This window comes from Alteromonas confluentis, from assembly GCF_001757105.1.
Lineage (GTDB): Bacteria > Pseudomonadota > Gammaproteobacteria > Enterobacterales > Alteromonadaceae > Alteromonas > Alteromonas confluentis.
In genome coordinates, this window is sequence record NZ_MDHN01000004.1 from 173,014 (window position 1) to 230,684 (window position 57,671).

Here is a 57,671-nt window from a genome sequence, read left to right on the forward strand (position 1 = left end):
AAGCGGTCAAATCCACCGCAAAGCCAATGAGTTATTCGATGATTCCTGGCAACAAGTAATGATTGGTCAGGGTTTATTACCCGAGGGCTATCATCCCATTGCAGATATGATGAGCGAACAGGAACTCAAGGAATTTCTTAGTCATATCAAAGGGAACGTTGACCGCACAGTCAGCCAACTCCCTCCTCACCATGTGTATTTAAAGACCCGGGCTTAGCAACATTGAAAAAAGAACGTTCTATTCCCTGATCAGAACGTTCGTATTCGCGGATTTTTCACCATTAAAACGACTTATTTTTTGCGCAAGCGTACTCTCCGCCATGCTTTTCAAAAATGTTAATGAAAGGTTTAAAAATTGAGTGCAACACGGGCACAACACATAGGCTTACGCAGGGAGAAAATAATGAAAACTCGCCCCTTTAATAAAAACAGGATTGCCCTTTCGGTATCGCTGATTTTAGGTTCGGCGATGATCACCAGCACACACGCTCAGGAAGCAGACACTGACGATGCCGTTGAGGTTATTGAAGTCAGTGGTATTCGTGGCAGTATGATTCGCGCCATGGATTTGAAACGCTCAGCGGATGGTATCGTCGAAGCCATATCAGCAGAAGATATCGGGAAATTCCCCGACACCAACCTGGCCGAGTCACTGCAAAGGATTACCGGTGTTTCTATAGACCGTTCTGACGGTGAAGGCAGCCGCGTCACCATTCGTGGATTCGGTGCCGACCGCAACCTGGTGCTATTGAACGGCAGACAAATGCCAACCCCAACCCGCTCCTTTGACTTTGCTGATTTAGCATCTGAAGGGGTTAGTACAGTAGAAGTATATAAAACCGGACGCGCTTCTATCGCCACTGGCGGTCTTGGCGGCACAGTAAACATTATCACTCCCCGCCCGCTGGCAAACCCAGGCCGGCAGGCAACGATTGGCTTTAAAGCCGTTAATGACGACTCCACGCAGAAAGGCGACAAGTGGACCCCGGAACTCTCCGGCCTATACTCAGAAACCTTCATGGACGATAAATTCGGCATCGCGCTAACAGGCAGCTATCAAAAGCGTGACAGCGGCAACAGCAATGCCTCCGTTGCCTCGGGTTGGCGTTCGTTTATATCCGGTCAGGATGAAGGCGGCTGGGGAAACCTTCCCGCAGAAGACCCCGATAATTCGTATCTGAATAAGCCTGCCGATGGCGTGACTTACGCCGTGCCTCAGAATCTGGTGTACCAGTTTAATGAAGCGTATCGTACCCGGGTGAATGGCCAGCTTACATTGGAATATCAGGCTACCGACAAACTGAAAACCCGTTTGGACTACACCTACTCAGAGCGCAGTATCGACCGGGAACTCACCGATATGTCGACCTGGTTCTCGTTCAACTACAACAATGCAACCATGGTGTGGTCAGATCCCAATGAAGAAGGTATCTCTTATCCCATTCAGTATCAGGATACCGATAACTTCAGCACAGATGCCGCTCGTGGTGCGGGTACCGGTATTAACTCTGGACGAGGATTTTCCGCCACTAAAAATACCAATAACTCCGTGGGCCTTAATCTTGAGTATCAGGTGAATGATAACCTGATGGTGGAACTGGATTATCACGACGCCTCGGCCAAACATGAACCAAACAGCCCATACGGTAGCTGGGGTTCACTGGCAATGATTTCCAACAACCGCATCCGTACAACGGTGGATTTTTCTCAGGTATTACCGGTGCTCAGCATCGAATATCCTGAAGGCGTTGATGGATTTGAGCCAGAAGACATGATTGGCGCAGGGAGTAACTTCGGAAACAACCACGAGCGCACCGATCTAGAGCAAATTCAGGCCAGCGGTAAGTATTATTTTGATGCCGGCATTATTGAAAGTATCGATTTTGGTATTTCACAAACAGAAACCAATAATCACTCTAAATACGCCAGCGCAACACGCGGCACCTGGAGCGGTGTGGGCGAGCCCGAAGACTGGGAAGACAGCTGGTTCACCCAGCGCTCACTTGGCGATATGTTTGACAGTATTCCAGGGCATAGTGACCCCGATTTAGAACCTTACTATATCGATTGGGACTTCGAGCAAATTGCCGAATTTACCGCAGCAAACTTCTACAACGAGAATGATATTGAGTGGCCTTGTGGCCCACGTTTCTGTGGCGGTACCAACTACACCACCGACCGGTATACCGATGAAAAAATGCAGGCCGCTTATGTGCAAGCTAATCTGGTATTCGATATTGGCGACATGCCAGCAGAAATCATCACTGGTGTGCGGTACGAGAAAACCAAAACCCATGCTTCGGCATTGGTACCAAGCTACGACGGTATTTCCTGGAGTAGTACCAATGAGTTAGTGCTGCAGCCCACGGGCGAATCGGTGTTTACCGATGAATACGGTGAATACAGTAACTGGCTACCCAGCATCGACTTTAAAGTTGATCTGACAGACGATTTGGTCGCCCGGGCTTCATTCAGTAAAACCATTTCACGCCCTAGCTATGGTGACATGCAGGGTGGTAAAACCCTGGGCGGACAAATTACTACCATTCAAGGTAGTGGTTCACGGGGCAACCCCGCCCTGTTGCCGCTGGAATCCACCAACTACGATTTATCGCTGGAATGGTATTACGACGAAGCCAGCTACGCCGCAGTGGGCTGGTTTAATAAAGACGTAACCAACTTTGTCGGCCGTCGCACCATAACCGAAACGGCGTTTGATTTGCGCAATCCGGCACAAGGGCCAAGAGCTGATGCAGCACGAGCGGCCGGCTTCACCGGCAACGCAGAAATTCGTCAGTACATTCTGGATAACTATCTCGACAGCGATCCGAATGTATACCTGAACGAGCACGGCGACGTGGTGATTGACGCCAGCCCGGAAGACGACCTGGCTCAGTTCGAAATCAATATTCCCTTTAACCAGCGCGATAACAACGTGAATGGCTGGGAAATAGCGATTCAGCACATGTTCTGGGACAGTGGATTTGGTGTAAACGTGAACGGCACCATGGTTGACGGCGACCTTTACTACGACAACGCATCAATGGAGCCGCAATATGCACTTACCGGCTTGAGCGACTCGGCAAACTTCATCGCTTTTTACGAGAACGATAAGCTGTCTATTCGTGTTGCCTATAACTGGCGAGACAAATTCCTTGCCTGGATTGGTGACGGTTCTGGCGACAACCCAGTTTACACCGAGGCTTACGGCCAGTGGGACGTAAACATGAGTTACGACCTTACCGAAAACCTTACCGTATTCGCGGAAGGCATTAACCTGACTAACGAGTACCAGCGCCAGCACGGCCGACATGAACAAATGCTGATTAACCTCAGACAATCATCGCCGCGCTACAACCTGGGTATGCGTTACACCTTCTAAGCCATAGCAATGAGCCCAGCGCTGCACGAAGAGCATTCCCAACCATCCCGCTCTTCGTGCAGCTTTTTTGTTTTTTAACCTACTGTTTAACGAGGTAATACCATGCCTAACCCTGTAGTACTCAACAACGTTACGCATAAAGATCTAAAAATAAATCCGGTTCACAACAGCCAGAATACCGAGTCACTGATGATCGCATTAGCGCTGCCGTTTGAATTTAGAAGTTTGCAGCATGAATACCCGATTGTGTTTTACAAAGACGAGAAACAACAATTCCATGCAGTTGTTTTACTCGGACTAGAGCAAAACGAGAATTTGTATGCAAACCAGTTTGGTTGGGATGCCAGCTATATTCCGCTTATGGTACAGCGTCAGCCGTTTTTAATTGGTCAGCGCCCAGCCAACGACGATGGTGAACGCCAAACGGTTTTATTGGTCGACACCGATAGTCCCAAACTCAGTCACATCGAAGGAGAACCGCTGTTCTTAGCCCACGGCGGACACAGTACACACTTACAAAAAGTGACAGATATTCTGTCCGCGATTCAAGAAAGAGAGCAGGAAACTCGCGCATTCATGAACACGCTCACCGAATACGAATTACTGGAAAGTTTCTATCTCGACGTGGACATGGGTAACGACAGTAAACACCGCCTCAATGGTTACTACACGATAAACGAAGATAAGTTACGCACGCTAACCGACGCACAAGTGCTGCATTTACACAAAACCGGCATGCTGGCGTTAATTCATTTCGTATTAGCCAGTCAGGCTAATTTTGCCGAACTTATCGACAAAAAACGGGCTCGACAAAGTGAGTAATCGCCACAATTTACCGCACTGCCAGCAGGTGTCATTGGCCCCGGGCGCGCCACTTCCCGACTGGCTACTTGCCTGCCAGCAGCCGGTGAAACTGTGTAACTATGTCAGTCATTGGCCTGCAGTCACCCTCGCACAACAAAACGCACAGGCACTCTGCGATCACTTGCTTGAATACTACACCGGCGAGCCATTGGGGTTCTTCTTTGCCGAACCCGAAGTGAAAGGTCGTTTCTTTTACAATCACGATATGAGCGGCTTTAATTTCGAAAAGGTGGCCGCCGGTCTTGATCTCATCCTCACAAAACTCATTGAATCCGCTGACCTCACATCGCCGCCCGCCATGTTCATCGGCGGCACCCATTTGCAACATTATTTGCCGAATTTCAGTACGCTAAATCTACCTTTTCCCATTCCTGCATCTCAAGTGCGCAATGGTTTGTGGATAGGCAATCAGTCTCGGGTAGCGATTCATCAGGATTTGCCGCTAAACATTGCTTGCTGTGTGGCAGGAACACGACAATTCACCCTTTTTCCGCCGTCACAAACTAACAACCTTTATGTTGGGCCGCTGGAGTTTACCCCCTCTGGCCAGCCAGTAAGCCTGGTTGACTTGCACCACATCGATCACCAGCGCTTTCCTGCTTTCAGTGGAGCACTCGCACATGCACAAATTGCCACGCTGACACCGGGTGACGCGTTATTTATTCCCAGTATGTGGTGGCATGAGGTAGAAGCCACGGCACCGTTCAATATGTTAGTAAATTATTGGTGGCGCACCACACCGGCTTTTGCAGATGCGCCCATTCATGCACTGCAACATGCGTTGCTAAGCATCGCCAGCCTACCAGAACACGAAAAGCAGATTTGGCAGGACATTTTTGCTCACTACATATTCAGCAACGACAGCGAGCGGTTTTCACATATTCCTTCTGCAGCCAAAGGCATGCTGGGAGAACTCGATGATAACAAAGCACGGCAACTTCGCAGCCTGCTCATGCAATCACTTAACCGCTAACCTTTTTCGCCTAAACCACAAAAGGTTCTGCCTATTTTCTATTCGAAAATCGCGTTCTGACCTTAATCAGAACGTTCTGATTGGCCTTTTCGCGCCGATGCGGAATCTTCCTGCGACAGATTTTGGTTAACTGATTGTTGCAAACTTGTTGAATCAAGCGCATCGACAAACCCAATGGAGCTATTCGGAGAGAACCGGTGAAAACAACCCATAAACAGAATAAGTTTACGCTTACCAAACTCGCACAATTGATTGCTATGAGTGGCCTGGCACTCAATTTAGTTGGCTGTGGCGGCCTGGACGAAGCCAGTGATGCTGACAGCAATAATGGTGTAACGGTATACGACTTTGCCCCACCTAAACCCACAACCGGCGCGGAGCAATACAGCCTGTTAAAGCAAGATCGCGAACGCTGGATGAATGCCCAGGGCGAAATCGTTTCTCTTCGTGGGGTGAATCTCGGCAACTGGCTGATGCTGGAAATGTGGATGCTCGACAGTGGCGATAACCCTGTGGGTGAAGGCATTGAAGACCAATGTACCTTTGAGGCAAAACTGGAAGAACGCTTCGGTACCGATGAAAAAGCCCGATTGATGGACGTGTACCGCGATAATTTCATTACCACGCGCGACTGGGACATCATGCAGGAAGCTGGATTCAATCTCATCCGATTGCCTTTCCCTTACCAGCTTATTGAAGACGCCAATAACCCAATGACGCTTCGCGATGACGCGTGGCAATATCTTGATTACGCCATCGAAGAAGCGAAATCCCGCAATATGTGGGTAGTACTGGATTTACACGGTGCGGCCGGCGCACAGGGGTGGGAACACCACAGCGGCTGCGCGGGTAAAAATGAATATTGGGATGGCCCCAATGCGGCAGACAATCAGGCCCGCACCCGCTGGCTATGGCAGCAGATTGCTGAGCGCTACAAAGATGAGCCCGCCATTGCCGGTTATGGCGTACTGAACGAGCCCTGGGGCACGGATGCAGAAACGCTGGCGGCTAACGTCACTGAGCTCTATACCGCCATTCGCGAAGTCGATACCAGTCACGTAGTTATTTTACCTGGGCACAACAGCGGCATTGATGCTTACGGCGATCCAGAAGACGCTGGCATGAACAATGTTGCGTTTGAAATGCACTTTTATCCGGGCATTTTCGGCTGGGGCGAAATTGGCTACGACGTGCATCGCGACTGGCTGACTTGCGGACAAAATGGCACCACGGGTGTGTGCGAATGGGACGCCCGCATTCGCGAACTGGATACTCCATTCCTGATAGGTGAAATACAACCTTGGGCGGGTTTAGGCGAACTTGGCGGCCCCATCACCCGCGCCACCTTCGACCGATACAACGAGCTGAGTTGGGCTGGAACCGCTTGGTCTTACAAGGTACTAAGCACTAACGGCGGTCAGGGAAATGGCACCTGGGGCTATGTCACTAACAAAGGAGAGCGTCTGCTGGCAAAAGCCACCACGTGGAGTTGTGATGATTGGGATTCAACCCTCGCCGAAGCCTGTGAAACCCCAGCGAAAATAGTGACCCCGACAGACACCGATCAAACGTTTTATCTTATTGTGAAATCCGGTGCTTTGGGTGGACAACATGATGTGCAGTTCGACAACCTGCAACTCACCGCACAATCAAGCGGTGAAAACATCCTCACAAACAGCGCATTCGATACCGATGCAGGCTGGACCGAGTGGAGCGGTACGAATACCAGTCCTCAGGATGATAACTTGTCGGTAGAGCTCGGTTTCGCCAATGGTGATGAAAACGTACTGCGCCTTTCTGCAACAGATGGCTTTTCAAACGGCGGCGTTTATCAAGCCGTTGAACTCAAAGGTGGCGAGTCGTATTTACTCAGCGGCACCTTTGCCGATGTGAATTCCTCTGATATGTGGGCAGAAATCTATTTGCTGCCTGCACCACCAGTAAATGGCGAGGACATCAGCGCCGCAGCGATGACAAAAATCGACTTAAATAACGATTCAAAAGAAACTATCGAAGCCTATTTTGCAGGCATGTCGACGGTGGAATATGAAATTAATCAAGGCGTTTATGAGGCATTGGTGTCTGATGAGCCGGCTGATATTTTTAACTTTCCCGATGCCCCGGAAGCCCTCACGCTGGAAAACACTGACGCAGGAATGAGTCTGGTTTGGATGGGGGTAAGCGATGCAACCTACAACGTGTATCGCACAACGTCATCCGGCAGCAACTACCAGTTGCTTGCAGAAGGCCTGGAATCGGAAATGTACCTCGACGATACCACCACGGAAGGGGTGACTTACTACTACATGGTAACCGCCGACAATGGTGAAGAAAGCTACGCCTCCAACGAAGTGGCCACTGAAATCTTTTATGCCGCCATTCCAGGACGCATTGAAGCTGAGCACTTCAGCGGTCAGTCGGGCTTCGAGGTAGAAGATACGCAGGATGAAGGTGGTGGCCAGAACCTGGGCTATACCGATGCGGGCGACACCTTAACCTACAACGTGTCGGTTGCTGAAGCTGGCGAGTACACACTATCGCTAAGAGTAGCCAGTTCAGGCGGCTCCGAAGGCATTGCATTCACAATGAATGGAAACAGCATTGGCAGCATTGCGGTGGCCGATACCGGCGACTGGCAGAACTGGTCCACCATTTCACTCACCGTTACGCTGGAAGCCGGCGATCAGGAACTACAACTTACCGCTCTAGGCGGCGCGTGGAACCTGAACTGGATGGAGTTTACGACAAACTAGCCCTTTAGTTTGGCCCTGTTGCCGGTAAGTCACGCGCGCTTACCGGCTTTTTTATTTAACCGAGATTTTTTTCACTATGTATCGATTGCTTCTATTCATTGCCGTGGCCGGTTTGTCTGTCAGCTGCGGAAATACGTCAACCCACTCAGCGCCTCAAGCCGTGGTTTCCACCGAGTGGCATCCCAATGACAAGCAGTGGTATAGCGAGCCTTGGCCGGAAGAAGCGGTACCGCACCGACTCGATGATTTGCCTGTTCAGGCAGTCAGTAATGCCGATGCGAAGAACTTGATAGTGCTTGACCCGGAACAGCAATATCAACGCATTTTGGGTATAGGCGCTTCGTTGGAGCATTCCACGGTTTATGCCATCCGCAAGAATAAAAGCCCAGCACAGCAAAAGACCCTGCTTTCTGCACTTATCGACCCGGTGAATGGCATTGGCCTGAATCTTTTCAGAATAAGCATTGGTACCTCAGATTTCTCCGACGGCACCCATGCACAAACGCCGCCCGACAACCCAAAAGGCTGGTACAGCTTTCAAGATACCCCTGACAGTGCGTTTTCTATTCAGCGCAATATTGATCTGGGAATTGTAAACACGCTTCAAATGGCTTTGGAAGTTGGTAAGGAAACCCATAATCCGGTGAAACTGGTGGCAAGCCCATGGAGCCCACCGCGTTGGATGCGAGAGCATAACAACATGGTTCAAGGCGGCACATTAAAGGCCGCGTATTACGAAGCTTACGCCCAATATCTGCGTGAGTTTGTTGAAGCTTATGCGGCAGAGGGTATTCCCATTTATGCACTCACGCTACAAAACGAGCGCCAGTTTCAACCCCCCGCTTATCCGGGCATGGTGTTGTCATGGCAACAAGAGCGGGATTTACTGATTGCGGTATATCACAATTTTCATAACGTTAATCAGCATCATGGCAAAGAGCTGAATGTGAAATTGTGGACTCTCGACCATAACTTTGACTATTGGCAGCAAGCCGTTGCACAGCTAGACGACTTTCTCGAAAAGGGGCTCTATCACTATATCGACGGCACCGCATTTCACCACTACGCCGGTGACTCTTCGGCCATGGCCAGTGTGCATCAGGCCCATCCGCAAAAAGACGTGATATTTACCGAAGGCAGTGTGTGGGGCGTGGGCAATGCGAACCTGAACAGAGGTTTCCAGTCAGTTATTCGTCATTTTCGTCACTGGTCTACCGCCTATATTTCTTGGGTAACCATGCTGCCGCAACAGGTGGATGAAGCCAATCAGGGGCCATACAACAAATTGGGTGTTGTGGGACCTACCATGCTCATCCAGGAGAAAGGCAACAGCGCTGGTTGGTATAAAACCCCCGAATACTGGCTTACCGGACAGTTTTCAAAATTCATTCGGCGAGGTGCTGTTCGTATCGCCTCCTCACCAGAAACCATTAATCATATGGAGAATGTCGCCTTTCAGAATCCTGACGGCTCAGTAGTGAGTGTGATCACAAATCCCAACGACAGCATACAAACCGTCTCTTTCTCTCTGCATGACAAACCGTGGCAAATTGACGTTCCGGCCAACAGTATCGCAACGGTTATCTGGTGATTAACAATGTCTGAACGCGCACTCGCATTAAATCCCCGGGCACGCTGGCATGTGTTGAAAATAGGCCGTGAGAAAACCTGTGTTTTGCTGGTCGATGATGTGTTTGTCGATATCGCGGCTGTTCAAAGCATTGCCTGTGAGCTCGAATTCGACAAAGAAGCCACTACCTATTATCCGGGCGTTCGCGCCCGTTGCCCAGATGCATTACGAGAAGCTTTACTGACCATGAGCAGTGGTATTATTCGCCAGGCTTACGGACTCTCGGGCTATGAAGGTTTAGCCGATCAGGGTTCCTGGGTAAGCATCGCCAGCACCCCACCCGACGAGCTACATCCTCTGCAATGTGTCCCACACTTCGATTCTCAGCGACACACCGACTTCGCCATCATGCTATATGCCAGCGCACAGAGCTTTCAAGGCACCGGGTTTTATCGCCACAATCCAACCGGTTTCGAAAACATTACGCCAGAACGCTGGCCTGTTTTTGAACAATCCCGGCAGGAATACTCTTCCAATGGAAACCCACGCGCACAAGCGTATTTTTATGGAAGCAACGAAGAATATACCCTGATGGGCAAGATAGACTACAAGCCAAACCGACTGGTGATTTATCCGGGCACACTTCTGCATTCTGGATTAATCGACAGTTCACAAACGCTGTCAGACTCTCCTGTTGATGGCAGGCTAACGGTGAATGTATTTGCCGGGGTTTCTTGAGGAGTTGGCCGTTTTAGGATTGATAGATATGGGAATTAAGCTTCGCGGATTTGAAATGTCGGCCAATTCAGCAATGGCCGACATCGTTTACATCAACGGGACATTACAACATTTACTTGTATTTCGCTCGACGGATCAAGCCAAACAGCCCCATTGCAAGAACGGCTAAGGTTGAGGGTTCGGGCGCATTTACCACTGGAGGTGTTGCAGGTAAACCAATAACATTACTGTTTCCCCAATGCTGAAAGACCATTGAAGCATCGGCTACTGTAAATTCTAAAGATGCTTCGCCACCGTTTTCGAAGTAGTACAATTGAACTTCGTGAGTACCAGCGGACAGGAAGATATCGCCAAGGCGCATTTGCTCTTCATGTAGATTGGGATCATTAATGATTAAGTTGCCATCGATAAATACAAAGACACCATCATCGCTCCAAGTCTTAAAGAAATAATCGCCATCTGAATAGACTTCGAACATGCCAGAAACTGATGCGAAAAACGTATCGTTTACCGGGTGAGATTCACCATTAACATCCAAAGCCTCGGCAACCGGCCAGCGGTTACTTCCTGGGATTTCACCTGCAAAACCAGCAGGATCATCGGTGAAATCAATTACATCAAAATACACCGAAGCGTCAGCAATATTTGCATCTGCGTATGCTTCAAGATCGTTTACGTTCGTACTCCAGTAATCACTATATTGCTCTACTAAAAGTGACGCTTGTACAGGTTGGCTAAGTATAAGCCCCGACACCAATGCCCATCTGATTTTTTGTCCTAATTTCATCTCATTTCTCCTGTTTTATGAGATGAAAATACTGATCAGATAACATGCCAGTTCTAAAAACTGTTTTTTTATAACTGGTTAAAATTTACACCCACAAGTATTGTTCAATTATTCGACAGTAAAGAAGTGCGAGCATGAACAAACCTAAGTGTTATTTTGGGCTGTAGTAGAACAATTGTTCTGACACAGCAAATGGACGAGCAAGGCGAAATGACCGGCCTAGCTCATCCAGCCTTTGCGAATTCGAGACATCCGATAGCGCCACACACAACCGGCAAACACCACAAATGCGGCATCGATGACCAGTGAATTTAATACCAGTACATCTGGGTAGTGCACTGCGAAGTGAGTGACCGGCAGTAAGACCAGCAGTACTGTCAGTATTTTCAGCAAATTCAAATGCGTTTTAACCAGCGCTTTTTGCAGCAAAGAACCCGCCAGTACAGCGGTTAATACTGCCCAGAACACGGGCTTTGTGGGCAAGCCAACACCCAGCGAAGCGATACCTGCTACCGCCATCGCAATGGGCGTTCCCCACACAATGCCCATCCACAGCTGATTTAACATGTCTTGTTTTTGTCGTTTCGCCAGCCACAGATTTATGCCCGTTACAGAAATAATCGTGAGTGCAAAGCCCATGAGGCCGAAGAAAATTTTCATTGCCTCGGGGCCAAAGTGACCAAAGTGGATGCGGTAAACCGAGAAAATGGCCTGCTGACCGGCTTTGCCATCAGAATAGCCAACTTTGTTGATGTAATTCCCTTGCGCATCGAAACGATATTGCTCGGCGTAAATCAACTTATCCATATGCTGAGAGCTAAGCAGAATATACTGGTTATCGCGTGTCGCATTTTCCAGGGTAACAAAAATCGGTTGGGTGTTCGGCGCAATGCGTTCCAGCTCAGATAGCGCCCGGGTGATATTAGCTACGCCGGCCTGCGGTTCTACCTCAATGGGCGAGCCGTAAATATCGGCAAACAAGGCCATCTTATTGCCATCGTATAAGGTGTCGGCATAAAACGACGTCATAAACGACGCCAGCCCGAAGTACACGCCCGTTAGTGCAATCATTAAGTGAAAAGGCAAACCCCAAACACTCATTCGGTTATGCAAATCCCCTTGAGTTAACTGCTCGTTGTTCCCGGTACGCAAACGAAAGGCATCTTTAAAGATGCGCCGGTGCGCGACGATGCCGGACAATATCAAGGCACTTAACATGGCACCCAGCATACTTACGATTATCATGCCCGTATCTTCGGGCAGGTGCAGCGCCACGTGTAAATCTACAATGAGATCGGTAATCGGGGTGCTAGAAGGCTCACTGAGCGTGCCATCTGGAGCGATGTTCCACACTTCATCGTCGGCACTGATGCGCGCGCGAGGGAGATCCTGGGTGGGTAAACGCACAACGATATTGCCCTGTGTTGTGCCCCCCTGCATAGACAAGAACTGTTCATAGGCTTTCTGGATAGTCTCAGGCGAGTAATCCAGGTTGTCTGCGATATGGGGTTGTTCCCAGCGTAACAGCTCCTGGGAAAACACAGAGAGCGCGCCAGACAAGCATACCCAGTACATCAGCACACTCACCGCCAGGCCAATCCAGGCATGGCTCTTCAGTGCATTTTTATTGGCGTTGGGAGATATTGAAATTTTCATACTACACATAATAAATCAGCAAATAACTCAACACGCCAATCACGCTAAGTGATACAGCCGGTCGCCACCATGCATCGTCGGCGCATAGCCAGTAAACAAACGCTCCCCACAGCAATGGCATGGTGTAAATGCCAAGGGCAATTTGGTCTACCTTATCCATGGGCAAAGCTGTAGTCCACACCACGGTAAGCAACATGGCACTGATTGCACACAAGAAGATACACGCAGCCGCCTTTGCTAGCCGCAAGGTCATATCACTGTATTTGGGCAATTGCAGACCAGATTCAAAGGGTAAGATTACCCGCTTTATGTCTTTGTCGATACGTTGTCTGGCGAGGAAAATCCAGGTCCAGGCTTGCAGGGAAAACGCCACCACGGCGTAGCAAGTACCCAGCTCTGGGCCATATTGGTTGCACCATAGCCATAGGCTCGCGACCATCAATGCTACGGCAAAGAGTTTCATGAACCGCCCAATTGCGGGCTGATGAGAGCACCAGGCTGAATAAAACAGCCCGACAGCAAAAGCGCTGCCTGAAAAGGCAGCGAGAGATAACATCATGGAGAGCCTGTTAGAAGCTTACTGAAGCAGATAGCTTAATCGTGCGCGGCTCACTAAGCACCAGATAATTTGAACCCGGGTAGCCACCAACCGATGCCCAGTAGTTATTATCAAACACGTTATCGATGCGTGCACGCAACGTGATATCGGTTAAACCCACCAGGAAACTGTATCGTGCGCCGATGTCAAAGCGGTTTGAGGCATCCACTTCCAGGCTGTTGTCTGCACTGGCGTACTGTTCAGACGTATACGCAGCGCGGGCATCCAATGTTAAGCCAGGCAATGCCACCACATCCCACTCAACATTCACGTTTACTTGCAAGTCAGGCACACCAATGGCGGTTTTTCCGTCTAGCAGGCCGTCTTGGGTTTTAGTCATTTCAGCATCTAACCAGGTAAATCCGCCAACCACTCGCAGGTTGTCTGACGGCATACCAAAGACACTTAATTCAACGCCCTGGTTTTCCTGTTCACCATCGGTAGAAAACACGTTGTTTCTCACCACGGATGTTTGTTTCGAGGTACTGAATAAGCTGAATGCACCGCCAAAGTTAGTGGCGTCGTACTTTACGCCCACTTCAATTTGTTCTGCACTGTACGGGTCGAAAACCTCACCGGCGTTATCAATAGGCTCACCACCGCTACTGGCAGGTGCCACTTCGCCTGGCAACAAACCTTCAATGTAGTTAGCGTAGTAAGACAATTGCTCAGAAGGCTTGTACACCACGCCTGCCACTGGCGTGAATTGAGATTCGTCATAAGCAGACAGCGATGAACCGTCGTTATAGTTGAACGTTTGAGTTTCAATATTCTGGAAACGGCCACCTAAGGTAACCAGTAACTTGCCGTCCATCAGCGACAGCATGTCGGCAATGGCCACACTCGACAGATCGGTTTCTTCAGTCACCAACGGATTGTCCAGCTCGCCACCAATGAAGAAATCTGCAGCAGGCATTTCAGCAGGTTGTGGATTATAAATATTGCCCGGGAATCCAGCGAAACTAGAGAACGCGTAGGCATTTTCAGACGACAATGAGAAAACAGAAGCCGATGTGATTAGTGTGTGTGCAACCTCACCGGTTTCAAACTCGATGTTCAGGCCCAATTCACCAGAACGAATGCTGTCGTTGCGTACGTTATCGAAGCGATATGCACTGCTTTCGCCGCTCACCTGTGCCGTTGGATTAGCAAAAATATTATCTTCTTCGCCTTCTCTGAAGCCGTAAGCAACCCAACCAGTCATGGTGTCGGAAAAGTCGTACTCACCACGAACGGCACCAAACAACTGGCGTTCGTTGGTGTAGGTCCATGGTTGCGCAAAATTGGTGTCGCTTTCCGGCGCTTCAGGAATACCACCGGATGGCGTTACGGCCGGACGCGGCGCATCAACCTGATGATCCTGATAACCTAAATCCAGCGATACCCGCGCATTCTCACTTTCGTGGTCGATACCTACAGAAGCCACGCTTAAATCGCGATCTTGATTATCTACGCTGGTTTCACCACCGCGTTGAACCAGGTTTACTCGTACGCCAGTACTGTTACCTTCTTCACCGAAGCGACGGCTAACGTCCACTGCACCAACGAAGTGATTTTGAGATTCATAGCCCAGGGTAAAGCGATTAAGCGGTTCTTCACCGGCTCTTTTCGGTACGATGTTCACCGAGCCACCCAGGCCGCTACCACCCGGTGCTGCGCCGTTCAAAAAGGCACTGGCACCGCGGAATACCTCAACCCGCTCCAGCAATTCAGCCGCCACGTACTGACGGGGCAAAATGCCAAATAAACCGTTGTATGTCATGTCATCTGAATACACCGGCAGGCCGCGCATGACATACAATTCCTGGAAGTTCCCGAAGCCTTTTGCTACCCGCACAACCGGGTCGTTCTGCAGCACATCTGCCACACTGCGCGACTGCTGCTCACGAATAATATCGGCGGTAAAGTTAATGCTGTTAAAGGGCGAGTCCATCATATCCAGGTTACCCAGGATACCGGCGCGGCCCCCGCGAGAGACCTGACCACCAGCAAAACTGTCGTTTAGTTTTACTTGTGAACTGCTTACTTTGATGTGTTCGACATCGTCGTCCTTTTCAACATCTTCTTGTGTTGTCTGCGCCTGAGCAACGTGGCTTGCCATGGCTAAACTAATCATTAGCGCGAGCGTATTTTTACGGGACTTCATTGATACTCCGAGTCGAACTTTTAAAAAAGAATGCAAATGATAGTTATTTTCAAAAAGATAAACAATGGATCATTCAAAAGTGAAAGATGAATGGCGGTTATTGCGGGTTTAGTGAAGGGGATAGTCCCGCACTAGCGGCCTGTTTTCAGGGATGGTGGGGGGAAGGATTTTAGGGATGCATCGAACTTAGATGAGTCATAAGCTGTAAATTAAAGCACTCAGTCCATCTCCAGCTCTAGAAAGAATGTCTAAGAATATCTAAAAATGTCTAAACTAATGCGTTTTAGACATTTTCCAAGACTTTCCGTCGGGCTTGATCAATCCCTCTTTTTTCAGGGCTTGTAGCAGATTTTTGACTTTATTCTCTTTTTGATTTGCGTCTAAGACATCTGGTAATTTGTCTAAAAGAAGTCCGTTAATGTCTACGCGCTTTGCGATTCCGAACTTTCCAAGATATTCAACTATCAACTGCTTATAATGTTGATCGTCAAATGCTCTATTGCGAATATACTGCGCTCGGTCTCCACTATGATCTGCAACCTGTACTGAAATGTGATAGTTGGGTTTACGACCTTCTATTACCCCTAAAGCTTTAAGATGTTTTGCCTGTTCATCTTTTAAAGGCTTCCTCTTTTGCACGCGATCCATCAAAATAATGTCTTCCAGCGTCAAATCAGGATACTCAGCCAATTTTCTAGCGTAAGCAATATCAATAACCCGACCCGTAATGGTGACCATAACACGATTGTTATCAAGTACGTATTCGGGTAACGGAAAAAATCGTTTCTTTTGAATAATGAACATCTTGCGAATACCGCTACCGATGGTATCGATCATATTTAGATTGACCATTGCATCAGCCAAAAAGCGATTTCGATACCGGCTTTCAGGAGCATCCGATTGAATCACTGATTCGATCGAGCCAGGAATGAACTTGCCTAAATTACTGAAACACAAACGGCCATCTTCAAATTCAATTACCGAAACTTTCCCACCAAGCTGGTAATCCTGATGGGCAATCGCATTATTCATTGCTTCTCGAATAATGTAAGGATCGTACTGGTCTACTTCTTCTGGGAACAAAGTCCCTTCTTTCATGTACCGATACTTCAGATTTCGTATCTTATGAAACACTTCATCTACGTTTAATAATAATGGGCAGTCGAAATGTTGATAGTCACGTTCAAGCCCGTCTCTATCCTTAAGAATCCAAGTCACCGTTGCTGAAGAAGGATTCAGGAAGTGAGACGATTCAGTCTTACCTAATAACAAAATTGCAGTGCGAGTGATTTGATTGTTAATCGTAAGTTTTGCTTTATTTAGAAATGTGGCGTCATCCCATTGTTCAGATTCACTCACATATTTAGGATTCTTCTGAATAAACTTCTCACGAGCGATCTTAATGGCTTTGGGATCCAGCTCGTCAATCGAAGCCGATGGCAACACTTCTGCACTCCAATCGGTTGCAAGATTTTGGGCGCGTATTCGCTCTATTTCATCTAAATTTAATGGTCCTAATGATTCCCCATCTCGACCATAATAGTGGCCATCCCACGCTACAGGAATACCCTGAGGCGCAGCCGGTATTTCAAACATTAAAACTCGGCCCTCAGGGTGGTTAACTTCGTAAATTTCTAAAAAAGTAAAACGAGAAGAAGTTTTGTCTGCAATTTCCTTTTTGAGAGACTGCAACTCTTTAAAGCTGTTTCGAAACTGGGTACCAATCACAGCTTTATTGTCTTTCACGCCAAAAACTAGCCAGGCTTGCTTTACTCCTCTCAAGTTTGCTTCATTGCTCAAAGCTGAAAAATATTTCCCAAGCTTAGCAAAGTCGAAATTTCTTTTCGCTTCTTTAAATTCAACGACTTCGTTTTCACTTTCATGCCTAAGAATGCTTTCTAAGTGCCTATTCATTGAAGTCATACTCCCGCTATAGTGGCATGGTGAATTTAACCACCTGACTAGAGGTGTTATGGTAGCAGAATAACAAAATTAAATGACAAGATAACAAAGAAGGAGGCCAGACTTTTCGTTCTGAAATCAGACTCGAAACTGCAAACTGGACCTGAACGAGTAAAGAGGCAGTAGACGCGATGAAAGTTAATTGCTCAATGCTAGACAAATGTAGACGGCGACATAAGAGTTTTATACGGATGGAAAACCCTTGGCTTATCGTGCTATATCACGGAAACCAATAGGCTGGGAATAAAGTCACTCACCTGACAGCACTCAGTCCAGTCAGGCGGTGACAATAGAATTCAAATATTGTGAAAAATCAAGGAACGTTGCTTCTCATAATGACCGAGTAAGTCACTATATTAACCCCCCCTTAATAAATTGCCTAACCGCTAAATTCCCTATTCCACCGTCACCGACTTCGCCAGGTTACGAGGTTGATCCACGTCGGTACCTTTGATCAGCGCTACGTAATAAGACAGCAACTGCAGCGGCAAGGTGTAAACGATAGGCGCAATAGGCGCTTCACAGTGTGGTACATTGATTACGCGCATGGTTTCGTCGCTAGAGAACTTGGCGTTCTTATCGGCAAATACGTACATGATACCGCCACGGGCACGCACTTCTTCCACGTTAGATTTCAGCTTTTCCAGCAGTTCATTGTTCGGTGCTACTACGATGACTGGCATTTCCTCGTCAATCAGGGCCAGTGGGCCGTGTTTGAGTTCACCTGAAGCGTAGGCTTCAGCGTGAATGTAGGAAATCTCTTTCAGCTTCAGAGCCCCTTCCATGGCAATGGGATACTGGTCGCCACGACCTAAGAACAGTGAGTGATTCTTGTCGGCAAACTCTTCTGCGAGATCTTCAATGCCTTTGGTAATGGTCAGGGTTTCTTCAAGCTTAGCAGGCAAGCTGTGCAGCGCACTCACAATGCTTTGCTGATCTTGCTCGGTAATGCCGCTGTGTTTACCAATGGCCAGTGTCAGCATAAGGAAAGCGGTTAGCTGAGTGGTAAACGCTTTAGTCGACGCCACGCCGATTTCTGCACCGGCGCGGGTCATAAACGATAAATCAGACTCGCGAACCAGTGATGAGCCTGGCACGTTACAGATAGTCAGGCTAGACATGTAACCCAGTTCTTTAGCCAAACGCAATGCTGCCAAGGTATCGGCAGTTTCACCAGACTGAGAAATAGTCACAAGCAAGCTGTTCTCATGTACCACCGATTTACGGTAACGGAACTCCGAGGCAATTTCGATGCTACAAGACACATTGGCGTATTGTTCCAGCCAGTAGCGTGCGGTCATACCGGCGTGATAGCTGGTACCGCAGGCAATAATTTGCACGTGTTTTACTTTCGAGAATATCTCTTCTGCACCTGGGCCGAAAATATCAGGCAACAAACCGCTTTCATCCACACGATGCTGTAACGCATTGCGAACCACGGTTGGTTGCTCGTGAATTTCTTTTAGCATGTAGTGGCGATAGCCGCCTTTGTCACCGGCGTCATGCTCGATGTTTGATTCAATAACTTCACGCTCGACAGGCTCGCCGTTTACGTCGTAAACATGCACTTCGCGACGGGTAATTTCTGCCACATCACCTTCTTCCAGGAAGATGAAACGACGGGTAACCGGTAACAGCGCCATCTGATCAGATGCAATAAAGTTCTCTCCTAAACCTAAACCAATAACCAACGGGCTGCCTGAACGAGCAACCACCACGCGTTCGGGATCTTCGCTGTCCATGATCACCGTACCGTAAGCACCGTGGAACTGCTTCACGCTGTTCTGCACAGCTTGTAGCAGGGTGCCGCCTTTCTGCATTTCTGCATGCACGGTGTGGGCAATGGTTTCAGTGTCGGTGTCGCTGGTGAACGTGTAACCTTGCGCGGTGAGCGCTTCACGCAGAGCCAAATAGTTTTCAATAATACCGTTGTGAACCACCGAGATACGGTCGCTTGAACAGTGCGGGTGGGCGTTCTTTTCGGTTACGCCGCCGTGGGTTGCCCAGCGGGTATGTGCAATACCGGTTGAGCCCAGCGCTTCGCCAGATGCCACGGCATCCGCCAGTTCCTGTACCTTGCCGGTACGACGAATACGGGTAAGTTCACCGCTAGGTTGCAACAGCGCGACACCGGCTGAATCGTAACCACGATATTCAAGGCGCTTAAGACCTTCCAGCAAAATTTCAACTACATTACGCTCTGCAACAGCGCCTACAATTCCACACATCGGTTATTCTCCATTTGCCGGCGCGACCATTACGGTGACGCCCTGCTGTTCAATCTTTTGTTTAATCTGTTCGTTGATGCCGCGGTCGGTTACCAGCACATCAATGTCATCCCACGCCAATTCAAGGTTTGGCATGCGATAAGTGAATTTTTCGGATTCCGCCAAAATCACCACTTTGCTGGCAACGCCAGCCATAGCTTTGGAAAGTCCAGTAAGTTCATTCAGCGTAGTCGTACCGCGAGCAACGTCCAGTCCAGACGCGCCAATAAAGGCGATATCGAAGCTATAAGCGGAAATCATGTTCTCTGCCATGCGGCCCTGAAAGGCTTGCGAGTGCGCATCCCAGGTTCCGCCGGTCATGAGTACGGTGGGTTCGTTATCAGCGATCGTTAATTCACTGGCATTTCTCAAAGAATTGGTCATTACCACCAATTTACTTTGGGTAAGAAACGGAATGAGGGCTGCGGTGGTATTACCGCTATCGAGGATAAGTTTGCTGCTGTCATCAACAAGCTGGGCGGCAAGTTGAGCAATGGCAGATTTCACCGGCGGTGAAACCTGCTGCGCATGTTGCGATGCTGGCCCGGAGCCAGATGGCTGAGCCGAACCGGACTGCTGAGCCTGACCGAATTGCTGAAGCATGGGCATAGGCGCAGCGCCACCGTACTGGCGGAGCACTCTTTTTTCTTCGGCCAGCACCGTTAAGTCTTTACGAATAGTGACTTCTGAGGTGCCAAACCGAGCGGCCATTTCATCTACCTGAACCTGGCCAGCTTGATTTACCCATTCAACAATGTCGTCACGACGCTGCTGTGTATTTCTTTTTTGCATTTCGAAACTTTTATCTTACGAAGTGAAAGCACTTAACCAGATAAAGTTTCGATATGCAAGATAAATTAGTTATTTGCTTTCATATCCAGGTATACAGGCATCACTTTTCCCGTTTCCGCACTTTCGAAAGCCAGCTCTATAAGGCGGATAACTGGTACTACCGATTCAGCATCGGCAGGTAATGCCTCGCCTTGGGTAATGGCGCGGGCAAGTTGCTGGTAAAAGCCGATATAGTCGCCGTTTTGCGTGGGGTGCTTTGTCACCTGCTCGCCATCAGCAACTTCACCATAAGCCGATTCAGACTCAGTGGCAAAGGTGGCATGGTCGAGAGTGAGCCCTTGCTTCAGTTGATCTTCCTGCGGATCTAAGCCCAATTTTCGATAGCTGCCTGCTGTGCCTTGAAGGTCGAAGCGCAAAGTGGTGTTGGCTTGATGGGGCGAGCTTCCCAGTAACACGGTTTTGTCACCGTAGAACAGGGTAATATCGAAACTGTCGTCGCTTTCACCACCCTCACGAGTGATTTGAACATCAGCATGAATTTGTTTTGGTACACCGAACAGCTGCACGGTTTGATCCATCAAGTGCGGACCCAAATCCCAAAAGATACCCGCGCCGGGTCCCGCATTTTCTCGCCAGCGGTTTCGCGGGTGCGGCCGGAATCGGTCAAACCGGGATTGCAGCCGTTTCACATTACCAATTGTGCCTGCCTCAATTAACGACTTCACGGTTAAGAAGTCGCCATCGAAGCGACGGTTGTGGTAAACACAGAGCTTTTTGTTTTCTCGGGTAGCCAATGAAACCAGTTCGTCAGCTTCATCACCAGAAAGCGTAAACGGCTTCTCTACCAGCACATTGACACCGTTCATCAATGCCTGTCTTGCCTGCAAGGCGTGAAGGGTATTCGGCGTGGTGATCACCACTAAATCGAAATTGTCTGCTGCCAGTGCTTTGGCCAGCGAGGCATAAACAGGTACATCGTTAACCACGGCTTTTACATCGTCTGGCCGGGATGACACCACGCCAGCAAGTGAAAACTCGGAAAGCTGCTGTAGAAAAGGAAGATGGAAGGTGGTGGCTGAAAAACCAAAGCCCACTAAAAGCGTGCGGATCATAACGGTCTCGTTTGAAAAACTATTTGCGCACATTATCGCATATTGCCAAAAGCCTCAAAGCCTGACGGACCAGTGGCGTCAAATAAGTAAAAAGGGTGACATTGCCTTTCAGAATGGTAATAGTGTGAATATAAAGAGAACAAATGATTGATGACCCACGGAGAAGTAGATGTCAGATAACAGAGAAGTCACCTTACGCTTTCTCGCCGAGCCCGGCGATCAGAACTTTGGCGGTAAGGTTCACGGTGGGGCGGTAATGCGCTGGATTGACCTTGCGGCCTACGCGTGTTCAGCGGGCTGGAGCGGTAAATACTGTATCACCGCTTATGTGGGCGGTATTCGTTTCATGAAACCTATTTTGGTGGGCAGCCTGGTTGAAGTAAAGGCATCGGTCATTTACACCGGCCGCACATCCATGCACTTGTCTATTGATGTGAACGCCCGCGATCCGAAGCGGGAAGACGGCCACAAAACGACCCACTGTATTGTGATCATGGTGGCAGTAGACGAAGACGGTAAGCCGGCAGAAGTACCAGAATGGAAACCCACCACTGAACGGGATATTTATCTGCGTGACTATGCGCTGCGCTTAGCGAAGATGCGTACCGAAATTAACGACGAGATGTCGCAGACGTTGGCGAAACTCGACGGCGAAGCATAAAAAAGTGGTGATGCCTTTGCAGACATCACCGCTCAATAAGTAAACACTTACTTCTTAGTCGGGCGCGGCCAGTTGGCAATAACACGCTGTTTGGAACGGGCAATGGCCAGTGCATTGTCTTCGACCTTGGCAGTGATGATCGACCCCGCCCCCACGGTTGCACCGTTACCAATGGTAACCGGTGCCACCAACGCAGAGTTAGATCCGATAAAAGCGTTCTCGCCAATTACCGTTTTCGATTTGTTCACACCATCGTAGTTACAGGTAATGGTGCCAGCACCGATGTTTGCGCCAGCGCCGATTTCGGCATCTCCCAGATACGTAAGATGGTTTGCTTTCGCGCCTTCACCCAGCACGGCTTTTTTCATTTCCACAAAATTACCGACTTTGGCTTTCGCTTTCATCACCGCACCCGGACGTAAACGACCAAACGGCCCCACGGTACACGCTTCGCCTACTTCGGCTTCTTCGATAATTGAATTTGCTTCGATAACGGCGTTATCGGCAATGGTGCAGTCTTTGAGAATACAATTCGGACCAATTTTCACGTTACTGCCCAATGTCACTTTACCTTCGAAGATCACGTTTACATCAACCACGATGTCATTGCCGGTAGTGACTTCACCGCGAATGTCTACGCGTGCAGGATCAGCCAACGTCACACCATTCATCATAAGTTCGTGAGCCTGGCGAGCTTGCAGGGCACGTTCTAGCGCAGCAAGCTGTGCACGGTTATTAACGCCTTCTACTTCTTCAACCGCATCGGGCTGCGCAGATTGAATAGATTTTCCTTCTGCAGCCGCCATGGCGATGACGTCGGTTAAATAAAACTCGCCCTGGGCGTTATCGTTGCTCAGGTTACCCAACCAGCGTTTCAGATCGGCACCGGCCATCATCATCATACCCGTGTTAATTTCCTTGATTTCGCGTTGCAGGTCGGTGGCATCTTTATGCTCGACAATGGCGGTGATGTTGTTGTTCTCACGCACAATGCGGCCCATGCCGGTAGGATCATCCAGTTGCACAGTAAGTAACGCTAAATCACACTCTGCTTTTACCGCAGCCAGACGCTCCAGTGTGGCCTTCTGAATTAATGGTGCATCGCCCACCAGCACCAGCACATCTTCGTCATCTTTGATATGTGGAACAGCTTGCTGCACAGCATGACCTGTACCGAGCTGCTCGGCCTGCAAACACCAGTTTAGGTTGTTACCACTTACCGCCGCCTGCAATTGATCGCCACCATGACCATAAACCAGATGAACGGCGCTGGCGCTGAGTGCTTCCACTGTATTGATGATCCGCTGAACCATGGGAATACCGCCGATGGGGTGCAATACCTTGGGCAAAGAAGATTTCATTCGCGTGCCTTTACCAGCGGCGAGAACAACTACAGAAAAAGCCATTTATAATCCTTAATTGAAGTGCTGCATACCTACTTAATGGCGCTAGTGTAACCAAGGGATGAGAACAAGTCAGCGACATCGTTATGAAAAGTTTAGAGAGAATATTAAATCTAATTGCGTTGGGTAGCAGTTCTGTTGGTGAAAAGGTATACTCTTTTGTCTATTAATTAGGTCAAAATCATTTACAGAAACAGGCAGGGAGAGCAGGTAATCTGTGAACACATTTAGGACACTTCACCGCAGTATTTTACTGTTGTTTGCAGTAGTGGTGATCGCTATCGTTACGCTGGTCCACTTCAGTGTAAATAAAATTGTTGCCGAGCAAAGCCGGGCACAACAACAATCACTTTCTCCAGCCATTTCCCTGATCGTCAATCAGTTATTAAAGCCATTGCATGTGTCTGAAGCTCTGGGGCGCTCAACAGAATTAGTGGCGCTAATGGACAGCGAAGAACTCGATGTGCCTGAAATTCAGTCGGCCCTGGCCCGCCTGGAAGATGAATTTGGCATGAAGTTCTTCATTGCCAGTGAAAAAGCCCGCATGCAGTACAATTCAGATGGCACCAACATTCCACTGATCAAAGGCAAAGTAAGCTGGTACTTCAAGTATAAAAAATTACCGGCCGACAGAGTCGCGGATATCGGTAAGTGGGAAGACACCCATTTCTATATCGACATTAAGATTTACAACAAAGACAATGAATTCCTTGGCTTTTTTGGTATCGCCAAAAGCTTGAAGAGCTTTATTAGTATCTTCGATACCTACAAGCAGCAGTATGGTTACGATTTCCTTTTCGTCGACGAGCAAGGCGACATCATGCTGTCTTCAGAATCGTCGCTCATGGCCGAATACTCTGATTTTACCAATCTTTCAGAATTGCCGTGGTTTGCCAGTTTACCGGTAGATGTAAAAGATCAGCGCGCGCTGAATAACCGCCTTGTCACCATTAATCAGCAGGAATACTTAATCGCCGAAGTTAAACTTAACCAGTTCAACTGGACGGTGTACCTGCTAAGTCCGCTGGATAAACGTCAGGCGGATATCTCACAGGCCTTTGTGGTTAGTGTGGTGACCTTACTGGTTGTGGTGTTCTCGCTGTTCCTGATGATTTACCACCTGCTTTACTATTTCCGCAAAGATATGCAGCCTGAAATGGTGGTACGCAAAAGTCAGCGTTTACCAGACAGACCTGGCATTGAAATGCAGTACAAAGAATTGCTGGAAGCGTACTCCTCTATCAGCGTTGTGATTGCAGGCATCGATAATTTCGCAGTAATCAATGATACCTACGGCCGTAATACTGGCGACGAGGTGCTTGATAAAGTGGCGGGGAATCTCCTTGCCAGCATCCGCACCAAGGACATTATTGGTCGCTGGAGTAGCGAAGAATTCATTATTCTACTGCCAGAAACCGGCCCCCACGAAGCAATGGATATCGCCGAGAGTTTGCGCGTAGGGTTGGCCACAATGGATACCAGTGACCTGCAATCACAAATTCAAATCACAGGCTCTTTCGGGGTGTCGTTCTCTGCATCCAGTAAGTCGCTGAACGAGCTTACCGCAAATGCCGAAGATGCCTTGTATCAAGCACGACGAGATGGCAGCAACCGGGTGTGTAAGCAGCTGATTAGCTGATCCTTAACTTTTCTTAACTGCGAAAAGCTAAGAGCCCGGTCTTAGCTTATTCTCAAATAACTGCGCCGTGAAACCCCATCGGCATATAGGTATCTAGTTTTGCCCAGGCGACGGGGCCGTCGCTTACGTGTTGAGCATCGAATACCATGCAATAAGTCGCTCCTTCTACGAAATTTAGTGCGGTATTTACCAGATACCCTTCCCCTTGTTTACTGCCAACAGGAATAAACAGCGGCTCCTCTGTGAGGAAGTCATTACCCAGCACATGCAAATCCAATGCGCCGGTGTTTGTATTCAGACTGGCAATACTATTGTAATCGCCTCTTCCGACGGTGTTTGAAGCATACACACCAAATTGATGTGAAGTGATCTCACCGGTAAACCGGCTGTCAAACTGAACAAACTCCATAATATGCGCGGTATTTTCAAGACGGGCTGTTCTTGCGCCTAAATCAATATGAATTTGAGCGGCAGTACTTCTGTCATGATTCCCGTCATCAGCGCTAAAAACTTGCTCAACCCCTTGCAACATTACATCTGCGTTATTGTACCAGCAGGCATTCACCACCAGCGATTGACCTTGCTGCCAGGCATTACCAAAATGGAAGATAAATCCGGCATGGAACGGCAGTTGCAGCGTAGGTTCAAGGGTATTTTTATCAATAATAAGTAGTTGTCCCGGCTTATCGCCTTGCCATTGCATGCCGTCGATAAGGGTTTCTCCATGCGCTTTATTGATTGGCGGAAAGTAAAAAATCAAATAATTGTCTGTTACCGCAAAATCATGCACGTAACTGGCCGGTGCGGACACCACTTTATAGTTCAGCATTTTACCCTGAGGACTCATCTGATACACCATCAGTCCCTGGTGCCCAAAGAACGATAGATCACCGAAATTCCATAAATTGCCAAATCTGTCTGCATGGGGATGAGCAGAGAACGGCACTCCGTCCAGCTCACTTTTCAGCGATACCTGCCCTTGTGTCTCTAGCGATGTCGGGTCGATTTTATAAGGCATAGCCGCTTCCCACAGCGCCCACAACTCTCCGTCAACAGGCAACAATGCTATGTTCGCTGTATTCACAGTTTCAGCATTTTTTGAAGGTCTGGCATTTTCTATCAGTGAGCCCGCACCATTATAAAGAAAGCGCCCTGCGCGACTTTCGGCTTCGAATTTTCCAGTACGTACAAACCGGCCAGAATGAGAAACCGCCTTATGTCCAAACGCATAGCGGTGTACAAATCCGTCACCGTCGAACCAATGGGTGTAACGTTGCTTACCTAATACCGCACGGGCAGGGCCATTGCGATAAAACTGTTTACCTACCAGCGCATTAGGTAACTTCCCCTGCCACTGAAACTCTCGCGAAGGAATATCAGCAGTCAGCCCTTCCCAGCCCCGCAGTACCGGATTGTCTTTTAACTTTCGTTTAAATTCTTCATAGAAAGATTCCGGCTCTGCAGCAAGGACATTGAATCCAGCGCTATAAGCCATAGTTCCACAAGCTGCCAGCCCTAACCCTTTGAGAAAATCGCGACGTTCCATGTGATTACTCCATATTAATTGAAATAGCGACGAGCTCTTCTGTCACAGGGAAGCGAATAGCCCCGAAGGTAGGTGGCCCCATTAGCCGGGGATTGGTACTGAAACCATAAGGTTCGGTGGGTATACCTAACATATTAGTGTTTAGCTGGTGATTACCATCGAGATCCTGAAAAACCATCACGCTATATTCGCCGGCAGGCACATCGGCAAGAATAACCTTTTGGTCCTTTTTATAAACACTGACAATCTGACTCTGCATCGCTCGTTTTTTACTGAACGCATCTTCAGAATTGTAGACAGCAACATATAACTCTCCGCTCAAGTTGTTCATATCAGTGAAAGTGATTTCTATGTTTGCAGCCTGCGCACCAATACAGTACAAAGTAGTTAATGCTGTGATTAGATGGGTTTTCATAAGTCAGCTCCTTTGGTGATATAAACTCACTTTAGGTAACTCTGCTTTCGATAGCAGGTGCCAAAAGTCATATCATGGAGAAAAATGACTTCTGGCACCTGTAGCCCTCAGCCAGCTTACGATAACGTTCGATAATGGATATTTCGGATGACAGCGCAATAATGCAATCTACAGAACGAAACAACATTTTGCTCTTGGCTGGCGTACTCGGCTGGTTAGCGGTTATGCTGATCACCCGAATAAATGCCGTATTTGCCGGAGCGGGATTCTTCTATTATTCAGGCTTTGCGTTGTTTATTGGCGGGTTTCTGTTTGTGAACCTGAGCGAAAAAGTCGATAATCGCAAGCAGCTTGCCTTTGTTGCCCTCATTGTTCAGCTCGTCGGATTTTTTTTAGTATTTGGCTGTGCCCAGTCCAGCGACGCGCTTATTCTGCTGGTAATATTTGCCGGACAGCTACCCTTTTTCGCCAACCGTCGTCAAGCTATTGCTTCATTGCTTGCCATTAACGGCGTCGCGCTTCTTATTTATTTGCTAGCCTGGGACAAAAGCCTGATTCCATCGGTAATAGCCATAGCACTTAACCTGGCGTTTCAAAGCTTTTCACTGGCAGTGGCCGATATCGCCGTGCGTGAAAGCAAAGCACGCTTGGCCCTCGAGCAGGCTAATGCCGAACTGGTTTCTACCCGCTCTCTGCTGGAACAAACCTCGCGGCAATCTGAGCGACTAAAACTCAGCCGCGATCTACACGACATTTGCGGTCATCAGCTCACTGCATTGCTACTTAATCTTGAGTTTTTAAGCAAAACTGTCCCTGGTGATCAGCAAGATAGTGTGAGTGAAACAAAAGCTATTGCTAAAGACTTACTGGAACAAATTCGCTGCGTAGTAAAAGCCAATAAGCAAAGCGCTCGTCTGGATTTAAATACCGCTATCGAATCTTTGTTTAATCACCTTCCACATGTGCAGGCTCACTTCAAAGAACGATTGGCAGCCCCCCTCCAGTCGAGCCACCACGCCGAAGTGCTGCTGCGGATATGTCAGGAGGCGGTGAGTAATGCGCTGCGCCATGGCAGTCAGAAACACATTACCATTGCGCTGCAGCAAACATCAGCACAACTTCGTCTGACAATTAGTAATCCATACCATGCAAAACCTTCGACTCTGCCGGGTTCCGGGTTAGCGAATATGCGAGAGCGGGCAGCGCAACTGAACGGTGAAGTAGCGGTATCTAATGACAATCAATGTTGGACCGTAACAGTTCAGCTACCCTACAAGGAAAGTCACTATGATTAAGGTCGCCATTGCTGATGATCAGCTTATGGTACGCCAGGGCATTGCTAGCTTATTGTCGCTAAGAACGGATATTCAGGTTGTCTGGCAGGCTGATAACGGCGAAGACGCGCTGGTAAAACTGGCTGAGCATCCTGTGGATATACTGCTCACGGATATACGCATGCCGGTGAAAAATGGTATTGAAACTGTGCACGTCTTACGCAATAACGGAAATGATACCCGGGTCATTGTGCTGACCACGTTTGATGACCCAGACTTATTCACTCAGGCTATGGCTGCCGGTGCGAACGGCTTTCTTCTTAAAGATGTCGATACCGATAAACTGCATGACTCTATTGATACGATTTACCACGGCGGTATGCTGGCTGAGCCTGTGTTGCTGAATCAGTTGAGTGCAGAGCAGCTTTCTACCTTTGCAGACCCGACAATCGAACCGCTAAGTGAGCGGGAATTGGATATTCTCAAGCTTATCGCCGGCGGCTATTCCAATAAAGAAATTGCCGACATGGTGTTTCTGGCCGAAGGCACTGTGAAAAATCATGTTTCTAATATTCTGGCGAAATTGCACACACGAGACCGCACCCGTGCAGTACTGAAAGCGCTTAGTGCGCGTTTAATTTAGATCAAAAGGATACATCTGTCCTATGGAACTCACCCGGCACCCATTCTTCCGTCTGTGAAATCGGTACAGACCTTCGAAGGCAGCATAGCTGACCTGGTAAAACATAAACCATTTTTGTTGGCCTTACAGAAACGGTTTATAGGTTAATTCTGCAACGCTGATTTTGGCTTTCGTAACCGCGCCAGTACTCCGGTAGTAAGCGCCACACCGGCAAGAATAAGCACGCCGCCAATCATGGTTTGTAGCGACAGGGTTTCGCTCAGAAAGAGTATTCCCCACACAATTCCGAATAATGGCACCAGATAGCCCACGGTAATTGCTTTTGCCGGGCCCACGCTGGCTATCAGTTGAAAATACAAAATATAGGCAATACCTGTTCCGCCGACGGCGAGTGCAATGGCGTTCAGCCAGGCAATACCTGATGGCATGGTTGCGGGTAACGTAGCTAGTGAAAACGGCAACAACGCGATGGAAGCAAATATCTGGCTGCCTGTGGCCACCACCAGTGGACGCACGCCCGCGAGCCATTTCTTCATCGCGCAAGCAGCAATGCCATAGCAGGTGGTAGCCAGGCAAGCGGTAAGAATTGGCACAATACTCACTTCTCCCTCGCCAACTTTGTGCGCACTAAGTACAACCACGCCCAAAAAACCTACGAATAAGCCGAATACAGACGAGGCTTTTAATTTGTCGCCCAACCACAAAAGTGCCACTAAAGCGCCGAACATGGGCGCAGTGGCGTTAAGAATGGCATTGATACCTGCTTCCAGATACAAGCTGCTGTAATTGAATAGAACGAAGGGCACGGCCGTATTAACAACGCCGATAAAAGCAATTTTCCACCAATGCAAACGGATGTCACGCCAACCGCCGAGGGCGAACATAAATGGCAGCATTACCAGCGTTGCCAGCACGGTTCTCACTTCCACCAGCGCAAACACACCGAACTCCGGTGCAGCCACCCGCATGAAAATAAACGAACCGCCCCAGATCGCGCCTAATATCAGTAACGACAGTACATCTTTTCCATTCATGTTTTACAGCGCTCCTTCAAGCTCTAATAATGTTGCTTTTCGATGCAACCCACCCGCATAACCGGTGAGCTTGCCATTGGCGCCAATCACGCGGTGGCAGGGTATCACAATCGCTATGGGATTTTTGCCATTTGCGAGCCCGACTGCGCGCACGCCCTTTGGGTTATCAATGGCTTCAGCAATATCGCGATAGCTACATGTCGCGCCATACGGAATGTCGCTCAATGCGTTCCATACACGTTGCTGAAATAGGGTACCGGCAGGCGCCAGTGGCAGGTCAAAGGTGGTGAGTTCACCAGCAAAGTAGGCTCTGAGTTGCTCACAGGCTTTTGTGGTGACAGCAGACGGTACACTGGCCGATGCTTCGCTTTCAACGAATCGAATTGCGGTAATACCTTGCTCACAGGCTTGCACCTCGACGATGCCGCACGGGCTTTGAATAAATTCGTTAAACATGGTTGGTTTCCACTTTCGGCTTGATGGCCAACTGCCAGAGCTGGAGGGTAAGGTAACTTCGCCAAGGTGCGGCCTGCTCGGGTGTAAGATTACGCGTAGCCATCATATTTCTCACTACTAAATCCCCTCCCAGGAAGCGATCCGGTTGGCTGTAGCCCCTTAACATCAGGTAGTCCACCGTCCAGGGGCCAATGCCTTTAAGTGCAAGCAGATCAGTCTCGGCATCAGCAGTCCCAAACTGCAGCGCATCAGTTTCTGCCCCATCAACGAAATATTGTGCTAGCGCTTTAAGCGCGAGCTTTCTACTTTGCGGCATTTTGAGAAACGTAAGTTCACTGTCTGCCACGGCCTGAGGTGTTGGAAAGGCACAACCGACGTCGGTTTGTACGCCCAACTCCTGAGCAAGCATAGTGACATGTTTAATGGCGGCTTTCACCGAGACTTGCTGCCCTAACACGGCGCGGCAACCCGCTTCAAAAGCAGACCAAACGCCAGGCAATCGTAAGCCCGGTAACTGCTCGGCTTCTTGCACGCCCGCGTCGGCAAGCGCATGAGCAATCAAAAAGGGGTCGGTATTTAAATCCAGTACCCGTGCCAGATTATTCAGCACCGAACGAACACCCTGCAAATAGTCTGTAGTTACAGTTACCCGAAATGCAGCACGTTCCGGCAGATGCTCGGCAATTAAGTGACCGGTGCCGAATTCATCATGATAAACCCGCGAATAGGCATTATCTGACAGGGTTTCTACACCGGGAATGGCTCTCACTGCCAGAAAATCGCGAACAAAAGCCCAGTTATAAGGTTTGCGGTAATGAATGAGTATACTGACTTCCGACATCGAATTATTTCTGGTTGCTGCCGTTTTACGCAGCTGAGAGGGGGTTAAAGACCAGGTGTTCCTCATTGCCGATTGCAGTCTTCTGGCCGATCCGAACCCCGCCGCATCAGCCACTTGCTCAACGGGCAAACTAGACTGCTGCAGAAGCTGCTTGGCAAACAGCAACTGATGATACTTCTGCCATTGAGAGGGTGAACACCCGGTATGCTGCTCAAGCAACTTATGCAAATAGCGGGTACTGATCCCCAAACGGCTGGCAATATCCGCCACAGACTTAGGCGGTATATCAGCGAGTAGTTGAGTGGCACGGGTAACAGTTGTAGCAACACCGTTCCAGGCAGGAGATTGCGGCGCACTGTCGGGGCGGCAGCGTAAACAAGGTCGAAAACCGTCATGCATGGCCTGTGCAGCCAAATGGTAATAATCGACATTCTCTTCTTTGGGTAATTTTGCCGGACAGATTGGCCTACAAAAGATACCGGTAGATTTCACTGCGACAAAAAATTGCCCGTCGAAGCGCTTATCCCGTGATAAGCGGGCTTGCCGAAAGCGTTCTAACAATTCTGCCTGATGTATAGCAACTGCCATAAAGTACACAATGCGTTGGTGAGTTAGCAGGCAGTGTAAAACAAATTTTTGCGGCGTAAGCGACGAATTCGGCACTGACAATAAAATTGTCCGTGCCGGCGTGCGATTGATTTTTATCGATTGAGATTTATCGATAGAGCATTTGCGAACGCATAGGCGCGAGTTTATTCAGAAGCCGGTTTTGTAAAGGATGCGGTACATTGGCTTTATCCATGGCATTAATAAGCAAATCAACGGTGAGGTTGAAGTCTTTTTCACTGATATTCATTCCACCATGAACCTGCTCCATGGTGTCACCGGTGTACTGACACCCTCCGCCACTCACCATGCAAATTTGCTCTTCAAATTTAGCGATAAAGCGGTCGATGTCGCTGCCTTCAAAGTAAGCGAGGATAACGGGTTCTTGCTCAACTTCGGTAACGAAATTATTCACAATTTCTGTCACCTTTGCCTCGCCGCCCATTTCACTGTAAAGGGTTTGAGGCTGGCTGGCACAACCGGCGAGTAAAACAACTGCAAGCACAGATGAAAGCAACTTCACCATAATTGGCCTCCTAGAGATAAGTAGATGCCGTTCTGATCCGGTGCACCGGCGATACTTCCTAATTCGGCCCATGCCAGCGTGACGTTAAATGATTTAGAAGGAATATAGGTGACAAATACATCCCACCAATCTTCCTCTCCTAACCCGAGGTTGTCAGGCTTTTGCCGGTATTCAGCCCCAACTGCTACATTGCGGTTAAGTAACACCCCTACCGAACCTTCAAGCATGACTTCGTAATCGTCGTCGCTGGTTTGCCCGAATCCCAATAATCCCATTTGGTTGGCATTGGTCATACGTGCAGTGAGATTCCATACCAGGTTGTATCCTGCTACCGCGCCCAGATGCACTTTGGTGGCAGAAACATAATAATCGGTACCCGAGGTATCGGCGCTGCCTAACGCGTTGGCAATGGCTTCATCCTGGAGGTCTTTAAACTGCACGCCGGCACTGATTTGCGGCATGGCGGAATACACAACATCCCCCCACAATCTCACTTTTGCGCCATAAATGTTCTGAGAAATGTCACCACCCAGTGTGGTGAGGTCGAAAGTTTGCCGGGCTACCGATACCTCAACACGGTCGTACAACGACACGCTGGCACCAGCCACTTGCAGGCGGTAATCATCTAAATTTACACGGGTAAGAAAAGCATTCACCGACACTTCGCTGTCGCTGTCGTAGCCAGATAACGTGGCCCAGGGCACAATACCGCCACCGCCGGCCCCTTCAAGCTGATTAAGGCCCGCCGTACCGATTAACTTACCGGAGCCTGCGCTCACGGGTAGCGCTGCAGTAAACGCTATCACCAATAAAACACGTTGAAACAGTGTCATTTTGTCTCCGTTTTTTGTAGCCCAAATGCGGTTGAGGCGAGCCATTCACTTAAAGCCTGCGCACTCAGTGGCCGGCTAATAAAGTATCCCTGAGCGATATCACAACCGCCTTCTTTTAAAATGTTCAGCGATAGCTCATCTTCCACACCTTCGGCCACTACACTCAGTTTGAACACCGAAGCCAAATTCAGCACAGTCCGCACGATTTGCTGATCACTTTCATCGGAAGCCAGCTTAAGCACAAAGCTCTTGTCGATCTTAATGGTTTGCACCGGCAACATTTTTAAATACGCTAACGATGAATACCCGGTACCGAAATCATCGATGGCAAAGTGAAAACCCATCGCCTGATATTGATTAAGATTGCTGATCGCCACCGCCGTGTCTTCAACCAAGTCACTTTCAGTGATTTCCAGCTCAACATCGGCGGGAGTCAGCCCTTTACGGGTTATTTTTTCAGCGAGGCTCTGCATCATTTCCGGGCGCTGAATATCCCGGGTAGACAAGTTAATCGCCATAGAAAAAACATAGCCTTGATTGCGAAAATCGGCAAGGTCATCAAGGGTACGATCGAGTACCCAGGCAGTTACTCGTTCAATTAAGCCCGCTTGTTCAGCAATGCCGATAAACTCATCAGGCGGCACGAATCCCAGGTTGGCACTGTTCCAGCGGATAAGCGCTTCAACACTACAAACGTTATTGGTCTGCAGGTTTATTTTGGGTTGATACACCATAGACAATTCACTTTGATTGTCTGTCAGTACCTTTTTCAACTCTGTGATGATTGTTAATCTGCGCAGGTACTTGGTTTCCATTTCTTCTCTGAACGCAATCAACCAGTGATCGTGCTGCTTACTTTCGTCGGAAAGAATATTGATTTTTCTGAACACTTCTTCTGTGGTGTCGCCGTCAGACGGACAGTTCAGATGCGCAAAAAACACCCTCATAGGAATGATGAGGTCGTTGAATTCGATAGGTAATTCTAATTGCCGACGGAATGCGTCTATATCGCTTTCCTTGAGCGGAGAATCGGGGACAAAGAGGAAATCGCCCCCCGCCAAACGCGCGGCCATGCCCGGCCATGACAAGGTACGTTGAGCCATGGTTTTTATGCAATAGTCGCCCGTTGTATAACCGTACAAATCGTTGATTGTACGGATCCCCATAATATTGATGCCGAGAATTTGCAGCGTTTCGCCCGAATCGAGCCGATCGTTTAGCTTTTCCTCAACATAGTGCCGGTTGTACAACCCCGACAACATATCATGTTGCGCCTGAAACAGGATGTGGTCTTCCCGTGAACGAATACGGGCCTGCATGGTGTTAAAGGCACGCGCCAGTTCGCCAATCTCAGTGACTCTGTCATCCGGCTCGACAGGTTGCTGGTAATGTCCATCGGCAATTTCGTTGACTACCGACACGAGCTGCTTAACCGGCCTGCTCACCCGTTTCGCCAACACCATTGAAATGGCTAACGACAAAACGATGATACCCAGTGCAATGACAATCACCACCGTCTGCAAATCCAGAACACTGAGATACTGCTCGCTGACATCTAATGCAATTCTGATTTTAATCGGTATATGGTCGATACCCGGTAATTGCAGCTCTCTCACTTCATACAGGCTTTCGTTCTGAGCCATGATCCGAAGCCAACTAATTTCCTGCTCACTGCGTTTCAGCAGTTCTTCCGCCACATCGTGAGGCAGACTACTGTTGAGCACCTGGTTGTCTGCAGATGTAATGATGACCTCGGCCTGAACAACCTCGCCTAACAGAGTGAGAAAACTGTCGTCCAGCGCAAAAGCCGCACCAAGGTAACCAATCACTCTCGGAGCCGAAACAGGCGCAACAACCGCATGATAAAGCGTGTTGTTCATGAACACGTAATCGCGGGTTATTTCATCAGGGCGAATACCACGATAGCCTTCCGCAAAAGACTGCTCATCTTCGCCCAGCACGTCATCGGGAAATGCCGTAATGGTTTCGCCTTGCAGATTCAGCATGATGAGGAGGTCAAAATCCTGCCTGGCATTCATGGTTTGCAGGGCACTGTTGATGGTTGGCGCATCATAGCTGGCGAATGCCGCTTTAAATTCGTAAGCCGAAGACAATACTTTTGTCGACGCGTAAAGCCCTTGCGTGCGCTCCTCAACGATGTGCTGTAATACGTTAGTGTCGATGGCCAGTTCGTGTTCAAGGTTTTGCTGCACAAGATCGTCGGTGGCATTCCACACAGACAGCAGGATCAAACCAGCAGTAATAATGGTACTGCCAAGGAGTATACGAAACAGGCTATGCCGCAGCGACAACGACTTCATTATTCGCTTCCGAATTTCTTACTACCAAAAGTGCGCGACTTCTTCTCGTGCTCCACAGGGATGGCGGCATTGAGTGTTAAGGTGAGCGTTTCAGACGTCTTGCTGGTATCGAGCGCGACGGTTTCGCGTTTACTTTGCACGATGTCCAACTCAGGGTGCCACAACGTAACAGATTCCGCATCGCCCGGAATATCTACCGTGCCATTCTCGCTGGTAATAAACGCACGAGCATTTTCAAACACGTAAATATACCCAATCATCTGGTCGTGAATATTACAGCCCAGTGCAACGATACCGGATTTGTCGAATTCCACAGGCGCAACGGTGGAGCCACTGTATAACTTTATTTCAAAGGGTTTGGTGGGAGAAAAGCTATAAACATGATGACGAATGTTATCGCTGTTTGGGAAACTGACAGAGGTACCAACAGGAACAGTGAGTACTTTCGGGTCGAAGCGGCGTTCAACCTGATCCATGATTGCGGGTTCAGGGGCTGGCGTGGTCGATGCCGCCACGCTCACCACCACATATTGCAATGGTTTTCCGGATTGATCATTAATGGTCAGGCTTTTCCCATGAGCGCCTAGCCCAAAGCTTAAAAGCACTACCGCGAATAAAAAATTGCACATTCCGAACTGCATAAGATCAACATTGGTCTTTTTACGAGAAGTATATCTATAACATAATCTACCTCGTCGACCTGCGCAAACTACATCAGGCCTTTTAGTCAAAGTTGATATAATCGTTGTCGATACGCATAATACAGCGCACATAATAATGCAGATCCAAGGAAAGGAACTGCGATATAAAACGGCGGAGTTTTACTTGTTTACAAGCCTGTTGAAAGCAACAACCAATGCATGCCTGGCGCTATGTTTAATGCTGGCCTGCATAACAAAAAGTCTGGCGGCAGAAGCGTGGCTGGAAGATTATGCCCGCTACGTGAAGCGGGAAGCAATTAAGTACAACGTACCTGGTTATGCGTTTGTGTATTATCAGCAGGGTGAAACACCGAAAGTGTACGTGTTCGGGCGCACTCACAAGGGTGGCGAGTACATTGATGGCGACACCGTCTTCCGTCTTGCCTCGGTGTCGAAATCGTTTACCTCGCTGCTTATGGCCAAGCTGGTTCAACAGGAAAAAATGCGCTGGGACATGCCCATTAGCGAGCTAATACCGGAAATCCCCTTTACCGGTAAAGGCATGGACAAGCTGCAACTGAAACATATTGTTAGCCAGTCCAGTGGCTTCATGCCGAATGCTTACGACAACCTTATTGAAGCCGACTATTCGTTAGAAAGGGTACTCCAGCAACTCGCGGTACTGGAACCACTGTGCGCCCCAGGCGACTGCTACACCTATCAAAATGCCATGTTTGGCGCCATTGCCTATTACCTTGGTCTGCAGAATACTTCTTACCATCGACAGCTGGATGAACAGGTTTTCACACCACTGGGAATGACAACCGCCAGTGCCGGTAAAGCGGCGCTGATGGCATCTGACAGCTGGGCTCGCCCGCATATAGCCATTGCCAGAGACAAATGGCGTGAAGGCATGGTGGAGAGTAATTACTACCGGTTCTCCCCAGCGGCAGGGGTAAATGCCAGTATTAAGGACATGACTATTTACCTGCAGGCCATGTTGGGCGAATTCCCTACCGTCGTGCCACCGGAATTAATTGAAGACATCACCACACCGGTGGTGAAAACCTCCCGCGAGGTCTATCGTCGCGGCTGGCGTCAGCACCTGAATAGCGCATATTACGGTAAGGGTTGGCGTATTTACGACTTCGACGGCAAAACACTGAACTATCACAGTGGCTGGGTGAAGGGCTACCGGGCAGATGTGGCATTTTCCCCTGATTATAAAGCGGGCTACGTGATGCTAATGAACGCCGAGTCCAACATGATCAACTCCACCACCGCCGAATTCTGGGAGCGTTATTTCAAGCAAGCTGATGAGAAACGTGCGGCGGAAGCGAAAACGGCGACGGTGGCCCCGTAAAACTATAAATTTTTACCGAACATTAGATACTAAAAAGGCAGTCATGTTTCCACGACTGCCTTTTTCATAAGCGCTTAAAGGATGCTGCTAAACACCGTTAAGAGCGGGTTTTCATGTAGGTGTAGCCACTTAAACAGTTCTCATAAAAGTCAGTCCATTTCACCGCTTCGCGAGGGTTTAAATTGCCACTTGAGATCTGACGATCAATCATGCGTTTTACATCTGACGCCATGGCGCGAGGGTTGTATTGCATGATTTCAAGTACGTCCTGCACTGATGACCCTTTCACCACTTCCTCAATGTAGAAGTCTTGTGGATCGTCGTCGTAGCTGTAAATGTGCACTTCGTTCAAACGACCAAACAGGTTATGCATATCACCCATTACGTCCTGATACGCGCCGGTAAGGAACAAGCCAACGTAGTACGGTTCGTCTTTCTTCAGCTTGTGCATTGGCAGGATATCAGTGATTTCACGGCCTACCGTGAACTGATCGATTTTACCGTCGCTGTCGCAGGTAATGTCTACCAGGGAACAATTTACATCAGGCTTTTCGTTCATGCGGGTAACCGGCACAACCGGCAGCAACTGATCGATGGCCCAGGTATCTGCAGCAGACTGGAAAACGGAGAAGTTAGCCAGATACTGCGAAGACAAGCTGTAGTCCAGGCCCTGAATTTCTTCTGGCACATAATCGGCTGTGGAGTAGTAATCACGCAGACGAATCATGATACGCCAGTACAGGGTTTCAATTTTACCCAGTTCATCCAGAGACAGAACACGCAGTTTAAATGCGTCCATGGCTTGCTCTTTCCACTGCGACGCGTCGTTAAACACTTCCTGCATGTTGGTTTGCGTGTCGAAGGTTTCGCACAACTCACGGATATTGCGCACAAATACATGCTCGCCATCCACCGGCGTGGTATCAACTTCGGCCATATCAGAGCGAATTTCACCCACAATTTCAGTGATCACGCAGCTGTGATGCGCAGTAATCGCCCGGCCGCTTTCACTCACCAGATTTGGATGCGGCACGCCTTCCTGATCGCATACTTCTTTCATGCCGTAAACCACGTCAGCCACGTATTCCTGCATGTTGTAGTTACGTGACGATTCGTTGGTAGAGGCACTGCCGTCGTAATCGATACCCAAACCACCACCAACGTCTACATAGTCCAGCGGGAAGCCAAGCTTATGCAGTTCGGCATAAATGCGCGCGCCTTCGGTCATGGCTTCTTTCACTGAGCGAATATCAGTAAGCTGACTACCAATATGAAAATGCAGCAGTTTGAAGCAGTGTTCCATGCCTTCTTCGCGCAGATAGCGTGCGGCTTTAAGAATTTCTGCTATGGTCAGACCAAATTTAGCCCGCTCGCCACCAGAACTTTCCCATTTACCCCGGCCTTTTACGGTCATTTTCGAGCGCATGCCGATGATTGGCTCAATACCCAATTCTTTTGCTGTTTTAACCAGCAGAGTCAGTTCAGAATACTTTTCGATAACCACCACAATACGGCGGCCCAGTTTACGACCCAGCAGTGCCAGCTTCATAAACTCTTCGTCTTTATAACCGTTCAGAACGGTTAACGACTCTTCGTTAGTATTCAGTGCCAGTACGGTGATCAACTCGGCTTTCGAGCCTGCTTCCAAACCGTAATTAAACGGTTCGCCAGCATCAACGATTTCTTCAACCACTTCACGCATCTGGTTTACCTTCACCGGATATACGCCGTGATACTGGCCGTTATATTCAGCTTCAGCGATGGTGTCGCGGAAAATGGTATTCAGGTTTGCCACCTGCGAACGCAGTACGTCGTGAAATCGCACAACAACAGGGAACTGAACGCCCTCGTCACGAATTTCATCAAGTACTGCTTTAAAATCGATTCGAATACTTGGATCGGCGGGAACCGGTGTAACGTGTACGTTACCGTTTTCGCCAATGGTAAAATAGCCGCCGCCCCAACGTGAGACGCCGTACAATTTTTCCGCTTCTTCGATGCTCCACTCAGCCAATTCTATTCACCTTACAAAAGTAAACGCCCTGTCGGGATTGCAGACAAGGCGAGTTGTGGATGTTACGTCATTTAATGGGCGCCATTATAATGCTCTGAAATGTCAGTGCTATGAAAATCGTCGCTTTTCGCATTAATTTTATGGCACAAAAACGCATTTATATTCATAACAGGCACTGTACCTTCGAGTCTGCAATCATGCAGAAAATACCACGCGCAGAATTGTTACCATACTCCGATAAACGGCAATCGCAAATGTCACCCCTTTTATACCAATTGCTTTCCCTGATACCGGTAAAAACTCTTTTCCGATCTCATTCGTAAGCTATTGTTATAAAACGCTCGAAAACAATAATGAGAATTTCAAAAATAAGGATGCCGCCATGAGTGCAGTCCACAAAGCCGTCATTACTATCGATCAGGGCACCACTTCAACCCGCGCTATTGTGTTTGATAGCGTATTTGCGCCGGTGTTTACCGCGCAGGAAGAATATCCTCAGCATTATCCACGACCCGGCTGGGTTGAGCACGATCCTGAAGATATCTGGCAAACTACCGTGAGCACGCTGAAGCAGGCCATGGCTTACTGCCGTGAAAATGCCATTGAAATAGCAGGCATTGGGTTGGTCAATCAACGGGAAACCACACTGGTGTGGGATCGTGAAACCGGTAAAACGCTCTATCCTGCTATCGTGTGGCAAGACAGACGCACCGCCCACCAATGTCATAAGTTAAAGCATAAAGAAGAATGGTTGCATCAGCGTACCGGGTTACGCTGTGACCCTTATTTTTCTGCCACCAAAATTTGCTGGATATTAGACAACGTACCGCACGCCCGGGAACGTGCCGAAGCCGGAGAACTGGCTTTTGGTACTATCGACAGCTTCTTAATTTGGCGTTTAACCGGTGGTAAACAGCACCTGACTGATACCACCAATGCCAGTCGTACCAACCTGTTCAACATCAATGATATGAACTGGGATAACGACCTTCTCGCATTGTTTGATGTGCCAGCGTCACTGCTTCCTGAGGTTAAAAACTGCGCTGACGATTTTGGCAAGCTCGATACAACCGAATTTGGTGAATCCATTCCTATTTGCGGCGTTGCCGGCGATCAGCAAGCAGCTTTGATTGGTCAGGGTTGTTATAAAATGGGTGAAGCGAAAACCACCTTCGGTACAGGCTGTTTCGCGCTGGTGAATTCAGGCTCAGAACCCGCATTCTCAGAACAGAACTTGCTGACAACGGTGGCTTATACCTTAAACGGTAAAACATGCTACGCCATGGAAGGATCTATTTTCGTTGCCGGCGCCGCTATTCAGTGGTTACGAGACAGCCTGGGCATTCTGCCTTGCGCTGCCGACTCAGAAAAGCTCGCCCGTCAGGTAGAGGAAGATCATCAGGTAGTGGTGGTGCCAGCCTTTACCGGACTCGGAGCCCCTTACTGGGAACCGTTGGCGCGGGGGGCCATTTTTGGGCTGACACGCGGTTCTACCGCCGCCCATGTGGTAAGGGCTACGCTTGAATCGGTGAGCTACCAGACTCAGGATTTGCTAAACGCCATGCGGTGCGATGGTATCGATACCACCACCATGAATGTGGATGGCGGCATGGTACAGAATAGTTGGTTCTGCCAGTTTCTTGCTAACACCCTAGACATTACCGTGAATCGACCCAAAGTGATGGAAACCACCGCGCTTGGTGCAGCTTATCTGGCAGGTTTACACGCGGGATTAAAAGACAACATTGAAGATTTTGCGGCGTTAAACCCCCAGGATTCCACCTTCGAGCCCGAAGTAGACGATATATTAAAGAAAAAACGCCAACACCGTTGGCAAGCGGCAGTAAAAGCCACCCTGATCATGGCTGAAGCAGAAGCGAACCTGGAATGTGATTGATCGAAGCGCGCTCCATTTTATCCTGACCAGAGCACAGTTAACCCGAGAGGTCTTGAGAACCCGATATGATTTAAGTAGGCTTCGGGTTTTGAATAATAACGACTTTCTGGCTCATGTTTAAACCCTTACTTTTTGGTAGCGCATTGTTTACTGCCACCAGCGCCTTTTGCGCGACGTCCGTTTCATCAATTGGCGAAGCGCTCGATTTGCAACAATATCGCGACGATGTGAAAACCCTTGCCAGCGACGAATTTGAAGGCCGCTCGCCGTTGTCCGAAGGCGAAGAAAAGACCATTGAATACCTGGTAAAACAGTTTAAAGATATCGGCTTAGCGCCAGCATTCGGCGATAGCTACATCCAGCCTGTCCCTCTAGCTAAAATCACCGCAGACCAGAATATGTCGTTAAAATTCGGTGATGTAACATTGACCAACGCCAGCGAGTTTACTGCACGTACGCAGCGCATCAGCGACAACATTACCGTTGATGATGATGTCGTGTTTGTCGGTTACGGCGTTACTGCACCTGAATATAACTGGCACGACTACGAAGGTGTGGATGTAAAAGGCAAAACGGTGATCATGCTGGTGAACGATCCGGGCTTTGTCTCTCAGGACCCTGACTTTTTCGGCGGCAACGCCATGACCTACTACGGCCGCTGGACCTATAAATATGAAGAAGCGGCCCGCCAGGGCGCTAACGCGGTGTTTATCGTTCACGAGAGCATGCCTGCAGGCTACGGCTGGGGCGTGATTCAAAACTCCAATACCAACACCAAATACTCGCTTATCGACGACAACGAGAACCAGTCACAAATCGGTGTGATGGGATGGATGACGTTACGGGCTGCAGAAAAAGTCTTTAAAGCGGCGGGGATGGACTACCGTGAAATGAAAGCGAAGGCATCTAAGCCTGGCTTTAAAGCGGTCGACATGAAATTGCATGCCTCACTGAAGATGCGTAATACCATTGAGAAAAAGCAGTCGCGCAACGTAGCCGGTATTATTCCTGGTGTAACATCGCCGGATGAGTGGGTCGCGCTGCATGCCCATTGGGACCACATCGGCAAAGCCATTGAGAATGGCAAAGAAGTCGTGATGAACGGCGCTGTGGATAACGCCTCCGGCGTGGCTGGCGTACTTGGTCTTGCCCGGGTGATGAAAACGCTGAGTGAGAAAAAGCCGTTCGACCGCACCCTGATGTTCGGCGCATTTACCGCCGAGGAAACCGGCTTGATTGGTGCAGAGCATTTCGCACAAAATCCGCCAGTGCCAGCGTCAGACATTGTGGCGTTTTTAAACATCGACGGTATGAACGTGAATCAGTCTGTGGATTACATTTTGCAGTACGGCAATGGCTTGTCGGAACTGGAAGACTATGTCGCGAAAGCTGCCAAAGCCCAGGGCCGTTATGTTAAACCCGACCCTCGCCCGCAAAACGGCCTGTTCTTCCGCTCTGATCACTTCGCGGCGGCGAAACAGGGTATCCCTTCTTATCTGTTTATGAGCTTAGGTGACACTGACCCTACTTTTATTGCACAGCGCTATCACAAAGCTGCCGACGATTATTTGCCAAGTTGGGACTTAGGTGGCGTGAAGCAGGATTTGGATTTGATGGGTCAAATCATGGCAGAGTTGGCCAATAACGGTGACTGGCCAAAGTGGACTGCAGATTCTGACTTTAAAGCAGCCAGAAAAGCCTCTGGCCGCTGATAATAAAGACTGACAAAACACACAAAGCCCGGCCGGTTGTTAATCTGCCGGGCTTTTTTTTATTCTTTTAACTCGAAAACCGATTCAAGAGGTACATTGAAGTGACGGGCAATTTTCACACTGGTACGCTGAGTTAGACTTTAGGCAAAGAAAAGCAAAGATATGCAAAGAAAATTGCAATCTAAATAAAAACCACTCTCATTTGCATTGCGTTACTTATTAGCTACTGTTAATATCCCCCGCGTTTTTCACACTCAAACTAAAACTCAAGCCTCACTTATTCGGAATTATCAAACCATGAAGTCGAAGCCATTTTCACAACGAACACTTATTGCATCTTCAATTGCCACTGCCCTTTTCACATTCGCAGTCAGTGCACAGGAAGCCACTGTTGCTACGCCAGATAGCGATGACATTGAACATCTTGTAGTAACGGCAACCGGTTTTGAGCAAAAGATCACTGAAGCCCCTGCCAGTATTTCTGTGATTAGCCAGGAAGATCTGCAGTCTCGTCAGTTCATTACCCTGCTCGACGCGGTTCAGTTCCAGGAAGGTATCGATATTGGTACAACCCGCGATAAAACCGGCCAGGGTTCAGTGAGTATGCGTGGTTTAACCGGTGAGTACACGTTGCTGCTCATCGACGGCGTACGTATGAACAACCACGGTGATATTTATCCGAATAACTTTGGCGGTAACGCATTTGGTCACGTTCCTCCAATGGAAGCCATTGAACGTATCGAAGTGATTCGTGGTCCTGCATCGACGCTTTACGGTGCAGATGCACTGGGCGGCGTAATCAACGTTATTACCAAAAAGCGCTCTGAAGAATGGGGCGGCTCTATCAACTTTGGCCGTAGCATTCAAACCGACGATCAGTTTGGCGATGACATCACCACTGACTTTTTCGCGCAGGGCCCACTGATCAAAGACCTCCTTTCATTAGGTGTTCGCGGCAGCATGTACGAGCGTCAGGCATCAAACCCTGAATTCGCCCCTGATATCGACCCTAACGGCGATGTGCATATTCGTCAGCTTGGCTTCGGTAGCGGCGGCAAAACAGTAGACAGCGACAGTGCACAATATGGTTTTACACTGTTCTATACGCCGTTTGAAAACCAGAGTTTCAAGTTTGATTACGACAACTCAAATCAAACTTACGACAATACACCTTCATACAATCTCGACACCGGTGAAATCACCTATCCGCTGGGTACAAGAGATAACATCGATTCTATCTGGGCTGACAGACGTGGTGTGGTAAACCCGCGCGCCGGTTACGCTGACGATCAGGAATTTAATCGTGAGTGGTGGTCGATTACGCATCAAGGTCAGTTCGATGGCTTCTCAAGCATGATTGCCCTGTCTCACGTTGATACCAGCAACGATGGCCGAACTCTGCCGTTAAGCGTTACCGAACGTTTATTGCTTCAGGAAATGTACGACGGTACTGGCGCTTACGAAGGTTTAAGCGAAGAAGAGCGTAAAGGCATTGCAGAAGACACCTTCCTGCCACGACCTAAGCGACCACTGGAAAGCAGCCAATATACGCTGGACGTACGTGTTGATATTCCAGTAACGGACGTAATGGGCGACCACAACATCGTTCTGGGCGGTCAGATGATCGACGGAGAACTGCGCGATGGTGTTTTCGGTCTGGAAAGTTCTCAGGCAGGCCAGATTCAGGAACAGAACATGTGGTCACTGTTTGCTGAAGATAACTGGAGCCCTAACGATTACCTGACGCTGACAGCCGGTGCACGTTACGACAAGCACGACGTATTCGGCACTCAGGTTTCTCCACGTTTATATGCCGTTTATACCTTCAACGACAACTGGACCGTGAAAGGTGGTGTGAGCACAGGTTATAAAACACCTAACACGACTGACCTTTACGACGGTATCACCGGTTTTGGTGGTCAGGGGACTTCACCGTTTGCCGGTAACCCGGATCTCCAGCCAGAAACCAGTGTGAACAGCGAAATTGCAGCGTACTGGACAGGTGATGCGGGTCACAACTTTAACATCACTTACTTCAACACCCGCTTTGATGACAAAATCGCGCGCGGTGACACAGTTTATAGCTGTGAAGTGACTGGCGGCGTCCGTCCTTGCGTAAACCTGGGTGAGTACGACCAACTGGGTTACGAAACTTACAGCCAGAAAATCAATATCGACAAAGTAGATTTACAAGGTATTGAAGTAGCAGGTCGCTATCAATTCAGCACTGACTGGTTTGTAACAGCCAACTACACCTGGACTGACAGCGAACAGAAAAGTGGTCCGGAAGAAGGTCAGCCGCTGACCAATACCGCAGAGCACATGGCTAACATCACTGTAAACTGGGATGTTACTGATGCGCTGGGTGTGTATCTGCAAAGCCAGTTGCGTTCAGACCGTTACCGCGGTTGGGACAGCGTACTGAACAAGCCGCTGTACTACAAAAACTACCAGTTACTGACGCTGGGTGCCCGTTACACGTTCAACGAATACGTAACAGTAAACGCCCGTATCAACAACCTGCTGGATGAAGACTTTACGTCTTACACCACCGAGTATACCGATCTGAACGGCGACGGCACTTACGAGTACGTTACTGGCCGTGGTGCGGTAAGTGAAGTGGTATTCCAGGACGATTACAACATCAAAGACCGTGCACGTAACCTGTGGGTTGGCGTAAACGTTAAGTTCTAAGTTCTAGCTAGCGTTTTACGTTCTAACTACGAAAGACGCAAAATAAAAGGGGGCAACCACTAGGCTGCCCCCTTTTTTGTTTATGCTGTTAGCAACTATTTTTTGCTAATGCGCATTACGCTAGTTTGTTGCCGTTGATAACAAAGTCTTCACTGGCGTAGCGGACTTTCTGAGGCGTAGCCTCACCTTCTTCACGGTAACCTACTGCACAAATTACGGTTGCCGTAAGGCCCTTTTCGGCAAGCCCTAAAATTTCATCAAAGCCCGCCGGATTAAAACCGGTCATCGGGCAAGAATCGACGCCTTGAAGCGATGCTTCACCAATCAGCAGCCCCAAAGAAATAAAGGCCTGATGCTTGGCGCTTTCTGCCAGCGACTCGGCAGGCTGGCTGCTTACCCATCCTTTAATATAATCAGCATAACCATTCAGGCTACCCGGCTCGTTGTCTGTTTGTTCATAGGTACGCGCAAAATAGGCATCAACGGTGCCCTCAGTGATCGATGTCTCCGCTGCGAATACAAACAGGTGCGAACAGGTAGGCAGTTGCTTTTGATTAAATGCTGCGCCAGCCAGTTTGCTCAGCAGTTCACGATCGGTAATCACAATCAGGCGATAAGGCTGCAAACCAAATGCAGAGGGCGCCAAACGGGCAGCCTCGGTAATGGATTTTATTTTCTCTTCATCAACCTTCTTGTCAGAAAATTGTTTAATAGCGTAACGGTTTGATAATGCAGACAGTAAACTCATGGCGAACTCCGGTGAAGGGTAAAACACTACTTTAACCGGTTACCCCGAATATGGAATTAACTTAGGTTAAAAACACAGAAATTTGTTCTGAATAGCAGCAAAACCTAAATTTGTACTGAGATTAACTCAGGTTAATTTCTCAGGGTTTTAGTTGGCGGCATTACCGTTTCTGTAAACTCTATTCAGCAGCTGTAAATTACCTGTAAAAGCCGCGAAATTAGCGAACATCCCCCTTTACCGTGACTCGAAATTACAGCCCTTTCTTGTTTCCGCTCACAGGTAAAGTATTCCATGAAGCCGTACAAATTCTTTTCTGTAACCAGTTTGTCTCACTCAGGTTCAACCGCCTTTTCTATTGCTTTGGCAAGTCATCCAGATCTAATTTCACTGGGCGAAGTGTTTCAGGTTTTGCGCCATGCTCCTGAATACTGGCTTCACAATGCCAATCATGCTTGCAGTTGTGGAAAACCCACTGCGCAATGCGGATTCTGGGGCCCGGCGCTAGAGCAAATTCGCGCTAACGTGCCAATGCCAGCGAAGGGCGAGGAAAAGTACAGTCATGTGTCTCTCGCCTATAAAGAACTGTTGCGTTATTTCCACAAAGTTTATGGTGATGAAAAACGGATGGTGGATACCTCTAAGGGTATTCGCCATTTAAACCTGATTGCCAGTGACCCGTTACTTTCACCGACGATTTGCTTTCTGCTACGTGACGTTCGCTCTTATGCAAGCTCTCAAACAAGACTGGCACGTTCAGAACAGCGCAGTGGGCTGAAAAAAGTCAAAGGTCACTATTGGTTTCAGATGCTGAAGTGGTATCAGGGCAATAGAAAAAGAGAAAAATTGCTAAATCGAAGCGAATTGAACGTGGTAAAAATTGGCTACGAACAGTTCTGCTTTAATGTGGAAAGTGTTTTGGGCCAGGTCTATCACTCCGCAGGACTTCCGTTGCTTTCCAGTACTGGCAACCTTGAACAAGCCGAGCATCACATTTTGTTTGGCAACCCCATGCGACTCTCCGCGAAGAAATCCTCAGAAATTGCCTATGACGCGCGATGGCTGAAAGAAAATGATTACCTGCTACCCGCCTGCCTGATGCCATTTGTGATGAAATACAATCAGCAAGCTGTATATCAGACATCCGCAGCCCCACCTTTCACTGGGCACCCTGTACAACGCGAGCAACTGCTTTATTCTGAAAAGTAGGTATTAGGGAAAATCGGTAGACTAAACGTGCAGAGCGAGGGGGGCTTTCTATAACCGCTTGGCACATGGCTGTGTTCACGGCGTGTACAGGTGCTGGAGAGACAACGTGTGCCCCGGACAGCGGTTAAGTCTCTTCCGTTTCCAAACCGTCAGCCGAAAGAGTGCGATAGCTTAGTACGCCGCGGGGAGTCCGGGATAGGAAAAGGAGCTGTGTTTGTAAACCGTCTGCCGCAGGGATGCGGCAGCGCCTTCTATAACCGCTTAGCACATGGATGTGTTCACGGCGTGCACAGGTGCTGGAGAGACAACGTGTGCCCCGACAGCGGTTAAGTCTCTTCCGTTTCCAAACCGTCAGCCGCAGGGATGCGGCTGCCGAGCCCACATGGATGTGTTCACGGCGTGTTCCGAATGAAAGTGCCTCCTCGCTCGAAAAGCGTTTAGTCGTCACCGAATTCGCGGATGATGGTGTTGATGGTGTCTTTTGCGTCACCCAGTACCATGCGCGTGTTGTCTTTGAAGAACAGCGGGTTGTCTACACCGGCAAAGCCTGCGTTGGCTGAACGCTTCAGTACAAACACAGTTTTTGCGCGGTATGCTTCGATAACTGGCATGCCGTAAATTGGGCTGCCTTTCATCTCTTTTGCAGCAGGGTTAACCACGTCGTTAGCACCGATAACAATGGCCACATCGTAGTTTTCCATGCGCGGGTTTACGTCATCCATTTCGCAGAGCTGATCGTAAGGTACATCGGCTTCAGCCAGCAGTACGTTCATGTGCCCCGGCATACGGCCCGCAACAGGGTGAATCGCATATTCCACCGTACAGCCGTTTTCTTCCAGTAGCGTTTGCAGTTCGCGTACAGCGTGTTGCGCTTGTGCTACCGCCATGCCGTAACCCGGAATAACCAGTACCGCCTGTGCCGCTTCCAGCACATAGAACGCATCTTGCGCCGGCATGATTTTCACTTCGCCTTCGATTTTCTCTGCCGCTTCAACCGGTTTCGCGAAACCGGAAAGCAGTACATTCATCAGCGAGCGGTTCATTGCCTTACACATGATGTTAGTCAGGATAAGACCAGACGCGCCTACCAGCAGGCCGGTTACGATAAGAATCGTATTGCCAACTGCCAGGCCTGCCGCTGATGCCGCTACACCCGAGTAGCTGTTCAGCAGCGCGATAACCACCGGCATATCTGCACCACCAATCGAGATAGTTGCCAGAATACCGAAGCTCAGCGCCAGCGCGATGGTGGCGTACAGCCATACCGGGTTCATTGGGTCGGTGACAAACAGATAGCCCACTACAAAGAAGCCTACCAGGTGCAAAACGCTTAGCTCACGCAGGCCGGTGAAGATCACCGCTTTGGCGTTCATTCGACCAGACAGTTTTCCCCAGGCAATCACGGAGCCAGAGAAAGTTACGCCACCAATTAACAGCGTCAGAATAACGGTAATCAACACAAATGACGTGGCACCACTGAAACCAACCGTAGACAACTGACTTACCGTCGCCCAACCCAGTAACAGTGAAGCTAAACCACCGTAGCCGTTAAACAGCGATACCATTTCTGGCATTTGTGTCATTTCAACAGACTTTGCTTTCCAGGCACCGTAGGCGCCGCCAATGGCAAAGCCCAGTAAAATCCAGTGATAGGAAATAATCTGATGGTCAAGCAGCGTCACCACCACAGCCACCAGCATACCCACCGCAGACACCATATTCCCTTTACGGGCCGTCAGCGGATGACTTAATAGTTTCAGACCAAGAATGAACAGACCCGCCGCCAATACGTAGGCCAGATTGATTATCAATGCTACAGATTCCATTTTCCCGGCCCCTTACTTCTTGTCTTTCTTTTTGAACATACCCAGCATCCGGTCGGTAACCAGATAACCACCCACAACGTTGATGCTGGCAAGCGCTACTGCTGCCGTGCCCAAAATCGTTGTCAGTATGTCGTTTTCCATACCCGATGCAGCCAGCGCGCCTACCAGGGTGATCCCGGAAATTGCGTTTGAGCCCGACATCAGCGGAGTATGCAGTGTGGCAGGTACTTTGCGGATCAGTTCGAAACCCAGGAAAGCAGCCAGCAATACGATAAAAATCAGATAGATATTTTCCATGATTAGGCTCCCTGATACGCGTTTTTAAGCATGTCGTTAGTAATTTCGCCATCGTGCGTAATCACACACCCAGCAAGAATTTCGTCTTCCAGATCGAGTTTAAATGCCTTCGATTCATCATCGAAAAATTCATCGATCAGGTTGTACAGGTTGTTGGCGTACATATCGGTGGCGTCTTTCGCGACAGACTGACTCCAGTTACCGGTACCAATTACCGTGACCCCATTCACAGTGACCACTTTGCCAGGTTCAGAACCTTCCACGTTACCACCAGACGTTGCAGCCATATCGACCACCACAGAACCCGGACGCATCAGCGCCAGCGTGTCTTTGCTAATAAGCTGCGGAGGACGACGACCAAACAATTGCGCGGTGGTGATCACGATGTCTGAGTCGGCAATAGCATCACGTTGCGCGTCCTGCTGCTTCTGCTTCTGCTCGTCGGTGAGTTCTTTAGCGTAGCCGTCTTTGGTCTGGCCGGTTTCACCCAAATCGATTTTGAGGAATTTACCACCCAGCGATTCAACCTGTTCAGCGACGACTGGACGGGTATCGTAAGCCAGTACGTTGGCGCCCAGACGTTTCGCCGTCGCAATCGCCTGCAGACCCGCAACGCCGGCACCAATGATGTAAACTTTCGCCGGTTTAATGGTACCCGACGGTGTCATCATCATTGGCAGAATGCTTGGCAGATGTGTAGTTGCCTGCATCACCATAACGTAGCCAGCAAGGCTCGCTTGCGAACTTAACGCATCCATTTTCTGGGCGCGGGAAGAACGCGGGATCATTTCCACCGACAAGGTGGTCAGTTTGCGGGCGGCCAGAGACTCCACCAGCGATTGCTGGAAAAAGGGGTCAATGTGTCCTACCACAATGGCATTGGCTTTCAGTTGTGAGTAAACCGCTTCTTCAGGCTGGTTTACGCATAACAATAAATCGGTCTCTTTCAGTGCGTCGTCTGCATTTTCCACCAGGCTGGCACCAACCTCAGTAAAATCAGCATCGGCGTAACCTGATAGAACACCAGCATTTTTCTGCACGACAACGGTAACACCACGGTTAACCATGCGTTTCACACTAGAGGGTGATACCGCACAGCGTTTTTCGGTATGACCGAGCTTCTCGAGTCCTTCATTCAATATTAAAACTTTCATGTGTTCTCCTCAGGCAAGGGATACTTGAGACGCTTAATCCGACCACATCCTTGTCGGCATTAATAATTTATATTTTTTATTGTTAACCAAATCTAATATTTATTGCCACCGGTGGCAATAAGCATTTTTATATCAAAAAGGAATATATAAGCCGGCAGTTATCCCACTTTGTGCAGGAGAATTAACCAGTATATTTACCAACGCTAAACACAGTAGCGAAGTGAAAATGACCGTTTAAAGAACCTAAATTCATGTGTTACAACAAGTTAGACTAACTTCAATGTTGACTTGCGCTAACCAATTGAAAGCTAAGGATTGGAGGGGGTATAGAAAATAAGTGATATGATTGCTTCCATATCACTCATTCATGGTATTGATAAAGTGTTTAAAATATAAACCTTTTGGCAAACCTGTGAGGTCGCCCATAGCACCAAATAGTTCACTTTTTAACCAGATGTCAAAGAGTATGCCTAGCCTACTAAGCCAAATTGACTGCAAAAAAGTTGCATTTCCTGAGTTGGCAGCGGCGAATTTATGATGTTTATTCCAAAATGCGCGGTGGTGCAGTAGTAAATTTGCGCTCAATAAGCGGTGAGCTTAAAGGATAATTTTAGCTTCGATACAATGTCTTGATCAGATGGTAACCAAATTTTGTTTTTACCGGCCCATGCACTTTCAGCACTTCTTTTTTAAACACCACATCATCGAACTGTTTAACCATCTGCCCTCGGCGAAATTCACCTAAATCACCACCACGTTTGCCCGACGGACAGGTTGAGTGCTTCTTTGCCAACGTGGCAAAGTCTTTACCTTTCTTGAGCTGTTCTAGAATAGACAGGGCTTCTTTTTCAGTTTTTACCAAAATGTGAAGGGCGGATGCAGTTGCCATGGCGGTACTCGTATTGATGCAGGGAAGTTAAACGGATTATAGCGAAGCACAAACGAAAAAGGCATTTCTACAGACAATGCCTTATCATTACATTGTGTAATAGAATGATTAACTAACAATGAATGCATGCTGGTACTGGAAAACGTCATGAAGCGGGAGAAGAATGAATATGTCTGAATTATTGAGCAGGCGCGTCGTTGCAATACTCTTACTGCTCATGTCGCATTCCGCCGCTGCTGAATCCTTTTCTGTGGGTATTGTTCCGCAACACTCGCCGAAAAAGCTCGCAGAGGCCTGGCAACCACTACTCAGTTATATCGAGTCTGAAACCGGACACACTTTGCACTTCGAAACCGCGAAAGATATTCCTACATTTGAAAAAGCATTGTCGGAAGGCAAATATGATATTGCTTACATGAATCCCTATCACTTTGTCGTTTTTCAGAAAAATCCAGGCTACCGCGCGCTGGCTCGTCAGAAAGATCAATCCATTCAGGGCATCATCGTTGTGCCGCGTGACAGTCCTTTTTCAGAATTGTCTGATCTTGAAGGTGCCAAAATCGCCTTTCCGGCCCCCGCCGCTTTTGCCGCCAGTATTATTCCCCGTGCCACTATGCATAAAGATGGCATTAGCTTTACACCCGTTTATGTACAATCCCACGACTCTGTTTACCTGAATGTAACAAGGGGATTTTTTAAGGCTGGAGGGGGAATATACCGTTCTCTGCAAGCCACAGAAAGCGACGTAAAAGAAAACCTGAAAGTGCTCTGGTCAAGCCCGGCTTATACACCACATGCCATAGCGATTCATCCCCGACTGTCAGAGAAAGTTCGCGAACAACTACTCGATGTTCTCACCACCATGACACCCGGCGGAAAAGGCAGTGACGCTTTAAACAGTCTCAAAATGAAAGGATTCTCAGAGGCATTTTCTGCAGACTGGGATGATATCCGGGCGCTGAATATAGACTTACTGCACCAAGAGAAGCCGTAGTTCACATGCGAATATCATTAAAACTAAAAACAATACTGGGTGTAGCATTCATAGAAGCAACGTTGCTCGCATTGCTGCTGACAACAACATTTAACCTGCTGACCAACTTGGTTAACGATGCCGTGGTCAAACGCGCAAATACAACGGCAAATTTGTTCTATTCCACGACCAAGAACGCATTTTTGTCATTTGATCTGGCCGGCATTGAGGCTGATGTCAATGAGTTGCTTACCGATTCAGACATTCATTACGTCAAAATAACAGATACCGCCGGCAGAGTTTTCGCATCAGGTGGTAACGAACAATCGCTAAACTCAGACTTTCAGGCCGATACGTCTGTCAGCCTGGCCAGTGATGGTATTTACGATATCCGCCGCTCGATTATGGTTGATGATACCTTGTACGGTTATATTGACCTTGGAATTAATATTGCGGCAGTAAAAGCATCGCTGAGCGACATTCAGCAGTGGGCTTATACCATTGCAGCCATTGAGATGGTCCTTGTTGCGCTGTTTTCCTATTTCCTCGGTAGCTATTTGACTAAACAGATCCATATTCTTCAACAGGGTGCCCGCAGGCTCATTCAGGCTTCTAAAGAAAACAAATATGAAGATATTAAGGTGAATGTGCGCACCAACGACGAGCTCGAAGAGTTAGCAACAGTATTCAATCATCTAATATCTCATCTTGAAGAAGAGCATATCCGCAGAGCCGAAGCAGAAAATGCCTTACAAGCTCTAAATCAGTCTCTGGAACATAGAGTTCTTGAGCGTACCACTGAATTGAATAGAAAAAATGAAGAACTGTCGCAGTCGAACAAATCGCTAAAAGAAACTCAGCAGCAATTACTTCAGGCGGAAAAGATGTCGTCAGTCGGTCAGCTTGCTGCCGGTGTCGCCCACGAAATCAATAATCCTGTGGGCTTTGTTAGTAGTAATCTGGACACACTGAAAGAGTATTTAGCCAGCTTTGAAATACTCTACAAAGATCTGATGGAAGTCACACAAGCACAAACCAATGAGGTTGCGCTGGAAAAGATAGCTGTATTAAAGAATTCTCAGGCCTACCAGTCAATGGACTTTATTAGTAACGACGTTTCTCAACTTATTAAAGAATCTGAACACGGCTTGCAAAGAGTAGAAGAAATTGTCAGCAGCCTTAAACAATTTTCCAGAATCGACACGGATAAGAAGCAGCTTTTTGATTTGAATAACTGCGTGAAAACCACATTAGCGCTGGTGAACAACAAGCTTAAATATGTTTGTGATGTAGACATTAACTATGAAGAGTTGCCCCGCGTTATGATGAACGTGGGTAAAATTTCTCAGGTTATTACTAACCTGCTGATTAACGGCGCTCAGGCGATTGAAGAAACAGGACGGCGGGGCAAGCTGAAAGTACGCACCAAAGCGAACAGTAACGGAACTGTAGAACTCATCGTTAGTGACAATGGCTGCGGTATCTCTGACGAAAACCTGCAAAAGATCTTTAATCCTTTCTTCACCACTAAAGACGAGGATACGGGTACTGGCCTGGGACTTTCCATCTCATATGACATAGCAACAGAGCATGATGGGATGCTCAGCGTTGAAAGTGAACTCTATACCGGTACTGAATTCACGCTGACTTTACCTGTTTACGGCGCAGCATAATACGGTGCTTTTCGGTATCGCTTACGCCGACATAACCGTTGTCACATCCTGGCGACTGAACTCAGGTGAAAGCCGATAAGCGCATTCACCTGAGCGTCATCATCAATCAGTGAATCAGAAACATCCCTGCTGATGTGCCAAGCATAACGTCTATATCGCCGGATTCAGATGCACGAGCACGCAGCGCGCCTTTTCCTGCTCTGCCGTTCAATTTCGGACCAGACCAGACAATATTGCCATGAGTTGAAATGCTTCGCAGAATAGAATGAGAGCTGTACCAACTGCCGTCATCACCGGTTACTACTAGTACGTTAGTTGGAGTAACAGGGTCCACAATCATATCGATGATCTCAAACGGGAAGCGGTATTCCCCCACCAGTTCAACACCACTGTCAGAAAATGTCAGCATGTTCATTTGCTTATCGTTACCACCGGAACAAACAAACTGACGGCTGTTTTCAACGCCGGTAAACAGCACCTGCGGACATTCAATTTCATATGAGTTGCCGGTAATAAATGCATTACTTCCCAGCGTCAGCAACTGTACCTGCTGGTAACCGTTAGTCACAACCAGATTCAATACATCAGCAATAAATACCGCATCAAAATCACTGATCCCATTAGGACTCGTATACGATGCCACCAGCAACTGATTCTGAATGTCGACAACTTTAATCGCTAACCCGTCCTGATAGACCGCATCCTCATATCCGTCGCCGTTGACGTCTATGGCCATTATCTTACCGATAGTACCGTCATTGTCACCACCATCAACAGAGTACTGAACAGACATATCGCTTAGCTGCACCGCACCAAATGCGCCGTCATAAAAGGAAGTCAGAGGCAGGAAAATATCCCCTACGCCATCGTTATTGAAATCCGTCGTTACCGCCTGATTACTGTGGTCCCAGTTAGAGGACAGCTCTTCACCCACGGTTGTGGTGCCATCGCCGGTCATCGTTACGACAACAGAGCCGTCGTAACCGCTTTCGGTACTGGGAACAAAGAATACAGCACGCTCATCACCGGAAGTGATTTCAGACCAGCCCGCGGCATAAAATTGATCAAGCTGAACTCCGGTTGTATTTTCTTTTACCGTTGCACCATCGGCAGTGTAGTCTGCCGTGAGCAGACGGTCTGCACTTGAACTACTGGTGCCTGAGCCCCATAAAATTTCCGCACTGCCGTCGTTGTCGATATCCCCCATGGTAAGCGATGAGGAACCGTGATCCTGCAGCCCGACTTGCCATGCTGTATCCAGTTGATTACTACCGTTCAGAGAGTACGCGGTTACATTGCCCCACTGGCAATCGCTTACCACAATTTCATCTGTCGCATCATTGTAGAGATTGTAAGCATGCATATCGCAGGTATCTTCAAGCGACAATGACGCCAGCTGAGATTTATCAACAGCAGAATACACATAAAGCGCATCCCAGGCACCGGCACCAATAATCTCATCGATACCATTACCGTTGAGGTCGCCGACTGTAACAAATGCATCACCAAATCCGGAGCCGAAGAACCATTCATTCGCACCGGTAGTCAGGTCGTATACCAGACCGGTGTTCATAACTAGCTCAACATTGCTGTCGGCATCCACGTTACCGACAGCGATTGTCTGAAAGCTATTGGTGCTGAAGCTGAGCGTTGTGACCAGCTCACTTCCCAACTCACTTATAAAAATGGTGGTTTCACTGGCGTTGTAATCAGCGTTCTTAACAGAATAAATCAGTTCATTGACGCCATCGTTATCGGTGTCAGCCAGTAACGCTTCACTGAAATAGTCGTCGGTTTCCAGTAAAACCCGTGCATCTTTGGTTAAATCATCAATCAACCAGAAGGTCTTTTCTGTGATAACTAAAATTTCAGGCGTGCCATCCCCGTCGATATCTGCAGGCAATACTTGCCGGATATTCTGTTCATCAGACAGCGCATAGGGATATGCCCACTTCTGTTGATATTTACCATCAACCAGCACCAGTAAAAATACCCGTGAGCCATTGTCAGTCCCCAATAACTCATTGCTACCGTCGCCATCAAAATCGGCCACCCACTGAGAATTATTCCGATGAGGCACTTCCACGCCAGTACGGAACAACGGCAGCGCCTTATCGGCATTCACCGTCATTTCAAAGTATTCCTCAATGATGTGATTTGGGTTCTGACTGTTGCTCACACCGAAGGAATACACCATCTGACTAAAAAGCTGATTGTCCGGTACAACCCAGGTCACCGTGCCGTCCGTAGCTAACGTTGCCCCCTCAGGCGCGCTCGCCAATGCCGCCAGGTTTTCATTGCCCGGTACATCTGCGTCTGTTAGTGATAATGAGAAAGTAATGGTATCGCCAGCACGGACGATTTCCGGCACATTACTAACCGTAACAACCGCAGGAGTATCTTCCAAATAGATGCTGATGGGATAGGATTCCACGCTATTGATTGAGTCAGACACCACCATGGACACTTCAAGCCACTGATCAACCGTCACTGAGTATGCGGGCAGGGTGTTACCGTGAACGCCTTCAAGCAATCTGCCGTCTAGATACCAGTTGTAACTGACAGTCAGATCTTCGTCTGGGGTATCGAGGTCATAATAATTACCAGGCAGCACAACAATTTCCTGTGCCACAGACAGCCCCTCATAATCTTGCAGATAAGGCGACTCTACATAGGGTGTCAGTGAAATTTCGGCGAGGTTATATAATTCCGTATCACTTACAGGTGTTGTGACAAAGCCGTGAACACTTTCAAAGTACTTACCCGCATCCGCCTCGCCGTCATTG

Annotated in this window: 43 protein-coding genes (2 of these 43 only partly in view); 18 read left to right on the top strand and 25 right to left on the bottom strand. The window is 48.5% G+C overall.

All coding sequences use genetic code 11. The annotated features are described in order from the left end of the window. The 7 genes from BFC18_RS01645 to BFC18_RS01675 all read left to right on the top strand — a co-directional run. Positions 1–217 carry the 3' end of a tryptophan halogenase family protein gene (locus BFC18_RS01645; protein WP_070123441.1) on the top strand. It extends 1,256 nt beyond the left edge of the window, so 217 of the gene's 1,473 nt are visible here — the last part of the coding sequence; its start codon lies off the left edge, out of view; its stop codon occupies positions 215–217. A gap of 186 nt (positions 218–403) precedes the next feature. Next, positions 404–3,382, top strand: a complete 2,979-nt coding sequence (locus BFC18_RS01650) for a TonB-dependent receptor (protein WP_070123442.1) — start codon at positions 404–406, stop codon at positions 3,380–3,382. 102 nt (positions 3,383–3,484) lie between these two features. Continuing rightward, a complete protein-coding gene (locus BFC18_RS01655) occupies positions 3,485–4,204 on the top strand; it encodes a SapC family protein (protein WP_070123443.1) in 720 nt (239 codons plus the stop codon). Next, on the top strand, positions 4,197–5,219 hold the full coding sequence (locus BFC18_RS01660) for a cupin-like domain-containing protein (RefSeq protein WP_070123444.1): 1,023 nt from the start codon (positions 4,197–4,199) through the stop codon (positions 5,217–5,219). The genes BFC18_RS01655 and BFC18_RS01660 overlap by 8 nt, the downstream gene beginning before the upstream one ends. Before the next feature lie 197 nt (positions 5,220–5,416). Beyond that, complete coding sequence (locus tag BFC18_RS01665) at positions 5,417–7,972, top strand: cellulase family glycosylhydrolase (RefSeq protein WP_083272863.1); 2,556 nt, start codon at positions 5,417–5,419, stop codon at positions 7,970–7,972. A 76-nt stretch (positions 7,973–8,048) separates the two neighbouring features. Then, the gene (locus BFC18_RS01670) at positions 8,049–9,563 is read left to right on the top strand and encodes a glycoside hydrolase family 30 protein (protein WP_070123445.1); all 1,515 of its coding nucleotides are present in this window, start codon (positions 8,049–8,051) and stop codon (positions 9,561–9,563) included. Between the two features lie 6 nt (positions 9,564–9,569). Next, entirely contained in the window at positions 9,570–10,280 is a 711-nt protein-coding gene (locus tag BFC18_RS01675) for a DUF6445 family protein (RefSeq protein ID WP_070123446.1), read from the top strand. Positions 10,281–10,392: 112 nt separating this feature from the next. Here the strand turns inward: BFC18_RS01675 and BFC18_RS01680 are convergent, their stop codons facing one another. The 8 genes from BFC18_RS01680 to BFC18_RS01715 all read right to left on the bottom strand — a co-directional run bounded on the left by BFC18_RS01680 (position 10,393) and on the right by BFC18_RS01715 (position 21,600). Beyond that, positions 10,393–11,067, bottom strand: a complete 675-nt coding sequence (locus BFC18_RS01680; protein ID WP_070123447.1) for a PA14 domain-containing protein — start codon at positions 11,065–11,067, stop codon at positions 10,393–10,395. Between the two features lie 219 nt (positions 11,068–11,286). After that, positions 11,287–12,723, bottom strand: a complete 1,437-nt coding sequence (locus tag BFC18_RS01685) for a PepSY-associated TM helix domain-containing protein (RefSeq protein ID WP_070123448.1) — start codon at positions 12,721–12,723, stop codon at positions 11,287–11,289. Position 12,724: 1 nt separating this feature from the next. After that, entirely contained in the window at positions 12,725–13,282 is a 558-nt protein-coding gene (locus BFC18_RS01690; protein ID WP_070123449.1) for a hypothetical protein, read from the bottom strand. 10 nt (positions 13,283–13,292) lie between these two features. Continuing rightward, positions 13,293–15,467, bottom strand: coding sequence for a TonB-dependent receptor (locus BFC18_RS01695; protein ID WP_070123450.1), 2,175 nt, complete (start codon positions 15,465–15,467; stop codon positions 13,293–13,295). A 273-nt stretch (positions 15,468–15,740) separates the two neighbouring features. Further along, entirely contained in the window at positions 15,741–17,381 is a 1,641-nt protein-coding gene (locus BFC18_RS01700) for an RNA-binding domain-containing protein (RefSeq protein ID WP_070123503.1), read from the bottom strand. Positions 17,382–17,824: 443 nt separating this feature from the next. Then, complete coding sequence (glmS, locus tag BFC18_RS01705) at positions 17,825–19,657, bottom strand: glutamine--fructose-6-phosphate transaminase (isomerizing) (RefSeq protein ID WP_070123451.1); 1,833 nt, start codon at positions 19,655–19,657, stop codon at positions 17,825–17,827. A 3-nt stretch (positions 19,658–19,660) separates the two neighbouring features. Beyond that, a complete protein-coding gene (locus BFC18_RS01710) occupies positions 19,661–20,488 on the bottom strand; it encodes a DeoR/GlpR family DNA-binding transcription regulator (RefSeq protein WP_070123452.1) in 828 nt (275 codons plus the stop codon). Positions 20,489–20,553: 65 nt separating this feature from the next. Further along, positions 20,554–21,600: a Gfo/Idh/MocA family oxidoreductase gene (locus tag BFC18_RS01715; protein ID WP_070123453.1), complete on the bottom strand. Its 1,047-nt coding sequence runs from the start codon at positions 21,598–21,600 to the stop codon at positions 20,554–20,556. A gap of 169 nt (positions 21,601–21,769) precedes the next feature. On the opposite strand from BFC18_RS01715, the gene BFC18_RS01720 reads away from it, so the two are divergent. Next, positions 21,770–22,261, top strand: a complete 492-nt coding sequence (locus tag BFC18_RS01720; protein WP_070123454.1) for an acyl-CoA thioesterase — start codon at positions 21,770–21,772, stop codon at positions 22,259–22,261. Between the two features lie 47 nt (positions 22,262–22,308). Here BFC18_RS01720 and glmU read toward each other — a convergent pair whose 3' ends face one another. Further along, positions 22,309–23,667 (bottom strand): bifunctional UDP-N-acetylglucosamine diphosphorylase/glucosamine-1-phosphate N-acetyltransferase GlmU, encoded by a 1,359-nt coding sequence (glmU, locus tag BFC18_RS01725; protein WP_070123455.1) that lies wholly within the window; start codon positions 23,665–23,667, stop codon positions 22,309–22,311. 214 nt (positions 23,668–23,881) lie between these two features. On the opposite strand from glmU, the gene BFC18_RS01730 reads away from it, so the two are divergent. Next, positions 23,882–25,303: a sensor domain-containing diguanylate cyclase gene (locus BFC18_RS01730; RefSeq protein ID WP_070123456.1), complete on the top strand. Its 1,422-nt coding sequence runs from the start codon at positions 23,882–23,884 to the stop codon at positions 25,301–25,303. 52 nt (positions 25,304–25,355) lie between these two features. On the opposite strand, the gene BFC18_RS01735 is transcribed toward BFC18_RS01730, so the two are convergent. Together BFC18_RS01735 and BFC18_RS01740 are read right to left on the bottom strand one after the other, a co-directional pair. After that, positions 25,356–26,849: a carotenoid oxygenase family protein gene (locus tag BFC18_RS01735; RefSeq protein ID WP_070123457.1), complete on the bottom strand. Its 1,494-nt coding sequence runs from the start codon at positions 26,847–26,849 to the stop codon at positions 25,356–25,358. Positions 26,850–26,853: 4 nt separating this feature from the next. After that, positions 26,854–27,264 (bottom strand): DUF2141 domain-containing protein, encoded by a 411-nt coding sequence (locus BFC18_RS01740; protein WP_070123458.1) that lies wholly within the window; start codon positions 27,262–27,264, stop codon positions 26,854–26,856. Positions 27,265–27,398: 134 nt separating this feature from the next. Between BFC18_RS01740 and BFC18_RS01745 the strand changes: the two genes are divergently transcribed. Both BFC18_RS01745 and BFC18_RS01750 read left to right on the top strand, forming a co-directional pair. Next, on the top strand, positions 27,399–28,559 hold the full coding sequence (locus tag BFC18_RS01745) for a sensor histidine kinase (protein WP_070123459.1): 1,161 nt from the start codon (positions 27,399–27,401) through the stop codon (positions 28,557–28,559). Beyond that, positions 28,552–29,181, top strand: coding sequence for a response regulator (locus BFC18_RS01750; protein WP_070123460.1), 630 nt, complete (start codon positions 28,552–28,554; stop codon positions 29,179–29,181). Before BFC18_RS01745 ends, BFC18_RS01750 begins: the two co-directional genes overlap by 8 nt. 143 nt (positions 29,182–29,324) lie before the next feature. On the opposite strand, the gene BFC18_RS01755 is transcribed toward BFC18_RS01750, so the two are convergent. The 7 genes from BFC18_RS01755 to BFC18_RS01785 form a co-directional block, all read right to left on the bottom strand. Further along, positions 29,325–30,215, bottom strand: a complete 891-nt coding sequence (locus tag BFC18_RS01755; protein ID WP_070123461.1) for a DMT family transporter — start codon at positions 30,213–30,215, stop codon at positions 29,325–29,327. A 3-nt stretch (positions 30,216–30,218) separates the two neighbouring features. Next, complete coding sequence (locus tag BFC18_RS01760; protein ID WP_070123462.1) at positions 30,219–30,671, bottom strand: methylated-DNA--[protein]-cysteine S-methyltransferase; 453 nt, start codon at positions 30,669–30,671, stop codon at positions 30,219–30,221. Next, the gene (locus BFC18_RS01765) at positions 30,664–32,100 is read right to left on the bottom strand and encodes an Ada metal-binding domain-containing protein (protein WP_070123463.1); all 1,437 of its coding nucleotides are present in this window, start codon (positions 32,098–32,100) and stop codon (positions 30,664–30,666) included. The genes BFC18_RS01760 and BFC18_RS01765 overlap by 8 nt, the downstream gene beginning before the upstream one ends. A gap of 127 nt (positions 32,101–32,227) precedes the next feature. Then, complete coding sequence (locus BFC18_RS01770) at positions 32,228–32,644, bottom strand: group I truncated hemoglobin (RefSeq protein WP_245680316.1); 417 nt, start codon at positions 32,642–32,644, stop codon at positions 32,228–32,230. Then, the gene (locus tag BFC18_RS01775; RefSeq protein ID WP_070123464.1) at positions 32,638–33,477 is read right to left on the bottom strand and encodes a DUF3034 family protein; all 840 of its coding nucleotides are present in this window, start codon (positions 33,475–33,477) and stop codon (positions 32,638–32,640) included. Before BFC18_RS01775 ends, BFC18_RS01770 begins: the two co-directional genes overlap by 7 nt. Beyond that, positions 33,474–35,798, bottom strand: coding sequence for a putative bifunctional diguanylate cyclase/phosphodiesterase (locus BFC18_RS01780; protein WP_083272864.1), 2,325 nt, complete (start codon positions 35,796–35,798; stop codon positions 33,474–33,476). Before BFC18_RS01780 ends, BFC18_RS01775 begins: the two co-directional genes overlap by 4 nt. Next, positions 35,798–36,427 carry a methylamine utilization protein gene (locus tag BFC18_RS01785; RefSeq protein ID WP_083272865.1) on the bottom strand — a complete coding sequence of 210 codons (630 nt, stop codon included), beginning with the start codon at positions 36,425–36,427 and terminating at the stop codon, positions 35,798–35,800. The genes BFC18_RS01780 and BFC18_RS01785 overlap by 1 nt, the downstream gene beginning before the upstream one ends. A gap of 250 nt (positions 36,428–36,677) precedes the next feature. Between BFC18_RS01785 and BFC18_RS01790 the strand changes: the two genes are divergently transcribed. Further along, the gene (locus BFC18_RS01790; protein WP_070123505.1) at positions 36,678–37,802 is read left to right on the top strand and encodes a serine hydrolase domain-containing protein; all 1,125 of its coding nucleotides are present in this window, start codon (positions 36,678–36,680) and stop codon (positions 37,800–37,802) included. A gap of 97 nt (positions 37,803–37,899) precedes the next feature. Here BFC18_RS01790 and speA read toward each other — a convergent pair whose 3' ends face one another. Next, positions 37,900–39,816: a biosynthetic arginine decarboxylase gene (gene speA, locus BFC18_RS01795; protein WP_070123467.1), complete on the bottom strand. Its 1,917-nt coding sequence runs from the start codon at positions 39,814–39,816 to the stop codon at positions 37,900–37,902. Positions 39,817–40,198: 382 nt separating this feature from the next. Between speA and glpK the strand changes: the two genes are divergently transcribed. The 3 genes from glpK (at position 40,199) to BFC18_RS01810 (ending at position 46,119) form a co-directional block, all read left to right on the top strand. Beyond that, positions 40,199–41,713 carry a glycerol kinase GlpK gene (gene glpK, locus BFC18_RS01800; protein ID WP_070123468.1) on the top strand — a complete coding sequence of 505 codons (1,515 nt, stop codon included), beginning with the start codon at positions 40,199–40,201 and terminating at the stop codon, positions 41,711–41,713. A 113-nt stretch (positions 41,714–41,826) separates the two neighbouring features. After that, positions 41,827–43,425: a M28 family metallopeptidase gene (locus BFC18_RS01805; protein ID WP_083272867.1), complete on the top strand. Its 1,599-nt coding sequence runs from the start codon at positions 41,827–41,829 to the stop codon at positions 43,423–43,425. Positions 43,426–43,722: 297 nt separating this feature from the next. Next, positions 43,723–46,119, top strand: coding sequence for a TonB-dependent receptor domain-containing protein (locus BFC18_RS01810; protein WP_070123470.1), 2,397 nt, complete (start codon positions 43,723–43,725; stop codon positions 46,117–46,119). 115 nt (positions 46,120–46,234) lie between these two features. Here the strand turns inward: BFC18_RS01810 and BFC18_RS01815 are convergent, their stop codons facing one another. Continuing rightward, the gene (locus BFC18_RS01815) at positions 46,235–46,867 is read right to left on the bottom strand and encodes an NAD(P)H-dependent oxidoreductase (protein WP_070123471.1); all 633 of its coding nucleotides are present in this window, start codon (positions 46,865–46,867) and stop codon (positions 46,235–46,237) included. A 291-nt stretch (positions 46,868–47,158) separates the two neighbouring features. Between BFC18_RS01815 and BFC18_RS01820 the strand changes: the two genes are divergently transcribed. Further along, the gene (locus tag BFC18_RS01820; RefSeq protein WP_070123472.1) at positions 47,159–48,073 is read left to right on the top strand and encodes a sulfotransferase; all 915 of its coding nucleotides are present in this window, start codon (positions 47,159–47,161) and stop codon (positions 48,071–48,073) included. A 437-nt stretch (positions 48,074–48,510) separates the two neighbouring features. Here the strand turns inward: BFC18_RS01820 and BFC18_RS01825 are convergent, their stop codons facing one another. The 4 genes from BFC18_RS01825 to ppiC all read right to left on the bottom strand — a co-directional run bounded on the left by BFC18_RS01825 (position 48,511) and on the right by ppiC (position 52,239). Beyond that, positions 48,511–49,899 (bottom strand): NAD(P)(+) transhydrogenase (Re/Si-specific) subunit beta, encoded by a 1,389-nt coding sequence (locus BFC18_RS01825; RefSeq protein WP_070123473.1) that lies wholly within the window; start codon positions 49,897–49,899, stop codon positions 48,511–48,513. A gap of 12 nt (positions 49,900–49,911) precedes the next feature. Further along, the gene (locus BFC18_RS01830; protein ID WP_070123474.1) at positions 49,912–50,196 is read right to left on the bottom strand and encodes an NAD(P) transhydrogenase subunit alpha part 2; all 285 of its coding nucleotides are present in this window, start codon (positions 50,194–50,196) and stop codon (positions 49,912–49,914) included. A 2-nt stretch (positions 50,197–50,198) separates the two neighbouring features. After that, complete coding sequence (locus BFC18_RS01835; RefSeq protein ID WP_070123475.1) at positions 50,199–51,350, bottom strand: NAD(P) transhydrogenase subunit alpha; 1,152 nt, start codon at positions 51,348–51,350, stop codon at positions 50,199–50,201. A gap of 610 nt (positions 51,351–51,960) precedes the next feature. Next, the gene (gene ppiC, locus BFC18_RS01845) at positions 51,961–52,239 is read right to left on the bottom strand and encodes a peptidylprolyl isomerase PpiC (RefSeq protein ID WP_070123477.1); all 279 of its coding nucleotides are present in this window, start codon (positions 52,237–52,239) and stop codon (positions 51,961–51,963) included. A gap of 169 nt (positions 52,240–52,408) precedes the next feature. Here ppiC and BFC18_RS01850 point away from each other — a divergent pair, with 169 nt between their 5' ends. Both BFC18_RS01850 and BFC18_RS01855 read left to right on the top strand, forming a co-directional pair. Next, on the top strand, positions 52,409–53,233 hold the full coding sequence (locus tag BFC18_RS01850) for a phosphate/phosphite/phosphonate ABC transporter substrate-binding protein (protein ID WP_070123506.1): 825 nt from the start codon (positions 52,409–52,411) through the stop codon (positions 53,231–53,233). Between the two features lie 5 nt (positions 53,234–53,238). Then, positions 53,239–54,885: a sensor histidine kinase gene (locus tag BFC18_RS01855; protein WP_070123478.1), complete on the top strand. Its 1,647-nt coding sequence runs from the start codon at positions 53,239–53,241 to the stop codon at positions 54,883–54,885. A gap of 106 nt (positions 54,886–54,991) precedes the next feature. On the opposite strand, the gene BFC18_RS01860 is transcribed toward BFC18_RS01855, so the two are convergent. Then, positions 54,992–57,671: the 3' portion of an FG-GAP repeat domain-containing protein gene (locus BFC18_RS01860; RefSeq protein ID WP_070123479.1), read on the bottom strand. Its footprint extends 896 nt past the window's final position; only the last 2,680 of its 3,576 coding nucleotides appear in the window; its start codon lies beyond the right edge, outside the window — the gene reads right to left on this strand; the stop codon is at positions 54,992–54,994.

Coding starts and splice junctions, on each gene's coding strand:
- BFC18_RS01685 (WP_070123448.1), bottom strand. CDS start 12,723: ATGAAAATTTCAATATCTCCCAACGCCAATAAAAATGCACTGAAGAGC.
- BFC18_RS01700 (WP_070123503.1), bottom strand. CDS start 17,381: ATGAATAGGCACTTAGAAAGCATTCTTAGGCATGAAAGTGAAAACGAA.
- BFC18_RS01740 (WP_070123458.1), bottom strand. CDS start 27,264: ATGAAAACCCATCTAATCACAGCATTAACTACTTTGTACTGTATTGGT.
- BFC18_RS01855 (WP_070123478.1), top strand. CDS start 53,239: ATGCGAATATCATTAAAACTAAAAACAATACTGGGTGTAGCATTCATA.
- BFC18_RS01830 (WP_070123474.1), bottom strand. CDS start 50,196: ATGGAAAATATCTATCTGATTTTTATCGTATTGCTGGCTGCTTTCCTG.
- glmU (WP_070123455.1), bottom strand. CDS start 23,667: ATGGCTTTTTCTGTAGTTGTTCTCGCCGCTGGTAAAGGCACGCGAATG.
- BFC18_RS01815 (WP_070123471.1), bottom strand. CDS start 46,867: ATGAGTTTACTGTCTGCATTATCAAACCGTTACGCTATTAAACAATTT.
- BFC18_RS01790 (WP_070123505.1), top strand. CDS start 36,678: ATGCTGGCCTGCATAACAAAAAGTCTGGCGGCAGAAGCGTGGCTGGAA.
- BFC18_RS01760 (WP_070123462.1), bottom strand. CDS start 30,671: ATGTTTAACGAATTTATTCAAAGCCCGTGCGGCATCGTCGAGGTGCAA.
- glpK (WP_070123468.1), top strand. CDS start 40,199: ATGAGTGCAGTCCACAAAGCCGTCATTACTATCGATCAGGGCACCACT.
- BFC18_RS01770 (WP_245680316.1), bottom strand. CDS start 32,644: ATGGTGAAGTTGCTTTCATCTGTGCTTGCAGTTGTTTTACTCGCCGGT.
- BFC18_RS01820 (WP_070123472.1), top strand. CDS start 47,159: ATGAAGCCGTACAAATTCTTTTCTGTAACCAGTTTGTCTCACTCAGGT.
- BFC18_RS01655 (WP_070123443.1), top strand. CDS start 3,485: ATGCCTAACCCTGTAGTACTCAACAACGTTACGCATAAAGATCTAAAA.
- BFC18_RS01825 (WP_070123473.1), bottom strand. CDS start 49,899: ATGGAATCTGTAGCATTGATAATCAATCTGGCCTACGTATTGGCGGCG.
- BFC18_RS01785 (WP_083272865.1), bottom strand. CDS start 36,427: ATGTGCAATTTTTTATTCGCGGTAGTGCTTTTAAGCTTTGGGCTAGGC.
- BFC18_RS01710 (WP_070123452.1), bottom strand. CDS start 20,488: ATGCAAAAAAGAAATACACAGCAGCGTCGTGACGACATTGTTGAATGG.
- BFC18_RS01735 (WP_070123457.1), bottom strand. CDS start 26,849: ATGGAACGTCGCGATTTTCTCAAAGGGTTAGGGCTGGCAGCTTGTGGA.
- BFC18_RS01650 (WP_070123442.1), top strand. CDS start 404: ATGAAAACTCGCCCCTTTAATAAAAACAGGATTGCCCTTTCGGTATCG.
- BFC18_RS01755 (WP_070123461.1), bottom strand. CDS start 30,215: ATGAATGGAAAAGATGTACTGTCGTTACTGATATTAGGCGCGATCTGG.
- BFC18_RS01695 (WP_070123450.1), bottom strand. CDS start 15,467: ATGAAGTCCCGTAAAAATACGCTCGCGCTAATGATTAGTTTAGCCATG.
- ppiC (WP_070123477.1), bottom strand. CDS start 52,239: ATGGCAACTGCATCCGCCCTTCACATTTTGGTAAAAACTGAAAAAGAA.
- BFC18_RS01680 (WP_070123447.1), bottom strand. CDS start 11,067: ATGAAATTAGGACAAAAAATCAGATGGGCATTGGTGTCGGGGCTTATA.
- BFC18_RS01850 (WP_070123506.1), top strand. CDS start 52,409: ATGTCTGAATTATTGAGCAGGCGCGTCGTTGCAATACTCTTACTGCTC.
- BFC18_RS01720 (WP_070123454.1), top strand. CDS start 21,770: ATGTCAGATAACAGAGAAGTCACCTTACGCTTTCTCGCCGAGCCCGGC.
- BFC18_RS01750 (WP_070123460.1), top strand. CDS start 28,552: ATGATTAAGGTCGCCATTGCTGATGATCAGCTTATGGTACGCCAGGGC.
- BFC18_RS01775 (WP_070123464.1), bottom strand. CDS start 33,477: ATGACACTGTTTCAACGTGTTTTATTGGTGATAGCGTTTACTGCAGCG.
- glmS (WP_070123451.1), bottom strand. CDS start 19,657: ATGTGTGGAATTGTAGGCGCTGTTGCAGAGCGTAATGTAGTTGAAATT.
- BFC18_RS01835 (WP_070123475.1), bottom strand. CDS start 51,350: ATGAAAGTTTTAATATTGAATGAAGGACTCGAGAAGCTCGGTCATACC.
- BFC18_RS01805 (WP_083272867.1), top strand. CDS start 41,827: ATGTTTAAACCCTTACTTTTTGGTAGCGCATTGTTTACTGCCACCAGC.
- BFC18_RS01745 (WP_070123459.1), top strand. CDS start 27,399: ATGGATATTTCGGATGACAGCGCAATAATGCAATCTACAGAACGAAAC.
- BFC18_RS01690 (WP_070123449.1), bottom strand. CDS start 13,282: ATGATGTTATCTCTCGCTGCCTTTTCAGGCAGCGCTTTTGCTGTCGGG.
- BFC18_RS01765 (WP_070123463.1), bottom strand. CDS start 32,100: ATGGCAGTTGCTATACATCAGGCAGAATTGTTAGAACGCTTTCGGCAA.
- BFC18_RS01810 (WP_070123470.1), top strand. CDS start 43,723: ATGAAGTCGAAGCCATTTTCACAACGAACACTTATTGCATCTTCAATT.
- BFC18_RS01670 (WP_070123445.1), top strand. CDS start 8,049: ATGTATCGATTGCTTCTATTCATTGCCGTGGCCGGTTTGTCTGTCAGC.
- BFC18_RS01675 (WP_070123446.1), top strand. CDS start 9,570: ATGTCTGAACGCGCACTCGCATTAAATCCCCGGGCACGCTGGCATGTG.
- BFC18_RS01715 (WP_070123453.1), bottom strand. CDS start 21,600: ATGATCCGCACGCTTTTAGTGGGCTTTGGTTTTTCAGCCACCACCTTC.
- BFC18_RS01780 (WP_083272864.1), bottom strand. CDS start 35,798: ATGAAGTCGTTGTCGCTGCGGCATAGCCTGTTTCGTATACTCCTTGGC.